Genomic DNA, 57,671 nt, shown 5'->3' with positions numbered 1-57,671 from the left:
GTTTACTAGGAAGTAAAAAGTACTTCAAAGATGTTTACACCACCCCTATAGACGCCTTCCACGACCGCAAGAGAAAAGAAATGCTGAAAGAAAAAGTAAAGCCTTTTATTCTGCGCCGAACAAAGCAGGATGTATTACGTGATCTTCCAGCGAAGAATGAACTGGTTCTTTACTGTGAAATGAAAAGTGCTCAACGGCGAATTTATGATCTTTATGAAAAGGAGTTCCGCGAATTTATCTCGGCCAAAGATGGAGATGAAATCAGAAAAAGCCCTATGCATGTATTGAAAGGTTTAACCAGATTGCGCCAGATATGTAACTCGAGCAAACTGCTCCAAAATGAAGAGCTGACATCCACGGAGGACTCTGCCAAAATTGAAATGCTTATGGAGCAGATTGTGCATAAAAAAGAGCAGCATAAAATGATCGTATTTTCACAATTCGTAACGATGCTCAACCTGATTAAAGAGGCTTTGGATAAACGGGGTATCCGTTCATTGATGCTCACAGGGAAATCCAAAAATCGAGGTCAGCTGGTTAGCGATTTCCAGTACAATAAGGATATACCTGTTTTTCTGGTGAGCCTGAAAGCAGGGGGCACTGGACTCAATCTTGTCGCTGCCGATGTGGTGTATCTGGTGGATCCTTGGTGGAATCCTGCAGTCGAACAACAGGCCATTGACAGGATTTATCGCATGGGGCAGCAAAAAACGGTAACTGCAGTTCGGTTAATCAGCCCGAATACCGTTGAAGATAAAATTCAGACCTTACAGCAGCATAAAAAGGAAATAAGCAAAAGTATTCTGGATGAAGGCGGCAGCTTGGATACCTTTTATCTGGATAAAAGCTATTTAATGGAGTTGCTGCGATAACTTTGGCTTTCATGTGTTATCTTAAACGCTTTTGTTAATTTATCCGCTTTCTTTATCGTATATCACACAGCAACGAACTAGCTATTAACGCGCCGTAGCCATCATTCTACGATCTGTTTTCTGTACTTCGAATCGATTATATATTTTACTCCTCTGGCATCTACAAATACAGGTTTGCCGAGGTATTGCTCGTCTGTACGTCGATCGATAGCGACGCGATACCTAGTGGTTGAGCTGGAGGAACTATAGGTGATATTTTCAACTGATTTTGCGGGGCTACTGATTACTTCCGAACCTTCATATACTTGGTCACTCACCCTACCTTTAAAACGCTTTTTGTCGGTTGCACTTATTGTTTTATCGTGATTTTCAGTATCATCCTCGTGAATTACATTAAGATTCCCCCTGTCGACTTGTGGGTTTAAAGGAAAGAATGGATCTAACCAGCGATATACTCCATGAAATTCAGGTACTGAGTTATAAAAAGCATGCATCTGTTGCGCTATTACACTATGGATTCCGCCTACTACAATCAGCACCAACAGTAAGCAACGTCTAAAGATTATTAATTCAACTCCTAACATATCTCTTTTTTCTTTCGTTGAATTACGTCCAAATAAAATGCCATCCCCCCCTTAGCGCCTCATGTTTAACACATTTTTAACTAAAGGAAATTTCACTTTCTAGTTCCCATGTAATTAAAAAGGCCTTACAGATTCTGTTGTCGGAGTTAACTGATATATATTTCAGTTATATACTTGAATACGATACGATCGGAGATTGCGTACTTATCAAAGAGAATACGGAGATCATCATATAACGTTTTATTTTTGTCTTGTTCTTTTGGGAAATAGGAGGATGAACGCACTCTTCCCAAAAAAGATCGGAGGTCTAAGATCTGTTGATTTGGCAAAGTTATCTTTTTCATTGCCCGGGTTCCAAAAAAGTGTTTAAGATCGTCATCACCAATATTTTTGTGGCTGACCGGCTGATAACTGGGGATATGACTGCGTAAAAAATGTTCATACTCTTGCTGAAAGGCATCCGTGGGATCGCGCTGGTTCCAGACGATTACCATATGTCCATTTTCAGTAAGAATACGGTCAAACTCTTTTCGACAGGCCTGCCGGTCGAACCAATGGAACGATTGTCCGGCAAAAATAAGATCAACACATCCGGACTCAATGGTCGTGTCTTCGGCGGTGGCATTCACTGCAATTAGATTCCTATAGGTTTTAAAATGATGCAACAAAGATTCACGCATTTCACGATTGGGTTCTACGGCAAAAACGTCATTTCCATTTTCGAGAAAGAGTTGGGTAGAGAGCCCGGTGCCGCTGCCAATATCGGCAACCAACCATTTCTTATGTAACCCGATCTGTTCTTTTAGCACCTGAATAATCTCCTTGGGGTAATTAGGTCTAAATTTTTCATAATCGACAACCCTGTCTGTGAATCTATCAATACTGTTTTTGTCCATACTAAGCATACTATAACTAGTCGATGATACCCTCATCTTTAAAACTGTAATATCCGTTATCGGTAAAGATTAAATGATCGGCAACTCTAATATCCATAATTTTAGAGGCTTCGACAATTTTTTGCGTCAGGATTTTGTCAGCATTGCTCGGATACAAAGTACCTGAAGGATGGTTGTGAATAAGTATAATGGCGTGTGCTTTGAGGCTGATTGCCGTTCGTAAGATTATTCGGACATCAACTGGCGTAAAATCATTACCGCCACGGCCAATGAGCTGCTTGTCCAATATTTTATATGCGGTATTCAAATACATTGTCCAAAATTCCTCATGCGGGAGGTCTTGTAATATTGGTTTCATAAGGGTATATACATAGCGACTACTGGTCACCTGTTTACGCTCTTCGGCGGGCAGTTCGTTTTTGCGACGAGCGAGCTCCAAGGCGGCAAGAATGGAAATGGCTTTTGCTTCTCCTATGCCTCTATACCTGCTCAGTTCTGCGACATCCATTGTGGAAAGTGTCTGCAGGCTGTTATTGGCATCAGCTAATATACGCCGACACAATTCTACGGCACTTTCATTTTTGGATCCAGAGCCAATCAAGATCGCTAATAATTCGGCATCTGTAAGTGCCCTACGACCTTGCTTCAAAAGTTTCTCCCTCGGGCGATCGGCCTCAGCCCAATCCCGAATGACTAGTTTGTACGAGTTTGGCATTTGCAGTTAAGTTATAAAAGGCTAGCGTACATAAATATACAAAAAAAGCTACTTAATATCCTGAGAAATAAACAATCTATCAATTAAAAAAAATTGGCAATAGGGATTTACTTCACATTTCACTCTGAAACGTTATCTTTGTACTTCATAAAAATTTTTTGAATATGAGTAAAGCGATCATTAAAACAGAAAAAGGCGACATGACTGTGGAGTTCTACACAGCTGATGCTCCAAATACAGTAGCCAATTTTATTAAACTTGCTAAATCAGGATATTATGATGGATTAGCATTTCACCGCGTGATTCCTGATTTCGTGATCCAGGGTGGTTGTCCAAATTCACGAGAAGGTGCCGCAGGCACACCGGGAACAGGTGGTCCTGGTTATAAAATTGACTGTGAACTGACTGGCGAAAACCAATATCACGATAGAGGTGTATTATCTATGGCTCACGCTGGCCGTAATACAGGAGGTTCTCAATTTTTCATCTGCCATAGCCGCAATAACACTGCTCACCTGGATCGTAACCATACCTGTTTTGGAAAGGTAACTGAGAATGTGGATATTGTTGACGATATCAGACAGGGTGACCGTATCTTATCAATTGAAGTTATCGAAGATTAATTCTTGGAGATTTAAATATAGTTAAAATGAATTTAAGAGCATTAGTATCCGTAACTGGTAAACCAGGATTGTTCAAATTGGTTGGACAAAATAAAGGAGGTTTTATTTTAGAAACCCTTGATCAGGCAAAAATTAAAACTGTAGTCAGTTTATCTTCGACAAAAATGGCTACTTTGGAAGACATCACAATTTATGGTGAAGAAGAAGAAATTCGGTTATTGAATATTTTTGAAACGATCAAAGAGAAAGGAATTGCTTTACCGGATACAAAATCAGATGGCGAAACGTTGAGAAATTTCTTCCGTGAAGTAGCTCCCGGCCATGATGAATCACGTGTCTATTCATCGGATATTAAAAAGGTGATTACTTGGTATAATATTATCAAAGAATTTCCTTTATTTGAAGAAGAAGCTCCTGCTCCTTTAATGTAGATTTTACCTAAATCAAATAAAAAAACGGAGTTGATTATTGATCAACTCCGTTTTTTTATTTGACGTACTAATGAAACACGACATCTAGCACCCTTTGTTCGACGCTATTTTGATCACTGGGGCCATCAGCCCTGGTACGCATTTTTGTCACTTCAAATTCTTTGGGTCCAAATTGCTTTTCAACGACAGCTGTTGTTGTAAAACGCAGTAGTGAATTCTCGTCATCCTTAAGATAGGCATCAATTTCGAGAATCCCTTCGTTTTCATCAAACACATAAGGATGCAGCCTATTAATTCCTTTTGGAATCCGTGGACTTTTCCAAATGACAAATTTAGGAAGTGCTTTATCCTTCGGATCAATTTTATTGTAAATGGCCTGTTGGCAGGTAATGCCGGCAATTACTTTTGTTTTCCCCGTTTTGTCGATCATATAGTCTTTGGGATTTATTCGTATCTGCACTTTGGCAAACCCATGGGAAATTCCCTCTGGAAAGTTAAGGGAAATATTAATATCCTCATTTTCTCGATTTGCTAAAAAGCCTTCTCCTGTACCTTTACTGTAATTCACATAATTTTGCAACTGATAGGTTAAACCTTCAGCAATGGATTTTGCTTGTTGTTGATCAAATCTAATTTCCATCTTGCGTAAGGGAACAAGCATAAGTTCCATGCGTTGGAGGGGATTTCCTATATCAAAGCTATCTGCCTCCTTTTTTTGGGATTCGGGCAGTGCGGATATCGTTTTCCACAGAACGGCAGGTGAGCTCTCTTTATTCAGATTCATCAACCTGAGGAGTTCAGCAAAAGGCATATTCGGAAAGGTAACTTTTTGTTCGATTACCGCAGCATTGATACGTTTTGAAGAACGGATGTCAGTTGTTGTATTGGATTCTTCGTGTAATTTAACTTCTTTGGGGGTAGAAGATTGACAATTACAAAAAAGTAGTGATAGGCCAAATAAAGGGAGAGATAGGGCGTACTTTATTAGATATTTTATCATATCTATTTTTGTTTAAATGTATTTTGTACAAATTTACCTTATTTGCTGCATATATCACAAAAAAGCTCCAGATATTATTTCTGGAGCTTTTTTTCTTCGATTTGCCACTCGGGCTCATCAGGTTATTTAATGTCCTTTTGGTTCGGCGTCGATACGTTTAATATCTGCACCTAATTTCCGTAAGCGCTCTTCGATATCTTGATAGCCGCGTTCAATTTGTTCGATGTTGTGGATCACAGACTTTCCTTTTGCCGATAAGGCTGCAATGAGTAGGGATACTCCGGCACGGATATCAGGGGAAGTCATTTCAATACCTCTCAGGTAATGTGATTTGTTCAATCCAATAACCGTGGCGCGATGTGGGTCACACAAAATAATCTGAGCCCCCATATCAATCAATTTGTCCACGAAGAACAAACGGCTCTCGAACATTTTTTGGTGGATCAATACATTTCCTTTTGCCTGCGTTGCTACCACGAGCACTATACTCAATAAATCTGGCGTAAAACCTGGCCAGGGTGCATCCGAAATCGTCAGAATAGATCCATCTATAAATGTATCAATCTCATAGGAGTCTTGTGCAGGAATAAAAATATCGTCACCACGTAATTCAAACTTGATACCCAAGCGCGAAAATACAGATGGGATAACACCAAGTTCTTCAAAACAGACGTCCTTAATTGTAATTTCCGAACCTGTCATTGCTGCCAATCCGATGAAGGAACCTATTTCAATCATATCGGGCAACATACGGTGTGAAGTACCGCCAAGACGTTCTACACCTTCTATGGTCAACAAATTAGATCCAATACCGGATATTTTTGCTCCCATGCGGTTTAGCATCTTACATAATTGCTGTAAATAAGGCTCACAAGCTGCATTGTATATCGTTGTTGTGCCTTTGGCCAATACAGCAGCCATTACAATGTTGGCAGTACCGGTCACTGAAGCCTCGTCCAATAGGATATAGCTGCCTTTTAGCGCTGTTGCATCAACATTAAAAAAATGATTGGTAGGATCGTAAATGAATTTAGCCCCCAATTTTTCAAAGCCCAAAAAATGTGTATCCAATCGTCTACGGCCAATTTTATCACCACCCGGTTTTGGGATAGCTGCCTTGCCGAATCGAGCCAACAAAGGGCCAACAATCATGATAGAGCCCCGCAACCCCCCTCCTTTTTCTTTAAATTCGGGCGATTGAAAATAGTCTATATTTATATCTTTCGCTTCAAAAACATAGGTATCCTTATCAATGCGATTGATTTTAACACCTAACGCTCCTAACAGATCAATCAACTTATTGACATCTTTAATATCTGGAATATTACTGATGGTCATGGGTTCTTCTGTCAGTAAAACTGCAGAAAGAATCTGTAAGGCCTCATTTTTTGCTCCTTGAGGAATAATCTCTCCCTTTAACGGTTTTCCACCGATTATTTCAAATGCGTTCATTTATTCTATAAGTGATATCTTCTTAATACATACTCTCCGCTTGTATTTCCCTTGGGTATTTGGTTTATTGTTCCAAAACAGCGCGTTTTTTAAAAAAAGCAGGCAATTGTAAAGAAATCTATTAATCACTTCGCAATTGCCTGCTTCTTTGAACAATCTTTAAGAACTAGCCTCGTTTGTTATTATAGTTACCCTGTGGCTTTCTGTTTCTGTTATTATTATTACTTCCGTAACTATTGTTATTGTTACTTCCGTAGCTATTACTGTTGCTTCCGTAGTTGTTGCGCTTGGTATTATTGTTATTGTTGTTTGCCATACGAGGCTTACCACCACCTTTCGACTGATGGCCGGAATTATTGTTATTGTTGTTGTTGTTATTTCCGCCCGAGTTACTATTGGCCGGACCTTTAACACGATTTCCCGGAGGCGGCGTTTTAAAGTCAAGTTTCGTCAAAACAGTACCTTCTGGTAAGGTCAATTGGTAACCCGACAGCTCTTTGAGATCCTGAATGATCAATTCATCCGAAACAGAATCTTTATTCCAGGTCAGGTAAGCCATTTTCATAAAATTGGCAATACCGATAACCATCTGCTCCCTTTTGGCTTCGTCATTGGCCAACAGTGCCTTTTCAATCATTTTCTCTACCGTAAAACCGTAATGTTTGAATCGGATGGAATGCTGTGGATAGCCGAGGTGCTCCACTTCGTGTTTCACGCTTTTGGCAGTAGCAATTGGATAAGGCGAGTCGATATCCAATTTAAAATCAGAAATAATCTGTAGGTGGTCCCACAGCTTATGTTTAAAATCAGACACATCTCTCAGATGTGGATTTAATACCCCCATCATATCGATTACAATTTGTGCGTGTTTATTTCTTTCTTCCTTTGTGGGTAAAGTACAGATGTAATCTACCATATTTTGCACATTGCGACCATATTCTGCAAGGATCAATTTTGGTCTAGTGCTGTTGTAGTCAAAGTTCATATAGCTAATATAAGTACCTAAGTAAACGATCAAGATGTCGTTTTGGTATTTTATTATTGAATTATTCTAAGTTTTGCAAATTTAAGCAACAATTGTTTCTGTCCCAACTCTTTAAAGAAAATAGTTGCTTTTATATCTCCTTTGTTTCCTTCGAGATTAACAACTTTCCCAAATCCGAAGCGTTCATGTTCAACTTCCATGCCGACTTGAAGGTTTGATGTATCTGAAGGAGCAAAACCCGCAGTAGGTTTGTGGGCTTTTGGCAGTATTGACGTCGTCTTCACCATCGGCTTAGGCTTAGGTTTAGAAAATGTGTCATCACTGTCCTTTTGTTGCCATGCAATTCGTTCGCCTTGAAAACTTCCGGCTGAGGCAGAAGTTTGTCGTGGTTTAAAATCCAATGCAAGACATGCCGGATTCAATTCATCCAAGAAGCGACTGGGTTCGCAATTATTGAGCGTTCCCCAACGATATCGCGAAGTAGCATACGAAAGTAGTAATTTTTTTTCAGCTCTCGTAACAGCGACATAAAAAAGTCTTCGTTCTTCCTCCAATTCCGACCTGGAATTCAAAGATAACTGCGACGGAAATAAGTTTTCCTCCAAACCAACAATAAAGACAATCGGAAACTCCAGCCCTTTAGAAGAGTGGATGGTCATTAAAGACACGGTATCAGCGTTTGGATCTTTATCGTTATCGTCGTTGGTCAACAAAGCGATATCCTGCATATAAACGTCCAGTCCGCGCTCTTCAATATCCTCTCGCTCCGAAAATTCCTTAATACCATTGAGGAGTTCCTGGATATTTTCGTAGCGCGCCAATCCTTCTACGGACTTATCTTCATACAATTCCTTTAGAATACCACAGTGCTGAGCAATGTGCATGGCCGTATCAAAAGCGCTATTGTTCTTAGCCAAAGCCTGAAAACTCTGTATCATCTGTGCAAAACCACCAACAGAGGTTGCACTACGTCCATCAAGAAACTGAGCCGCATTGGCAACAACATCCCAGATTCGGTATTGATTCTGATCTGCTGCGATCATAATCTTCTCGATTGTCGTATCTCCGATCCCGCGACGCGGATAATTGATAACGCGCTTTAATGCTTCCTCGTCGTTTGGATTAAAGGTGAGCCTGAAATAGGCGATCAGATCTTTAATTTCTTTCCGTTGATAGAACGAGGTACCGCCATATATTTTATAGGGAATATTAATTTTGCGTAAGGCCTCCTCCATTGCCCTGGATTGGGCATTGGTACGGTAAAGAATAGCAAAATCTTTATAATTAAGACCCTTTATCGATTTCTCTTCAATGATCAGATCGGCTACGATTTTACCTTCCTCATTGTCAGAGAACGCACGTGAAACCTTGATTTTCTCGCCTTCTTCGTTATCAGAAAAGACATTTTTCTCCAATTGATTCTGATTGTTGGCGATCACCGAGTTAGCCGCATTTACGATCATTTTAGTGGATCGATAATTCTGTTCCAGTTTAAAGATCTTTACATCTGGATAATCCTTTTGGAAATTCAGGATGTTCTGAATATTTGCGCCACGGAATGCGTAGATGGACTGCGCATCATCCCCTACGACACAGATATTTTCATTTACTGCTGCCAGACGCTTGACAATGAGGTATTGTGAAAAGTTCGTATCCTGATACTCGTCGACCATCAGATAACGAAACTGGTGCTGATATTTATGCAGTACCTCTGGATGCTTATTGAGCAAGACATTTGTCTTGAACAGCAAATCGTCAAAATCCATGGCACCTGCACGGTAGCAGCGTTGGGCATAGGTCATATAAATTTGTCCCAATTGCCCACGACCATTTGAAATATCTTCGGCCAAGATGGCTTCATTCTTATTATATTCCTGCGGTGATATCAGGTTGTTTTTTGCCTGCGAGATACGACCGTATACATGATTGACATTATACAGCTTATCATCGAGATTCATTTCTTTTAGGATGGCACGCAACAAGCTTTTGGTATCGTCGGTATCGTAGATTGTAAAGTTTCTGGGATACCCGATCAATTCAGCTTCTACCCGGAGTATTTTTGCAAATACGGAGTGGAATGTTCCCATCCAAATATTTTTCGCTTCGCTCCCAACGACAGAAACGATACGCGCGCGCATCTCTTTGGCTGCCTTGTTGGTAAATGTCAACACCAAGATATTGAATGGATCAACACCTTTTCGAATCAAGTGTGCTACACGATAGGTAATCACCCGTGTTTTTCCTGAACCAGCTCCTGCAACAATCATCACAGGACCTTCTGTTTGCTCTACGGCTCCTCGTTGTGAAGGGTTTAAACCCGCTAAATAATCCAAATTAACTCCTTAAATTTTAAAACCTGAGAATAGGGTATAAAAGTACAAATTTCCTGTCGATCCCTCGGGCTATCCTGCTAATATTTTTACACAAAAAAAACCGATAATAAAGATTATCGGCTTTTATATCAAATAAGCAGTATTTAGCCTCTGCTATTATAATTTGGTGCTTCCTTCGTAATGGAAATATTATGTGGGTGAGACTCTCTCAAGCCTGCTCCTGTAATACGGACAAACTGAGCTTCCTGCAACTTCTCAATTGTGGCAGCACCACAGTAACCCATGGAAGCGCGCAGTCCACCGACATATTGATAAACGACTTCAGCCAGTGTACCTTTATAAGGAACACGACCAACAATACCTTCAGGAACCAGTTTTTTAATATCATCTTCCACGTCTTGGAAATAACGGTCTTTAGACCCTTTTTCCATCGCTTCAATTGAACCCATACCGCGGTAAGACTTAAACTTACGTCCTTCGTAGATAATGGTTTCACCTGGGGCTTCTTCCACTCCTGCGAATAATGAGCCGGCCATAATCGTGCTTGCCCCAGCGGCAATTGCTTTTGCAATATCGCCTGTCTGTTTGATACCACCATCTGCAATCAATGGTACGCCAGTTCCTTTCAGTGCTTTCGCTACTTCATATATCGCATAAAGCTGAGGAACACCGACACCTGCAATAATACGTGTTGTACAGATTGATCCGGGTCCGATACCAACTTTTACCGCGTCTGCACCTGCTTCAGCCAAAGCGGTTGCAGCCGCACCTGTAGCAATATTTCCAACGATGACCTGAAGTTCAGGAAATTGGGCTTTTACTAATTTCAGTTTATCGATCACCCCTTTTGAATGCCCATGTGCCGTGTCAATGGTGACTACATCTACTCCCGCCTTCACCAACGCTTCAACGCGGTCCATTGTATCTGGCGTAACGCCTACTGCAGCGCCCACCAATAAACGTCCATGGCTATCTTTAGCGGCATTTGGATAATGCTTATATTTTTGAATATCTTTAAATGTGATCAAACCTTTCAAAATTCCTTCCCTATTGACTACTGGAAGTTTTTCGATCTTTTCGTTTTGAAGAATCTCCTCAGCTTTCACCAAATCTGTTCCTTCGGGTGCCACGACAAGATTTTCTTTCGTCATCAATTCATTGATTGGTCGAAGCATATCTTTTTGAAAACGAAGGTCACGATTGGTTACAATACCGACTAACTGCCCATTTTCATTCACAACGGGAATGCCACCGATCTTGTGCTCCTTCATGATATTAAAGGCGTCTCCCACTGTTGCTGTTGCCAATAAAGTAACAGGATCCTGAATCATCCCGCTCTCGGAGCGCTTAACTTTGCGTACTTCAGCAGCCTGTTCTGCAATAGTCATGTTTTTGTGCAACATACCAATACCGCCAGCTTGTGCAATCGCTATGGCTAAATCAGCACCAGTTACCGTATCCATTGCTGCAGAAACCAATGGGATATTTAATTTGATTTTTTTTGTTAGCGAAGTACTCGTATCAACGTCACGGGGTAAAATTTCAGAATAAGCTGGAATTAATAAGACGTCATCGTAAGTGAGACCTTCTGCTACGAATTTTTGTGGATCTAATTGCATGGCAAATATGTATTGGGTTTTCTATTTGCCAGGCAAATTTAAGAAAAATAAGTAATATTAAAAAATAAAATATAGAAATTACAATCGAAAGACAAATTAGAACCATTATGAATTAAACATTCCATTTCCTTTATTTCAGACGCGATTATTTTTTGGCAAGCTATTTGCTTTCGGTAACACGAAAAGTTATTTTAATTAATGAAAATATAAAGATAAGATAATTATGAAAAAGACACTACTTTCATTAGCTGCTGTCGCAGCATTAGCATTTGGCACACAAGAAGTAAAAGCTCAATCTCCTCAACGCGCTGCAATCGGTGTGGTTTTCGACGGATCGATCGGTGACCTTTGGGGGGTTCAATACAAACAGTCAATGGGTGGCGCAAACAATGGTCAAGCGCAGGTAATGTTTGATGACCATGTGGTAGCAGTTGGTGCTGATTGGCAACATGCAAGACCTTTCCGTGGCGCTCCAGGTTTAGGTTGGTACGCAGGTGTTGGTGCACAATTAACGTTTGTAGACGTTGGCGACAACATTACTTATGTGGGATTGAGACCGCAATTGGGTCTTGAATTTAAAATTCCATCGGCTCCTATCGGTCTTCACGCTGACTGGAAACCAAATTGGACTTTAAACCATGGTTCTGATTTTGACGCTTCAACATTTTCATTTGGTATCAAATATACGTTGAGATAATAGAAGCAGCTCAAATAGCTTAAAAAAAAGGTTCTTCTCATCATGAGGAGGACCTTTTTTTATGAAATAAAATGCATAAGTATTTCTTTTTTTATTCAATTCTCCTATTTTTATGCCGTTGACCTAATTGGCATAAATAAAACTTTTCATTCTACAAAAATTTTATACCTTTGCCATTCTTGGTAAAATGTGATTAAACAAGAACTAATTATCAATTACATAAACAGTATTTAACATTATAATTAATACAATTAATAACAGACGATGCAAGGTAAAGGGCTGATTAAACTTTTAGTGATAGTGGTGTCATTAGCGTGTCTATACTCCCTATCATTTACTTGGGTGACCCGCAATGTGGAGCGCGATGCTGAGAATTTTGCCAAGGGAGACTTGGCGAAAGAGAAGAGCTATCTAGACTCAATGGCAGGTGAAGTAGTGTACAATTTAGGGTTTGCAAAATACACCTATCGGGAAGCCAAAGCAAATGAACTCGCTTTGGGATTGGATTTGAAAGGTGGTATGAACGTAACCATGGAAATCTCGTTGGACGAATTGATCCGCAATTTGGCAAACAATCCAAAAGATGAGAAATTCAACAAAGCGTTGGAACAGGCTGTAGCAAGAAGCAAAACGAGTGCTAAAACAGTCGTTGCGCTATTTATGGAAGAATACAAATCCATCGGTGCTACAACTCCACTTTCAACCTTCTTTTCAACAAAAGATAATGCTGCACTAATTAAACCTGGGGATTCAGACTCAAAAGTTGAATCATTCCTTCAAAAAGAAGCGGACAACGCCATCCAAAATTCCTACAAAGTACTTCGTACACGTATTGATAAGTTTGGTGTTGCATCTCCAAACATTCAAATTCAACAAGGTACAAACCGTATTTTAATCGAATTACCTGGTGTCAAAGACGAAAGCCGTGTGCGTAACCTGCTTCAAGGCTCCGCTAAACTGGAGTTTTACGAGACCTATACCAATCAAGAAGTTTATCCATTACTGGAAAATATCGACAAAACTTTAGCTTCTACGTTAAAAGCAGCCCCTGCTACAACAGGTACTTCCGTAGCAGACACAAGCAAAAAATCAGATGATTTGTTGTCCAACCTAACCGGTGGTAAAAAAGATGCGATAAAAGACAGTGCTGCTGTAAATCTTGGTCAGAAAAATCCACTGTTTGAAGTGTTGCGCCCAGCAGTTTATATGGGTGAAAACCAACAGATGGCACTAATGCCAGGTTCAATGGTGGGTATTGCTTCATTAAAAGATACAGCAAAAGTAAATGCATACTTGCAACGTCCGGAGGTAAAATCAATTCTCCCGGGAAACTTAAAACTTTTATGGGCTGTTAAACCTGAACAAAAGACACCTGAGCAACTATCATTATATGCAATTAAAGGGGCTGGACAAGATAATGGTGCTGTATTGACAGGAGATGTCATTACGGATGCAACAGCAAACTTTGATGAGAAAAATCAACCTGTGGTTGGTATGCAAATGAACAGCGAAGGTGCACGTGAATGGAAGAAAATTACTGCAAAAGCGGCTCAAAACAGAGATGCAATTGCGATCGTTCTTGATAATGTGGTTTATTCTGCTCCTTCTGTAAACGGTGAAATCCCAAATGGTAGTTCATCAATCTCTGGATCCTTTACGGTAGAAGACACCAAAGATTTAGCAAACGTATTGAAGGCAGGTCGTCTTCCAACGACTGCTAAAATTGTTGAAGAAGCTATTGTGGGACCTACTTTGGGTCAGGCTGCCATTGATGCGGGTGTTAACTCTGCTGTTATCGGTATTATCGTAGTAATGATCTTTATGATCGCTTACTACAATACTGCAGGTATCGTGGCAAACATTGCGGTATTGTTAAACGTATTTATCATTATGGGGGTATTGGCATCCTTAAATGCTGTACTCACCTTACCGGGTATCGCGGGTATCGTATTAACAATGGGTACTGCGGTCGATGCGAACGTCTTGATTTATGAACGTATCCGTGAAGAACTGGGCTTAGGAAAATCGATCCGTCAGGCTGTTGCAGATGGTTACAAACACGCTTTACCTTCCATCTTGGATTCGCAGATCACAACGTTTTTGATCGGTATTATCTTATTCTTATTTGGTAGTGGCCCGATCTTAGGTTTCGCGACAACATTAATGGTGGGTATCATTACTTCATTGTTTACTGCGATCCTTGTTACTCGTGTTATCTTTGAATGGATGTTGGCGAAAGATTTCAAAATCAAAGTCTCTTTCCCTTGGTCTGCAAATACCTTGCATAATGCAAACTTTAAATTCGTTCAGAAACGTAAAATCTTTTATGCGATTTCAATCGTTGCCGTGTTAATTTCTGCTGCATCCATTTTCACAAAAGGATTTAGTTTAGGAGTAGATTTCCAAGGTGGACGTACCTATACTGTTCGTTTTGATAAGCCTGTAGACTTGGAAGCTGTACGTACGAACTTGGATGATATCTTCAAGAAAACAACAGAAGTAAAAGTTTTTGGTGCAGCGAACCAGTTACGTATCACAACAACTTACCATATCGAGGAAACGTCGGACACTGCTGATAAAGAAGTATTGGATAAATTAAACCAAGGTCTATCAAAAGTAGACGCTTCCAATAAACATGAGATCCTTTCGTCTCAAAAAGTTGGGCCAAGTATTGCTACTGATATCAAGTCGAGAGCGACGAGTTCGGCAATTTTCTCTATCATCATTGTTGCAGCTTACATTTTGATTCGTTTCCACAAATGGGAATATTCAGTTGGAGCAGCTATTGCAACAATCCACGATGCGATTATTTTATTGGGCTTATTCTCTCTCTTGGATGGTATCGTACCATTCTCGCTTGATATTGACCAACACTTTGTGGCAGCGATATTAACCGTCATTGCGTACTCGGTGAATGATACAGTGGTTGTATTTGACCGTTTACGTGAATTCGTATCAAAACCAAATGCACATAATGAAGATCTCGGCGATGTCGTCAACCATGCGATCAACTCGACATTAAGTAGAACGATCATTACCTCATTAACGATTGTATTTGTTCTTGCAGTCCTGTTTATTTTCGGTGGTGAAGTTATCCGTGGATTCTCATTCGCAATCTTAATCGGTGTAATCGTAGGTACATACTCATCGATTATTTTAGCGGCACCTTCGGTATATGACTTGCGTAAAGGAAAACATTTGGCTGAAGGTAATACGGCTAAAAAAGCTGAGGTCGTAAGACCATAATAAAGCTCTTTGCAGCAAAAAAACGCATTGAGTATTGGAGTGCCCCCAAAAAGTTAGCTACTTTCTGGGGGCATTTTTTATTGCATTCAAATTACTTGTCACACTAAATATTTTAAATATATTTGTTGTGCTAAATATTTGTATGCTAAACGAAAAATTCGACCGCTATTCTTTTATTCTCGACCAAACGGCCAAGAAAGTAAAGCAATTTGCCCAATCCTCTTTTGCGGAGAAAGGATTTGATATCACTGTGGATCAGTGGACCATTTTAAAGGCTTTGTATGAAACAGATCAGCTTTCGCAAAAAGAATTGGCGAAACGCTGCGGAAAAGACCAACCCACATTGACACGGATCGTTGATATCCTTCTTAAAAAAAATCTGGCTGAACGGGTCATTGACGAAACAGACCGTCGGAGCCTTTATTTGCACTTGACGGAAGAAGGAAAATTAAAAGTAGCATCGCTTTCACCAATTGTTGCGGAGATTCGTATGAAGGCCTGGAAAAATTTGACAGCGGAAGATTTTGACGCTTTTACAAGGATTTTGAACACAATATATAACAACTTAAATATAGAATAGCTATGATAAATACGGATATCTGTATCATTGGAGCAGGACCTGTTGGCCTATTCGCTGTTTTCGAAGCTGGGCTTTTAAAAATGCGCTGCCATTTGATTGATGTGTTACCTCAGGTAGGCGGACAGCTTTCGGAGATTTACCCGCACAAACCTATCTATGATATACCTGGTTATCCAAGTATAACCGCACAGGAGCTGATCGATAAGCAGCTTGAACAAATTAAACCTTTCGACCCTACTTTCACCTTAGGTGAGCGTGTAGAACAAATATCCAGACAGGACGATGGCTCTTTTATCGTGACAACTAATGAACATACAACTGTTCACACACAGGTTATTGTTATCGCCGGAGGCTTGGGCTGTTTTGAGCCGCGCAAACCGGAGATTCCGAATCTTCATCTCTTTGAAGGAAAAGGGGTAGACTATATGGTAAAAGATCCCGCCAAGTACCGGGATAAAAACATTGTTATTGCGGGTGGAGGCGACTCAGCTCTAGACTGGACCTTTCACCTCGCGGATATTGCGCAGCAGGTAACTTTAATACATCGGAGCGATTCCTTCCGAGGTGCCCCCGATTCGGCAGAGAAAGTATTCAAATTGGCCCAACAGGGGAAAATCAATTTATTGCTTTCCCACAGTCTGACCAATATTCACGGCAATGGCAGTTTATCACATGTTGAAACAGCAAGTAAAAACAAAGAAGTTATCGCTATAGAGGCAGACTATTTTATCCCTTTATTTGGCCTGACACCTAAACTTGGTCCAATTGCTGATTGGGGATTGCAAATTGATAAAAATGCCATTGAGGTCAATACTTTTGATTACTCCACCAACGTAGAGCGTGTTTACGCAATCGGAGACATCAATACGTATCCCGGCAAGCTGAAACTCATTCTTTGTGGATACCATGAGGCAGCCCTGATGTGTCAAAGCGCTTTTAAATTTGTCTATCCAGACCAGAAACTTACATTCAAATACACAACAGTAAACGGAATAAATACATTTTAGTTATGGAAGATAATTTAATTAAAATTGGTGTTGTTGACCGCGACGGGAGCGAAAATATACTGGAGATACCCACAGACATCAACCTTTCACTGATGGAAATTTTAAGAGCATCAGAATATGAAATATTGGCAACCTGCGGTGGGATGGCTTTATGTGCTACCTGCCATGTTGAGGTTATTGAAGGTCTAGAATCGCTTGCTCCAGCGAGCGATCAGGAGCTCGATATGTTAGACACGCTCCCCGATGCTGATGATCAAAGTCGGCTCGCCTGTCAGCTTTATCTACAGAATTGCAACAACGGTATGAAAATCAAGATAAAAGGTGCATTGCAGTCGTGATCTCATGGTGTATTTTATACACCATGAGATCACGACCAACATCTTTTTTTTTAGACAGTAACAGGTCGACATAAAAGACTAAAAATCAAACACCTACAAAACATATGATTGAAAGATTTAGCCTTTTCACAATAAATTTCACAACATATCGGCGCAATAAATAAATATTTTTTAGTTTTTTGAAGCAAAATTTAAGATATTTGCAGCTTAATTCGATTGTACCGAATTTTTACAACAAACTATTAAAAATATGCCAAGCAATAGTTCAAATAGAAAATTCCCAAGAGTAATCATTATTGGTGCTGGATTTGGAGGAATTGAAGTTGCTAAAAAGCTTAAAAATAAGGAAGTTGAAGTTCTGTTGCTGGACAGAAATAACTTTCATACTTTTCAACCTTTGATGTATCAGGTAGCCACGGGTACTCTTTCGGCGGATTCTATTTCTTTCCCTGTCCGCAAAATGTTCAAAGGCCAAGACAACTTCCGCTTTAGACTTGCTGACGTAAAGAGTGTAGATAATGAGGCCAAAATTGTAAGAACAGACGTTGGTGATTTTGACTATGATTATTTGATTGTTGCTACAGGTGCCACAACGAACTTCTTCGGCAATCAACAAATCACGAAATATGCTTTGCCAATGAAAAACATACAAGAAGCATTAAACATTCGTAGCTATGTTTTACAGAACCTGGAAGAGGCGGTACGGATAGAAAACCCGGCTGATCGTAAAGCCAATCTGAACTTTGTTATTGTTGGAGGTGGTCCGACAGGTGTAGAACTTTCGGGTGCAATCGCAGAAATCAAAAACAACGTTCTTGAAAAAGACTATCCAGAATTAAAAAAATCTGAGATGTCGGTTTACTTAGTCGAAGGACTTCCAAAAGTATTGGCCAATCTGTCTGAAAAATCTTCCAAAGATTCGGAAAGATACCTGAAAGATCTAGGTGTAGAAGTGTTATTGAATGTTCAGGTAACAGGATATGATGGTAATTCGATTACTTTCGCCGACGGCAGAAGCATTGAAACAAAAACTGTGATCTGGGGTGCCGGCGTAGCTGGCCAATATCCTGATGGCTTCAAGAAAGAAATTATCCAGCGTGGTAACCGTATACAGACTGACGATCAATGTCGCGTTATCGATATGCCAGGTGTTTATGCCATTGGTGATGTTTCGGCGTTTATTACAGATGATCTTCCTCGTGGCTTACCTGGTGTTGCACCGGTAGCTCAACAACAGGGAGCATATGTCGCTAAACACCTCCTCCAAACGATTTCCAATCAACCAACTGAGAAATTCAATTATTTTGACAAAGGCTCAATGGCTACTATAGGCCGTAATAAAGCGGTAGTTGATATGGGAAAAATTCATTTTAATGGATTCTTTGGCTGGATGACGTGGATGTTTGTCCACTTGATGTCCATTTATGGATTCAGAAATAAACTAATCACTTTTGTAAACTGGTCAATTAAATTTTTCACAAAAAACAGTGGTGTACGTTTAATATTCCACAAGTATGATGAACCAGTTCCGGAAAAAAATCAGGCAGAAACAGTGCACTAGTCTTTTGATAGTATTTTCAACCTGAAATTAATCATTACCCCGACAGCGCCATGATAGCAAGATCATGGCGCTGTCTTTTTTATCCCCCTCTTATCTGCTTATCACTGGAGATAAGGTTGTACTCGCTGAATATCTAATCCACATCACAACATTAGCGTTCCACTGACTTGTCAACTCCAACCTCTATTTATTGGATTCTTTGTTTCGACTGTCATTGATTTCAAAAACAAATGTTTCATCCTTGTCTACAGGGTCATCCAATTTAAAATAACTTCGCCTAGCACGTAACATTTACAGATTATATTCGTTAAATTTAAAGACAGTTTTTTCCAGATAGAATTTACTTTCATAATATCTTTTTTTGATGTATAACCTCAAAAAGATTAATTTTTTTTGGTAGGTTTGCATATTATTCTAAAATAGCTTAAGGATTAGCAGATGGGCTTATTTAATTGGTTTACGCAAGAAGTTGCGATTGACTTGGGTACTGCAAATACCCTAATAATTCATAATGACAAAGTAGTAGTTGATGAACCTTCTATTGTTGCATTTGACCGCACCACAAATAAAGTGATCGCCATTGGCCGCCAAGCCATGCAAATGGAGGGTAAGACACACGACAATATAAAGACAGTACGTCCTTTACGTGATGGAGTAATTGCTGATTTTACGGCTGCTGAGCATTTGATCAGAGGAATGGTAAAATTAGTAAACAATGGCAAGAGCTGGTTTTTCCCTTCGCTTCGTATGGTTGTTTGTATTCCTTCTGGTATTACAGAGGTGGAAAAAAGAGCGGTACGCGACTCCGCTGAAATTGCTGGTGCTAAGGAAGTCTATTTGATTCACGAGCCCATGGCCGCTGCTGTAGGTATAGGGATTGATGTGGAAGAACCGATGGGTAATATGATTATTGATATCGGTGGTGGTACTACCGAAATAGCAGTCATTGCTTTGTCGGGTATCGTATGTGACCAGTCTATTCGCGTTGCGGGTGATAACTTTGACTCCGATATCGTTCAATACATCAGACGACAACACAACATCATGATTGGTGAACGTACGGCTGAAAAAATAAAAATTGAAGTGGGTGCTGCTCTTCCGGAATTGCAGGAACCACCCGCAGATTTTGCTGTTCAAGGGCGTGATTTGATGACTGGTGTTCCTAAACAAATCACTGTTTCTTATACCGAAATAGCCCATTGTCTGGATAAATCCATCTCAAAAATTGAAGAGGCGATCTTAAAAGCTTTAGAAATTACTCCCCCAGAATTATCAGCAGATATTTATCAAACAGGTATTTACCTGACTGGCGGTGGTGCGTTATTACGCGGTCTGGACCGTCGTATACAAGCTAAGACTAAACTTCCAGTGCACATTGCTGAAGACCCATTACGCGCTGTCGTAAGAGGAACTGGTATTGCACTTAAAAATATCGGACGATTTAAATTTTTGATGCAATCCTAACCGTTCGATAATTAATAACAATATTTTATTAAAGAGCGATATAATATGCAAAACTATTATATCGCTTGCTTATTAAATACCCACATTAAAAAATGAGAAACCTTTGGTTATTCCTAAGACGATATAATGCATTCTTTTGGTTTATCCTCTTTTTTGGATTCTCTTTATTTTTGGTCATCACCAATAATTCTTTCCAACGTAATTCGGTCTTAAATTCTTCGAATAGTATCATCGGAGGCCTTTATGCAAAAGTCAATTCCTGGAAAAGCTATCTTCACCTCGATGAAACTAACGATGCGCTCGCAAGAGAAAATGCGCAATTGAGAAAGGACTTACAGGCCTATCGGTCAACTGACAGCATCAACATTGGTCCTGTACCAGCTATTGATAGCAGCGAATTTGGGCGTTATGAATTTATTATTGCGAATGTCATCAACAACAGCATTCACCAAAAAGCAAATACAATTACACTTGATAAAGGGAGTAAGGATGGTATCGAGCGCGGAATGGGTGTGATCGCCCCCAATGGTGTAGTAGGTATTGTCTTAAATGTCTCACCCCATTTCTCGACGGTTCAATCATTGTTGCATCCTGACACGAGAATATCGGTTACGCTCGGTCATACTGAAGTATTTGGTTCGTTGGTGTGGGGCAATAGCATGGACTATCGCGCGGCAATGGTCAAGGAAATCCCAAATCACATTAAAGTCAACAAGGGGGACAAAGTATATACCTCAGGATATTCGGGCCATTTTCCAAAAGGGATTTTTGTTGGAACTGTCATTCAGACGGGTATCTCCTCCGGAGATGCTTTTTTAGATCTTAGAATACTGTTAAGTACCAACTTCTCCAACTTACAGCATGTGTATGTTGTAAAAGACCTGTTAAATAACGAATTAAAAACACTAGAAGAATCGACAAAGGACAATGGCTAGGATTTTAATATTTAATATTATTCGATTTATCGTGTTGATAGGCATGCAAGTTTTCCTATTTCAAAACATCGGTTACTACAATCTGGTCGCGGCATTTCCTTACATTTTGTTTGTTTTTTTGCTTCCAACGGGAACGCCTAATTTTCTGGTTTATTTGATCGCATTTCTAACTGGACTCACCGTAGATTCTTTTTATGATACTTTAGGTGTCAATACTGCGGCCTGTGTTGCATTAGCTGCTTTCCGCATTTTCTTCATGAAAATTACACTCGAAGTGGAAGAACGCGAATCTTTTTTCACCCCAATGTTGGGATTCATGAATATCCGTTGGTTCTTTTCTTATATCTTCTTCGGAACATTGATTCATCATACATTTTTGTATTTATTGGAATCTTTTTCCTTCCAACACATCCAATACACCTTATTGAGTATCGTTTTAAGTTGTATATTTACAGTAATTATCATGCTATTATTTAGCATATTATTCTACAAAAAGAAAGATCGGTTATAGTAGATCGATGGATAGAAATTCATTTCTATGAACAGTTTTTTTGCGCGCAAGTACGTCGTTTCCGGAATCTTTATCGCCATCACACTGACTCTGATGGCCCGCTTATTTTATTTGCAGATCATAGACGATTCCTACATACATTCTGCCAACAGTAATGTGATGCGCAAGGTCATTGTTTACCCTGCCAGGGGGGTTATACTGGATCGAAAAGGAAAGGTGCTGGTTCAGAACGAACCGGTATATGACCTTATGGTCACCCCACGTGAAGTAAAAGAAATTGATACGGCACTGTTTTGCAAATTGATAGATATCGATAAAGAAGGCTTTATCAAACGGATGGAAAAGGCTAGAATACACTCGCCTTATCGTGCATCTATCTTTGAAAAACAGCTTTCTGTACGGACATGGGCCCAATATCAGGAGTATCAATATCAATTTCGTGGTTTCTATGTGCAGAAGAGAACAATCAGAAGTTATCCCGATAGCATAGCGGCTCAATTTTTGGGTTATGTCAGTGAGGTAAATGACAAGGACATTGAACGCTCCAATGGATTTTATCGAAGTGGTGACTATATTGGCCGCAGCGGTGTAGAGCGTTCCTATGAAGACCTCATTCGTGGGAAACGCGGTGTTAATAACCTGATGGTCGACGCGCTGAATCGCCCCAAAGGTGTATTTATGGAGGGGAAATACGACACACTCGCCGTTGCAGGGGAAGGACTGGTTTCCTCTTTAGATAAAGACCTTCAAATCCTAGGGGAAAACCTGATGAAAAATAAATTGGGGTCCATTGTTGCTATCGAACCTTCAACGGGTGAAATCTTGGCCTATGTCAGTAGTCCGAGCTATAATCCAAACATGATGGTGGGACGACAATCTGGCAATAATTATATGAAATTATTGAAGGATGAAACGAAACCGCTGTTTAACCGTCCTATTCAAGCTTCTTACCCGCCAGGATCTGTATTTAAGGTGGTATCTGCATTGACAGCGCAACAGGCGGGTGTGATTGATCGCAACACGGTATTCTTCTGCCCGCATGGGTACAGTTATGGCGGTGGACGTGGATGGATGGGCTGTACGCACTATCATGGATCGACTACTTTACAGCGATCGGTAGCCGTATCATGCAATACTTATTATGGTTTTACGTATGCCAAAATGATTGATGGACGTGGCCTTTCGGGACCTAAAGCTTATGATTTATGGCGCAATGCAGTAACCCAGTTTGGGATTGGCCATAAACTGGGCATTGATCTACCCGGGGAGAAACCAGGTTTATTGCCGACATCAGATTTTTATACCAAACGATACGGTAACGATAAATGGCGTTCAAGTTTCAACATTTCCTTATCCATCGGGCAAGGGGAAATGGGAATAACGCCATTGCAAATGGCCAATATCATGGCTATCGTTGCTAATAAAGGGTTTTACTACAGACCGCATTTGATTAAAGGAATTGGAGAAAAGAAAATTGCCAAGAAGGAATTCACGGAAAAAATAAGTGCCGGTGTCGATGAAAAATACTATCCTGTAGTTATTCAGGGCATGAGCGATGCTGTTAATACACCTGAGGGAACAGCTTGGTCCAATCGTATTCCGGGGATCGAAATGTGTGGTAAAACAGGTACAGCTCAGAACCCGCATGGGGAAAACCATGCTGTTTTCTTTGCTTTTGCACCGCGGGAAAATCCTAAAATCGCCATTGCTGTCTTTGTTGAAAATGCAGGTTACGGTGGAACATGGGCGGGACCTATTGCAAGTATGATGGTCGAGAAATACCTCAAAGACACCATCACTGCTCCTAAGTATATCCAGGATCGCATCTATAATGCAAATTTTCTTCCTGCGCCTAAAAAAGTGGTGGATCCAAAGGCTACTAAGGATGTAAAAAAAACAGACTCAGTCAAATCCAAAACGGACACGTTAAAATCTAAACGGCAACTGGCCGCTGTGACGAAACCAAAAGAAACAATTGTTCACCATAGCGAGATAAAGAGAAGATATGAATAATCAAAAAACTAGTTTCTTTGGGAAGATAGACTGGCTGACCATAACCCTTTGGCTCGCGCTATGCTTAATTGGCTTATTCAATATCCGTGCTGCTGTGTTTAACCCCGAACTGCCCAATTTCTTTACATTGGGTACGAATTATGGAAAACAGTCTTTATATCTTGTTTCCGCTATTATCTTGGGGGTATCCATTTTGATCATAGACGCTAAATTTTTCAGCTCGGCTTCACCAATATTTTACGGTATAACTGCTGTACTGCTTGTGATCGTATTGGTCGTAGGACGAAATGTTGGTGGAAATCAGGCCTGGATCGACCTCGGTTTTTTCCGCTTACAACCTTCGGAGTTTGCGAAACTTTCGACCTGCCTGTTGCTGGCCAACTTTTTAAGTTCTCAAAGCAATAAGGCTCCAACCATGCAGACTTTGGCTATGGGGGCCGGTATTGTATTATTCCCTGTATTTCTGGTGATGTTACAACCCGATACTGGATCTGCGCTCGCATTCTTTTCGTTGATTTTTGTATTCTACCGAGAGGGCTATGTGAATAATGAGCTTCTGATATTTGGAGGTCTCTGCATTTTGCTTTTCGTCCTTGCTTTATTGGTCAATCCATGGATACTTATTTTGGTTTTGGCATTACTCATTGGCCTTGTGATGTGGAACTACCGCAAGAGAAGGAAATACATTATTAATCTCAGTATACTTTTTGCGGCGTGTGCAGTATTTATTCTCTGTGTGGACCTCGTGTATGACCATGTCTTACAATCGCATCAACGTGATCGTATTGACATCATTTTAGGCAAAATGGAAGATCCTAAGGGAAAGGGCTATAATTTGAACCAGTCTAAAATTGCAATTGGATCGGGACAGCTTTTGGGAAAAGGTTATTTACAGGGAACCCAGACAAAATATAACTTCGTACCTGAGCAAAGTACAGATTTTATTTTCTGCACGGTTGGAGAGGAATGGGGCTTTGTCGGATCGGTTACCTTATTACTGATCTATCTCACGCTACTGTTACGCATTATTCACATTGCCGAACGACAGCGTTCGGCCTTCGCCAGAATCTATGCATATGGTGTAGCCTCCATTCTATTTTTTCACTTGTTTATTAATATCGGCATGACAATAGGTATTGTACCCGTTATCGGGATACCACTACCTTTTATCAGCTACGGGGGCTCGTCTTTGTGGAGTTTTACGATTTTGCTGTTTATCATGCTTAAATTTGATTCAAATAGAAAAGGAATTNNAATTCCTTTTCTATTTGAATCTTGTCCACAGCATCAACTCCTTTATCGCATCCGCCGCGAAGCGGCTATTACACAAGTTGTTCTCCAAAAAAATTAAATGCGCGCTAAAACGAGCTGTATAGCCTTGTCGACAACTTGTTCGGGCGTGGAAGAAAAATGACCATCTACCCTGTTTGCCAAAATAGCATTGATGGATAAAGCTTGATGTCCAAACATTTTGGCCAATGCGTAAATACCAGCAGTTTCCATCTCCAGGTTAGTTAAGCGTAGCGCTTTATATTGAAAAGAATTTACTAAACTCACAAAATTAGGAATGCTATTATTTGCCCTCAAATGGCGCCCCTGGGGTGCATAAAAACCCGGTGCAGTTAATGTGATCCCCTTGGGTAGGTCAAAAGCGATCTGCTCCTGAAGACTCCTACTGCCTTTGGCAACGTAAGGCTGTAAGTTCAATGCTGAAAAATACTTATCTAATTCCGCCTGAAGCCCTTTCTCTTCATCGTCATAAGCAGCCTTATAATAGTTCATCAAGGCATCAAGACCTATACCGTAAGAAGAGGCCAAAATAGTTCCCATTTCAACATCTTGTTGTACAGCCCCTGAAGTTCCAATGCGTATTATATCCAGCGAGGTCAACGCGGACTTCACGGTTCTACTGGCAAAATCAATATTTGCAAGCGCATCCAGTTCATTCAATACGATGTCTATATTATCCGTACCTATACCAGTGGATATTACGGTTAGCCGTTTATTCCCCAAATACCCGGTATGTGTAATAAATTCACGCTTTCCTTTTTTGAGTTCAATGCGATCAAAGTGTGCCGAAACTTTCGCCACGCGGTCTGGATCACCTACGGTAATTACGGTATTGGCCAGGTCTTCTGGCAACAAATTCAGATGGTAAATACTGCCATCTGCGTTTAAAACTAATTCCGATTCGTTAATCATAGCGTATATAAATAAGTTAACTGACAACCCTCGATTTTAGCGAACCGATCAACAATTCGATTGACCTGCATTTTTCGGACTTCAAACTCCAGATAACACTGATTGTCAAATTCCTGCTTATCAACGTCGATCCCCTCTTCTTTAATTATCCGCATGACATCATTCATATGGAGGTAATCGAAGGTGACACCATAATGGTCATTGACTGTGCGTTCGCTAATTTCTGCTCGAATTAAAGCGTCCTGGGTGGCCGACTTGTAGGCATTAATCAAACCTGGTACCCCCAACAATGTACCGCCAAAATACCGTACAACAATCACGATAATGTTGGTGACATCCATAGACAATAGCACATTTAAAATAGGGCGTCCTGCCGTTCCCGACGGTTCGCCATCATCATTCACTCGAAAGACAGCTCGGTCTGGTGTTAAACGATAAGCCCAACAATGATGTCTCGCTTTGGGATGGATTGCTTTCACTTCCAAGAGCAACTCTTTGAGTTGATCTTCCGATTTAAAAGGAAAGGCGTAGGCAATAAACTTACTACCTTTATCCCTAAAAATCCCCTCATATTTTGCACCAATAGTCCGATAAGTATCTTCAAATAAACTCATAGATATGCTATGATTAAAACTGAAACAATAGAAAGCGCTATACCAAGATAATTTAATAGCGATAACCTTTCTTTAAAAAATAAGACGCCAATTAAAGCGCCCAAGGAAATCACGCCGATGTTCATACCGGTAAATACAACAGAAGGGTTTTCTGGCAAAGCCCGATGTGCTTTCATATAAAATAGAATATTACAAAAATTGAATACTCCCAAAACCAGTCCATATCCCACAGCTTTTTTCGAAAAACCTTGCCTTTCCACGAAAAGAAAATAGAGCAACAGTAACATTGCAATAAACATCGCCATTACAAAGATAATAAACATGGAGCTGATATAGGGTATACTGACATGTAGCGCGACTTGCTTAAAAAGAATATCAATGATACCCATACCAATGAATACCAACATGGGATAACGTGCTTTATAACGGCTATCTGTTGCCAATCTACTAGGCTTATTTCTCTGCCAACCAATCGAACATAAAATTGCCAATAAACCAGTCGCTATTCCAAGCATTTTATGGCCTTCCATTTTTTCATGAAACAAAAAAAAAGAAGCCAAAAGTGGTATAAATAACGACAAACGCTGTGCGACTTCTGTCTTGACCAAACCGCTGTACCGAATGGATAAAGCTATAAAAACAAACATTCCCGGGAGTAGTACCGCAAGGAATGTATACAAAGTAACCGGCATATCGTCCCATGCTAGCGATTTTAAGTCAGGTTTCAGCACGAAATAGGTCAGTGCAACGGCCATAGGGTAATTCCAAACAATAACTTGTTTGGTTTCGACTCCATTTTGTCTTCCCAATTTCAATAAAACCGCTACGGTCACACTACAAATAACACTTAATAAGACAAAAATCATTATTCAAAATCTATTTATTTCCAGCGTCCACGATTTCCCCCGAACGAGCTGATATTCCAATTTCAAAAATAAATATGCACACAGCATATGCTGTGTTGATGTGTAAGATATTAGATAGCCCTGTCCGACCAAATCCCGATTGATAAATTTTTCCCCAAGATACACATAAGCAATAAATCTTCCATACCGATCGTGCTTTCTTAGATTAAATATCAATTTCGCATGATATCTGCCTTTGATCGAATTGAAATATTGGCGTACCCCTACCCTTAATAACCTATTTATTCCATAAAAATGAATTCGCTTGACATACAACTCAGAAATTGATCCAAGGAAATGAGTTTCTTCTTCGCAAAAAACAAGGATAAAAAACTGTAAATATTAGCATAAAAAACACATTTTTTAAACAAAAAAACATAATAAAAAAAACATAATTTATATGAAATATTAAACGATAAAATCAATCAAAAAAAAGCTTAAAATAAATTAAAAAAACACATAAAATATTAAAAATCAATAATATAAAAAAAATTTGAATCAACAAATAATGTTATAAAAATGATTAAAAATGAGACTTTAAAAAGCTTAAAAAAAACACAATAATATAGAGGTAAAAATAGAATAAAATTTATTTTTTCTTTGATATATAAAAAACATTCGTACATTTGAAATATCAAACAATAGCAGGATGAACAAAACATATACATATTTCTATTTTAGCTTCTTTTATTTTAACCATAAGAGCCGGGATTAGATTGTGTATAAGTCATAAGAACACAAACAAAAGAGTCCCGGTTCGAATGATCGGGACTCTTTTTGTTTGGAGACAAAACAGCAAACAAAAAAACAATGAGTTTAAAAATTGCAATACAAGGCGCAAAGGCATCATTTCATGAAGAAGCTGCATTTAAATTTTTCGGAAGAGAAGTTGAAATTGTCGAATGTGATTCGTTTAAGAAAACTTGTGAATTGCTGAAGCAGAGAAAAGTCGACTATATCGTTATGGCGATCGAAAATTCAATTGCCGGAAGCCTATTACCAAACTATAATTTGCTAAGAGATTACAAGTTTCATATTACTGGCGAAGTCTACCTAAACATTCAGCAGAATCTCATGGTATTGCCTGGAGTGAAATTAAAAGATATCAAACATATCGAATCGCATCCGATTGCTATTCGCCAATGTGAAGAATTTCTTTCAGAGCTGGAAGGAGTACGTATAACGGAGGGTTCTGACACTGCGGCGACTGCAAAAATGATTGCTGAGCGCAAATTAACTGACACAGCTGCAATCGCAGGCACACTGGCCGCTGAGGTTTACGGGCTTGAAATCCTGGAGAAGAGAATCGAAACCAATAAAAAGAATGCTACCCGCTTTTTGGTATTATCGAATGAGGTAGTAGAACATAAAAATGCAAATAAAGCATCATTATCTTTCCAAACAGGCAATACGGTCGGATCTCTAGCAACCATTTTACAATGTTTTGCAGACCAAAATATCAATCTGAGCAAAATTCAGTCGATGCCCGTCATTGGGAAGCGCAATGAGTATGACTTTTTCGTCGACGTGGAATGGAAAAAGCAGACGGACTACGAAGCAGCTATCCGGAAAGTTCTCAAACATAGTATCAATTTCAATATTATGGGCGAATATGTCAAAAACGAAAAATTATAATTAACAATAGCATATATAACATAGATAATCAAACTTAACATGAAAAATACATTAGACATCACTCCTTTAAAATCTTGGTTGGACACAGGAGACAAACCTTTAATCATTGCAGGCCCTTGTAGTGCTGAAACAGAAGAGCAGTTGGTATCAACAGCACATTTGTTGGCAAATACAGGAAAAGTAAATATTTTACGTGCCGGCATCTGGAAACCACGCACTCGTCCTGGAGAATTTGAGGGTATTGGTTCAATTGGCCTAGAATGGCTAAAAAGAGCAAAAGAGGAGACTGGTCTATTAACAGCGACTGAAGTTGCTACAGCGAAACATGTGGAAGAAGCTTTAGCTGCTGGTGTGGATGTGCTATGGGTAGGTGCACGTTCAACAGCGAATCCATTTACTGTCCAAGAAATCGCTGATGCTTTACAAGGTATAGATATTCCGGTATTCGTTAAAAATCCTGTAAACCCAGATTTATCTTTATGGATCGGTGCATTGGAACGTATCAATCGTGCTGGTATTAAAAAATTGGGTGCTATCCATAGAGGCTTCTCTTCGTACGAAAAAACCGCATTTCGTAATGAACCGATGTGGGATTTAGCAATCCAATTAAAAACCGCTTGTCCTAACTTACCAATCATTAACGATCCAAGTCACATCTGTGGAAACCGCGAATTGCTACCGTATATCGCACAAAAAGCAATGGATATGGATATGCAAGGATTGATTATCGAATCGCATATCGACCCATCTGTTGCATGGACTGATGCTAAACAACAAGTTACTCCTGCTGCATTAGCCGATTTGATCGATCACTTAACTTTACGTAAGGCGGCGTCCGACAATCCTTCATTCGAAGACAAATTAGCTGAATTGCGTAGCAACATCGATAAATTAGATGACTTAATCATCCAAAAAATTGGGGAACGCATGAAAATTGCAGAGAAAATCGGAGAATACAAAAGGGATAACAATGTTACTATCTTACAAGTAAACCGTTGGGATGAGATTGTTCAAAAACGCACCAAATTAGCAGAGGCGCTTTCGTTGGGAAGTGAATTTGCGACAAAATTCCTCGAATTAATTCACAACGAATCTATTCGCAAACAAAATGTGGTCATGAACACTCAGGAACAACCAACAGCAGAAGCATAATGAATCAACAAGTCATCACGCTGACGCATCCTTCAAAAAAAATACAGGGTACGGTTCAACTCACAGGTTCAAAATCTGAGAGCAACCGTGCTCTTATTATCCAATCATTGAGCAAAGGACAAGTTGAAATAGCCAACCTTTCTGAAGCTGCAGATACGGTAACGTTAAACCATGTGCTGCAGATTGCTTCCGATCCGAAACCAGGATTCAACACGATTGACATCGGTCCCGCAGGAACGGCCATGCGATTCTTAACGGCTTACCTCAACCTTGTCAAAGGAAATTTTATCCTTACAGGTACGGAACGCATGCAACAGCGTCCTATAGGTATATTGGTTGATGCCATGAAAGAGATTGGCGCTGACATCCACTATGAAAAGAAAGTCGGATACCCTCCTTTGAAGATTGAGGGCGGGCTGTTTCAAGGAAAAGACCGTGTCAAGATTAAGGGAGATATCAGCAGCCAATATATATCAGCCCTCTTATTAATTGCACCAGCATTAAAAAAAGGGCTTACTTTAGAGATTGAGGGTGAATTAACCTCCAAACCTTACGTATCCATGACGTTGGATATGTTAAAAAGTGTAGGAATTCAACATGAGTGGACGAACAACGCGATTAAAATTGCGCCGCAGACATTTGATAAACAAACAATATATGTCGAGCCAGATTGGAGCGCTGCTTCCTATTGGTACGCTATCGTCGCACTGGCAGATGCGAATGCATCGATCGTATTGCCTGGATTAAGAAAAAATAGCTTACAGGGTGATATTGCGATTATAAGCATTATGGAGCATTTCGGTGTACAGTCAAGCTTTGAATCAGACGGATTACATTTAAATAAAAAGTTAATCGATTCGGACATAAGCTTATTCAACTTTAAAGAATGTCCCGATCTCGCACAAACTGTGGTTGTTGTCGCGGCTGCGTTAAAACGCGATGTATCCTTTACGGGCTTGGAAACTTTAAAAATCAAGGAGACTGACCGTATTGCAGCACTGCAGAAGGAAATTGCGAAATTTGGAGCCGAGCTGATTGAAGATGGCGATACCTACCACCTGAAAACAGCACGGGTATATCAGCCTGAAGAGGTCACCTTCGATACTTACGAAGATCACCGCATGGCGATGGCGTTCGCACCACTGGCATTAGTTTTTGACCAGATTAAGATCGCTGAACCTCAAGTTGTAGAAAAATCATATCCTGATTTTTGGAATCATTTACAAGCGCAAGCTTTTGTCATTGACTAGTAGATTAAAACAGGGATTAAATCAACATTAATCCCTGTTTCCACCTATTGTACCCCAACAGGCTTTTCGCCTGGGACAAAATCATGCAATACAATCCTTAAGGTTTAGGACAGGTGGCAAATCCATAAATTTGTATTCCTTCTCAAGCTTTACAATTGCATATAAAGGCAAATTTATTTAAGTTTATTGAAATTTAATTTTTATGGCAGGAAATTCATTTGGCGACTTATTCAGAATAAGTACTTTTGGCGAATCACATGGCAAAGCTATCGGTGTAATTATTGATGGTTGCCCTTCAAATATAATAATAGACGAGGATTTTATCCAATCCGAGCTCGACAAACGAAAACCAGGTCAATCCAAAATCACGACGCAAAGGAAAGAGAGTGATACAGCGCAAATATTATCCGGTGTATTCGAAGGAAAATCAACAGGTACACCTATTGCGATTGTCATTCCAAATGAAGATCAGCGTTCGAAAGATTACACACATATCAAAGATATTTTCAGACCTTCTCATGCTGATTTCACCTATCAGATGAAATATGGCATCCGTGACTATCGCGGTGGAGGGCGTTCTTCTGCAAGGGAGACTGCTGCTCGTGTTGCTGCTGGTGCTGTTGCGAAGAGCTTTCTAAAACAATTTGGTATAGAAATCTTTGCCCACGTTTCTGGAGTTGGTACTATTGAAGCACAAAATGTGGATACAAAAGATCTAAAGAGCCTTCTTGATTTACGGGAATCCAACATCGCACGTTGCGCGGATCCAGCAACAGCAAATGAAATGGTTGAATTTATCGATTCTATCAGAAAAGCTGGTGATACTGTTGGTGGACGTATATCGGCTGTCATCAGACATGTCCCCGTAGGCTTAGGCGAACCCGTCTTTGATAAACTACATGCGGATCTGGCCAAGGCAATGATGAGCATCAATGCTGTACATGGTTTTGAATATGGTTCAGGTTTTGCTGGATCAGAGTTGCGAGGTTCCGAACATAATGATATATTTGTAGCAGATGACCATGATTTAACTCGAGTGCACACGCATACCAACTTCTCTGGAGGTATTCAGGGCGGGATTTCAAATGGTATGGATATTACGTTCAAAGTAGCATTTAAGCCTGTTGCCACTATCATGAGAGATCAAGAGACGGTAGATGTCCATGGCAACCCTGCTATTGCTAGTGGCAAGGGAAGACATGACCCTTGCGTTGTTTCGAGAGCAGTAATTATTGTGGAAGCCATGGCAGCACTTGTAATCGCGGATCATCTACTTAAAAATCAAAGTTACAAACATGCTGCAAGATAATTATGTCGTAGGTGTTGATATTGGAGGCACACATATTTCTGCCTGTATCATTGACACAAAACAATGGAATATATACCTAGAAAACGTGGCCAGAAACCACGTTTTTTCTCAAGGAGATGCTAAAACGATTTTACAAACCTGGGCGTCAGCTATTAGTGATATCATAGCCACCTCTCCTGCTCCTATTCAGTTCATCGGAATTGCCATGCCAGGACCATTTGACTACGAAAATGGAATATCCAAGATACAAGGACAAAGCAAATATGACCATCTTTACAACCAAGATATCAAAACTCTGTTAGCTAAGGAACTGGGACTTTCTCCTATGTCTATTCACTTTATCAATGATGCAGCTGCTTTCTTACAAGGCGAAATATTCGTACAACAACTGCAAACGAATAAGCGGATACTAGGAATTACATTGGGCACTGGGCTTGGGTCTGCGGTTTGGAATAAAGGCGAGAAGGCTTTTGATGCGGCCTTATGGAATAGCCCTTATGAAGATTGTATCTTTGAGGAGTTTCTGGTTACGCGATGGTTCGTAAAACGTTTCAAAGAAATAGCAGGTAAGGATGTGACAGGACTGAAAGAAATTTTAGATCATTATAGGGAAACTGCGGAGTTTCAAATCATCAAAGATGAATATGCTAAACATCTATTTGATTTTATGCAGTTTTTCTCGGACAAACATTCATCTGAACTATTTATTGTAGGTGGCAATATTGCAAAAGCACTGCCTATTTTCATCGCGGATCGAAAAGAATTTGAAAGATTCCAAATTTACACGGCCATACTCGGCGAAAAAGCGGCAATGATCGGTGCTGCAAGTATATTCAGCTAAGAAATCAATCCAACGCTTAGCATATTGGCATTGGTCATTCAGAAAAATACCCATCTATTAAAACATAGATGGGTATTTTTCTGGATTAGCTTCATGCATAATCGCATAAACTGTCTCAACAACATCGTCGGAGGATGGCTTGGAGAAATAGTCTCCATCTGAACCATATGGCGGGCGATGTGCCTTTGCAGTTAGTGTTCGTGGTTGACTATCCAACAAATAGTAGCCATTTTGCTTCTCTAATATCTCTTGTAAGATAAAAGCAGAAGCGCCACCAGGGACATCCTCATCCACAATTAACAGTTTATTTGTTTTTTTCAAAGATTCCGCACAAAGTTTTCCTTTGTCAAAAGGTTGTAATGTTTGTGCATCAATTATTTCAATAAATATTCCCAAGCGTTCCAATTCAACGGCCGCTTCCTCAACGACACGTAAAGTTGAGCCATAGGATACCACAGTAATATCCTCCCCCTCTTTCACGCATTCCGCATAACCGATTGGCACTGTAAATTCACCGACGTTTTCTGGTAAGCGTTCCTTCAGACGATAACCATTCAGACATTCAATGACAATAGCTGGCTCATCTGAGCGAAACAAGGTATTATACATACCTGCTGCCTGGGTCATATTACGCGGCACGCATACATGTAAACCTCTCAGGGCGCCTAAAATTACCGACATCGGCGATCCGGAGTGCCATATACCTTCTAATCGATGGCCGCGCGTACGAATAATTACGGGTGCTTTCTGTCCAGCAAAGGTACGGTAACTTAAAGTTGCCAAATCGTCACTTGCTACTGTAATGCCGTAAATTAGGTAGTCTAAATATTGGATTTCGGCTATCGGACGGAAGCCGCGGATCGCCAAACCAAGCCCTTTACCTATAATTGAATTCTCCCGAATACCGGTATCAAATACACGATGTACACCAAGTTTCTCCTGTAATCCCGCAAAACCCTGATTCACATCTCCAATTTTACCCACATCTTCTCCGAAAGCCAACAGCCTTTCGTCACGTCTAAAGTTCTCCTCAAAGCATAAATTCAGGACTTCACGGCCGTCGACAACTTTAGCCTCTTCACTGTACAAAGCAGGAACAATCTTTACATGGGCAGGAGAATCGACACCAGCTGTAAACAACTTCGAGTTATAACGTTTCTCATTAACCGCATGCTTTTCTTTGTACCAACTTAATAATTGCTGACGTTCTTCACTATGCTGTCCTTTCAGCTCATGCAGCACCTTGCGAACCTGACCGTACACCTCTTTTAAAGAAGGTTCAACCATCGATTGCAATTTTTTGGAAGCAAAATCGGCGCGTTCGTTCGGAATACCCTGAAGTAAATCTATGGCTTCCTTTGCCTCTATGCTCAACGTTTTGATATAATCGGTCCAAGCTCGCTTTTGTTCTTGACGAACATGATCTTTAGCCTGTTGATCCAGTTGCTCCAGCTCTTCTAAGGTGGCGATTCCCGAACTTATTATCCACTCTTTCATTTTTGCGATGCAATCGAAGTCAGTCTCCCATTGTAATCTTTCCTGAGATTTATAACGCTCATGTGAACCTGAAGAAGAATGCCCTTGGGGCTGTGTCAGTTCGGTCACGTGGATCAAACAAGGAATATGTTTCTCACGGGCAATATGGGCAGCCTGTTCATAAGTTTCACATAATCCTGCATAATCCCATCCTCTCACTTTGAATATTTCAATCCCGTTGGTCAATTCTTCCTTCTGAAATCCTTGAAGCACTTCTGAAATATCTCCTTTCGTTGTTTGAATTTCGTTCGGTACAGATATGCCATATCCGTCATCCCAAATGGAAATCACGGTCGGAATCTGGTGAACCCCTACTGCGTTAATGACTTCAAAAAATACACCTTCAGAAGTAGCAGCATTGCCGATAGAACAAAAGGCAACTTCGCTTCCTTTATTTGAAAAATAAGATAGGTAATCTAAATTTCTATTCTGCTTATACAGTTTGGAAGCCAAGCCCAAGCCTAGCAGCCTTGCCATCTGCCCTCCTGTTGTCGAAATATCTGAAAACGAATTTTTTTGAGCCATTTGATTCAACCAGTTTCCCTGATCATCCACAACGCGTGTCGAAAAATGGCAATTCATTTGTCTTCCTGCAGAAGAAGGATCTGCCTCTACATCGGGATGGGCATACAGTTGAGAGAAAAAATGGTAGACATTACTGATGCCTGAAGCAAATATAAATGTTTGGTCACGGTAATATCCCGATCGCCAATCTCCGTTTCTGAAAACTTTGGCCATCGCGATTTGTGCCAATTCTTTTCCATCGCCAAAAATACCAAACTTAGCCTTACCTGTAAGTACTTCTTTACGTCCCAATAAACTCACGTAACGACTTTCCAAGGCAGTTCGATAATCATTCACAATAATCTTCTTGAACTCATCAAAGCTCAAAGTGGAAATAGATTCATTGTTTTGGTCAAATGCAGTATCAAACATATTCTTTTTTGTTTCAACAAATTTAACAAAAATATTATTCTATATAATTGGTGTTTGTCAAATAAATTGACAATCGACAGTCCTCATTTGAAATAGAATATTCTAATTTATCAAATTAGTACTTTTTGATAAAAAATCCTAATTTACATAGACTTTTTTATACCTATAACGACGTAAAACCAGCTTTGTCCTTTTTAATTTCTATTTTTGGATTTTATATTCATTATTTTGAATTTTTCAATACTAAAACTCGATAAATCCCTTAGCGCTAATCTTGAAAAACGAAAGCTTTCTTCGCTTACACCTGTTCAAGAAAGAGCTATCCCTGCCATTTTAGAGGGCAGGGATTGTTTAGCGATTGCACCGACCGGAACGGGGAAAACTGAGGCTTACGCGATTCCAATTATTCAGCGTTTACGAACTAAAATTACCGCTGACCGTCTATCGGTACTTGTACTGCTCCCGACCCGGGAACTTTGTATTCAAACCCAACAGCGCATAACGAATCTTATCGAAGGTATGGATTTGATCATCGCCAGCTTCTATGGCGGTGGAACTTATGAAAGTCAATTGGAGGTTTATCCGAACGCGCATATGATCCTTGCCACTCCGGGTCGTTTGCTGGATTTTCTGGATCGGGGGAGTATTGATTTGAAGACGATAGATACCTTGGTGGTCGATGAATTCGATCAATTGCTTGATCTCGGCTTTGCGGCGGATATCAACAAAATCATCAATAAATTACCCGCTGAGAGACAATCTATTTTTAGTTCGGCCACAAAAACCGCCGAAATCGAAAAAATTGTTCGAAAAAAGTTAAACAACCCTGTCGAGATCATTATTGATAGAGCCTTAAAAAAGGGCCGGATAGTGGAATCTGTAATGTATGTCGACAAGAATGATAAAAAGAGCCTATTGGGCCATCTGCTTGAAAACAGGATTTCACGGCAGGCCATCGTTTTCACGCGAACAGTGCAAGGAGTCGAACGGATTGAAAAAGCATTAAACCGAAGTGGTGTTTCTTGTTTGGCTTTGTATGGCGATAAGTCGCAGCAAAAACGAGAAGAGATCATTGCTCAGTTTAGACGAAAAGAAGAACGTATTTTAATTGCAACAGACCTGTTGGCACGTGGAGTAGATTTTCCGGATCTGGAGGCAATCATCAACTACGAAGTTCCAGATTCGCCAGAGCTATATACCCATCGGATCGGCCGGACTGGTCGTTCTGAGGCTGATGGAAAAGCCTTTACATTTTGCGACGCGGAAGACAACGAAAAATGGATCAAATTGCAACTCGCCTTAAAACGGCAAATTAGAATTGACGATCAGCACCCTTACTTGCTAAGCTGGGAGAAAATGCTTTCCAGTAGTCAAACCAATCCTCGGAAAGGCTCTTCAAAATCGAGAAAACGTCGTTAATTAATAAATATTCTTTTACTTTTACCTGCAAATCATAAAATCACAATTCGAGATGAATACAATACATTTATTTGATGATAGTAATAACGGCGATGATAACCGTCTAGGAGACCTGGAAAAAACAATCATCGTGAATAGTCTGATGGAGATTCCTTTTGAAGATCGGGATGAGGAATGGCGGGATGCATTTTTAACAAATATTGCTGAATGTACCTTAAAATTAGCCGAGACAGAAGTAGTTGTTGGTCCGGACGGATTTCCTTATTTCCAACTTGAAAGCGCTCCAAAAGATCAGAACTTTCAAGCATTCGTCATCAAAAATCGACTGAAAGATTTTGTGTTACCAAGGGGATTTGGTATTGCAATTAATACACAGCATGAAAATCCAGATTGGGTGTTCACCTATGGCGATTTGGTCAACTTCTTTCTGAATGAGGAATTTTACACGGATGAGAGTATTTTTTCGAAGAAAAATACACCAACAATTATTGGCGAAGATGAAGAAATATTAGTTGGGCAGCCAGCTGAAACTATTCTTCCGCAAACAGTACGTACACAACTGCGTGAATTTTTGGATTACTATGGGGTAAAGAATGCTAAAATTATGCTGCTTGCACGCAATTATAAAGATGAAGAAAATGCTACACAAGATTTAGCATTCAATATCGTTGCCAACCAATTCAGCACAGAAAAAGAGTTTACGAACATTATGGAAGCGATAGGCTGGTTCCTTCCTAGACATTATTCTTATATTGGATTGGACGAACTTGCTATTGACAACGGCTTTATGCCACTATAAATAAAAAAGACTTAAATATATACAAACATAATTAACTCATGTTTCCATTTAACGTAAGAGTGTACGGAATATTGATCAATGAAAAACAGGAGGTGTTGATCAGTGACGAAAGGACGGAAAATGTTTCATTTACCAAATTCCCCGGCGGGGGCTTAGAATATGGAGAAGGTTTATTGAATGCCTTGATCCGGGAGTATCAGGAAGAGTGTAATTTTGAAGTTGCTGTCGTTAAGCACATTTATACCACTGACTTTTATGAGAAATCAAGCTTTAATGATAGTCAAATAATATCCATTTACTATCAGGTCAAGAACACTTCACCAATTCAAATCAGAACTACGAACAGAGCTTTCGATTTTGATCCAGATCAAAAACCGGAAGACAATAAACTTCAATCGTTTCGATGGTTGCCAATCGAATCGGTACTCATTGATGATCTAACTTTCAAAACAGATCAAATCGCTTGGAAGGAATTCTTGAAAACGATTAGATAATAATAATTTTTCAATTTTCATGATTTTTATTTGTATTTAAAAAATAAAGATATATCTTTACGTAAACCAATGGAAATGCTTGTTTTTTTTAAAGTATTGACCTCAATAATTACATTTTATTATTTATTTAACATCTCACATGTGACTGGGAATAATGTTGGAAGAGCGTGGGATAAGACGGAAATTGGTTTATTGAATATGTAAAATCCTAGTCCTATAGGTTTTTTAATAGTTAGTGTGATTTTATGGCGATACTCCCCGTATCGCCTTATTTATTTAACTCTATTGCTCCAGCCCGTTATTTAAAGGCTACATACGAGGCGAAACATAAATTCTTGTGCAAAACATCCACATTGTTAAAACCAACATCGGTCAATAAATTGAGCTGGTAAACTAGAGATCTAGGCGTATCCTCATGTTCAATATAGCCAAAAACATGATCGCGATATTCCTCATCCTTCAATTTAGTTAAGTATGCGCCATATTTCTCCTTATAAATTAGCTTTTGAAGATGAACATTATTCTGTTCTATCAAATCAAAAATCCATACACTTCCACCTGATTTTAGCAGACGGAATAACTTTTTAAAAGTGCTTAACCAATCCTCGTCATCCCGTAAGTGATGTAAAACCGAAGTAGCAATAATGACATCGAATTTTTCCTCTTCCAAGGAAACTTCCCTAAAGTCTCCCTTTATCAACTGAATTTCTCCTTTTGTCAGAGCACTTACACGCTCTTGTGCTCTATTTAACATGGGTTGACTTAAGTCTACAAGACTAAAATTTGGATTAGATTTCAGTTTTTGCAATAACTTAACATCGTAATTTCCAGCGCCACATCCAATATCCAATATATTTTTTGCATTTGAATAAACACTTGCAATGGCATCTGTAATTAGCTCCATGTTCCAAACCGCATCAAGTGTGGTGGCCTGGCCTGTTTCTAAATTTGAAAAACGTTCTACATCATTGTCAAACCGTGCTTCAATTTCCTGTAAAGTTGCTTTATTCATCTGTAAATTATTTTTTTTTTAATTCGGACGAGTCTCATACGGCATGACCATATGCAGACTGATTGTATTGTGGCCCACCCGTTATTTTTTAATAATTTAAATGTAAGACTAACTGGAATTCATTAAAAATATTTATTTTGTCAAGAATTCATACCAAAAAAGTATCGATGGAAATACGACATCTTATTTATTTTAAAACAGTAGCCGAGGAGCTTCATTTTGGCCGAGCAGCAGAACGTCTATTTATGTCCCAGCCGCCGTTAAGTCGGCAGATTAAAGACCTTGAAGACGAGTTGGGTGTCATCCTTTTTTTCAGAACCAACAAACGCGTCGAACTAACAGAAGCGGGTAAATACTTTTTGGAGGAGGTTGTGGAAATCCTTCAGAATTTAGAACACAGCAAAACAATCACGAAGCAGATCCACAACAATATTTCTGGAGAATTCAAATTGGGTTACGTTAGTTCAACGCCGAAGAAAATGCTCGCCACAGTATTGAAACACATTCAACAGAAATTTCCATACTTAAGAGTGAGTCTTTTTGAAACGTCAACACACAAACAAAAATTGGCACTAGAAAACGGTAAACTGGATCTAGGTATAATGCGTTCTCCAATTTATTCGAGCGAATTATTGACCACTCCTCTTTTCGAAGACCCCATGGTCATTGTAGGCCCGACACATATAGCGTTTAGTGATATTAATTTCTTTAATGAAAGTTTTATTTCTTTTAATCAAAAATATGCGTCCGAATACCATCGCCATGTTATTAACACGTGTAATCGCATGGGGTTCGAACCTAAGATTGTACATCAGAGCAACTCGATGTCTTCTATTCTCGAATTGGTTTCACAAGGGCTGGGATTAGCAATAGTCCCCGCTTCCACTATCAAACAGTATCCACATTTAAAACTAAAAACCATGGAAATTGAAGACATAGATAGCAAAACAGAAATTATACTTGTCTCCAATAAAAAAAGTAAAAACAGCGCTTTAGGCGAATTTATGGATTGTATCCAAAAAGAATACCGCAAATTCAACGCCTCCTAAAGAATTGTTGGGCTGATTATTTACATCAGTATCTCTGCTGAATAATCAGTTGCATCAATCGCCATGTTGTTTATCCGCTACCTATGGATAAGATTTTCACAGCATTGAATCAATGATTATTGCAGTTAATTAGATAGGATTTCCTTACATTTATACGATTACTAAAATCTCAACAAATCAATTCATGAGAAAGCATCTTCTCTTACTCCTTTTCTTGATTACTCAATTGCTTCCAACATTTTTATCTGCACAGTCCGCATCGGTGGATCTGGATCTTACAGAAGTGATGCGTCGGTATAAAGCGATTGGCCTCAGCGTCGTCGTTGTCAAAAACAATCAGATTGAGTACCACAAAAATTATGGATACAAAAATTTGGAAACAGAAACTCCGCTCTTAGAAAATGACATCTTTAGAATCGCTTCTATTTCAAAGTCTTTCACCGCAACATCCTTTATGCAATTATTGGCAGATGGTCGTTGTAGGCTAGACGACGACATAGGTGATCTCATAGGTTTCCCTGTCAGAAATCCAAACTATCCAGACAGAGCAATCACACTCCGGATGATTCTTTCCCATACCTCCAGTATCAACGATAAGAACGGTTATTTTAATCTCGATGTTATTAACCCTGTCAAGAACCCAAATTGGCAAAAATCATATAATCTGTATGCCCCTGGTTCACAGTACCAGTATTGTAATCTCAATTTTAATATGGCCGGGGCCGTTCTTGAGAAACTGACCAATAATCGTTTCGACAACTATGTTGTTCGTCATATCCTTAGACCGCTCAACCTCTATGGTGGATATTGTGTCGACTCTTTGGATAAAACAAGATTTGTCCCGTTGTATTCATATGACCAGACAGGAAAACCACATGAGGAGCTTAGCGCCTATCACCCTCGCCACGAAGAACTTATCCAGTATAAGATGGGATATAGTACGCCCATACTCTCCCCAACAGGTGGAATGAAAATATCAGCATTAGATTTAGCAAATTATATGATGATGCATATGAACTATGGGCGTAGCCAGGGAAAAACCATCATCAGAAAAAAGTATGCAAGGATTATGCAGACACCTGTAAATAAAGAATCCGGCTATGGATTGGCTATTATGAATGACACCAAAATTGTACCGGGAGTTACTTTAACCGGACATACTGGGTCGGCTTACGGGCTCTATAGTGCCATGTTCTTTCACCCAAAGCAGAAATATGGTTTTATAGTCATCACAAATGGCTGCAATATTCCCGATAGTGAAGAATTCAATCCCTTACTGAAAGATTGTATAAATGTGCTTTACAACGTCTATATAAAGGCAAAATAAACATATCAATTACAATGAGCTAATAAAAAAAGCNNGCTTTTTTTATTAGCTCATTGCATTACTTTTAGTTTTTAACCCAGTTTACAATTGCTGGATCGAGTGGATTGGTCGCTGAACGGAAACGGTGTACAAGCTTACCATGCTCATCGATTAGGAATTTCTCAAAATTCCACTTAATCTCTCCTTTAAAATCGGGATTTTCCTGTGCGGTTAGATACTTAAATAATGGATCAATTTGATCACCCTTCACATCTACTTTCTCTGCCATTAGAAAATCAACACCATAATTTTGTTCACAAAACTCTTGAATTTGCGCATTTGAACCTGGCTCTTGTTGTCCGAAATTATTTGCCGGAAATCCTATAATGACCAGCTTATCACCAAAAGTTTTGTGCAATTCTTGGAGGTCTTTATATTGTTTTGTAAAACCACACTTAGATGCAGTATTAACAATCAATACTTTTTTACCTTTGAAATCAGACATTTTGACTTCCTTACCGTCAAGCGATGTAAACTTAAAATCATAAAAATTGGGATTGCCAAATAACATTGACATATACACCATAATAGTAGCGATAATCATATTTAATTAGTTTAAAGACTTAGTAATGAATTACTCTCTCTTTCCAATACTGCGTCGAACAGCTCGTTAATAGGAGATTTTAAAATGGTGCCTACCTTGATCTGATGTGTATCACAGACTTCCCGTAAAATTAGATCAAAACTATATGCAATAGACCCCACAAAGTGACATTCATATTTATTATAATCCGGATAGGTCAAAATTGATGCCTGAACAAATTCCTCAAATCCGCTCTTTACCAGATCAATGATAAATGGATGGGTAATATTATCTGACATGAAGGGTGCAAAAGATGCTAGGAATGCATTTGGGCGCTCCTTTTGATACACATTTTTGATAACAATCTCTTTATTGATTCTATACTTATTCGCAAATTTTTCATTCAGATCCTTGGGCATACGTCCATACAGAAAAAGTCTGACTAAATTTTTCCCGAAGTAAGCTCCCGAACCTTCATCACCCAATACATAGCCATTTCCATTGTGTGAAGGCATCAACTCCTCTCCATCAAAGAAACTGAGATCCGACCCAGTTCCTAAGGTTGCTACATAACCTTTTTTATTACCGCATGTCGCTAACGCACTTCCAAAAAGATCATTTTCAACCGAAATATAGGCATTTTCAAATAAGGGGGTCAATGCATTCGATACCATTTCCCTACGATCAGGGGTGATACACCCCGCACCAAAGAAATACAATTCTGTAACCTCATCAGCGTATGGAATAATTTCGGGTATTTCCTTAATAACACGTGTAATTTCCTTTTCATTGACAAAAAAAGGATTAAGTCCATTTGTACTGAATGAGATAGGCGCACTATCTGGCAATTCCAACTTCCAATCCGACTTTGAAGAGCCGCTATCAACAACTAAGATCATACAAATTCTTGATTATTTTCCCCAATAAACTATTGTATCAAACTTAGCAAAAATTCTGATAAAAAACAGATTTTTTGCGTCTTTCAACAAACCTCATAAATAGGGTTTCAGTCGAAAGCAACAATAATAATTGTTCAATTTATATTATATTTCTTACTGAAAAATAGTATATTGGAGAGAACTTCAATATCTCCCTATAGCGTACTATTTTATACCTATTGCAGTTATTAAAGAACCAATAATATATTTTTTTGTTTGATTAATCATACGATACTTTCTAGCTTTGTGAGCTCATACTAAATTTATTTTTCATGGATAGTGACCATTTAAACATACCCAAAATACATTTTGAAGTATCATTTCCCGAAGTGCAAGCTCATTACATTGAGGTGAAAATGAGCGTAACAAATCTCAACCAGCCTTATGTCGACCTAAAAATGCCGGTATGGTCTCCTGGATCCTATTTGATTCGCGAATACGCAAAAAATGTAGAACGATTCCGATCACTTGATAAAACGGGAAATACAATCACCTATCAAAAAATTTCTAAAAACACCTGGCGAATACCTACAGAATCGTTGGATCAAATTGAAGTAGTTTATGCCGTCTATGGGTTTGAAACTTCAGTACGCACTAATTTTTTTGATAGCGACCATGCTTTTATTGTACCCACAGCGACGTTCTTCTATATTGATAACCGGATCGACCATCCGACTACAGTCAGCATAGATTTAAAAGATACTTGGACGAGCATATCAACCGGGCTTGAGCAAATTGAGGAGCATAAATTTTATGCGCCAAATTTTGATATCTTGTACGATAGTCCCATCGAAGCCGGTAATCAGGATATCTGGAAATTCCAGGCTGCAGGTGTAGAACATGAGTGTGCCATGGTCGGAGGGGGAAGTTATGATAAAGCACGATTGACAAAAGATATCACCCGTATTGTTGAAGAAGAAACCCGCATTTGGGGTTCTAACCCAAATAAGCGTTATGTTATTATTACACATAATTATCAGTCTGGAGGTGGTGGGTTAGAACATCTCAATTCCACAGTTTTGGGGGCGTCAAGAAATGCCTATCTTAACGAGACCAGTTACAAAAATTACCTGAGCCTTGTGGCGCATGAGTATTTTCATCTTTGGAATGTGAAACGCTTACGTCCAAAAGCTTTAGGACCGTTTAATTACGATGCCGAAAACTATACCACGGGACTATGGATTATGGAAGGATTCACTTCGTATTATGATAACCTCATTATTAAACGATGTGGATTCTATAGCGAAAAAGAATACCTCTCTTTGTTAGCTAACGATTTTAATATTGTATTGAATCGTCCCGGGCATGCAATACAGTCTGCAGCTGCCTCAAGTTTCGATACCTGGATTAAATATTATAGACCGGATGAAAATTCAATAAATTCAGGTATATCTTACTATAATAAAGGTGCGATGCTGACGGCATTGCTGGATATTAAAATTATCGCAGCTACAGAAGGTAAACTAAAACTGGATGATGTTATTCGGGAGGCTTATGAAGAGTTTTTCCTAAAACTCGATCGCGGATTTGAAGAAAATGAATTTAAAAGTCTCGGCGAACGCATCGCTGGCACTTCGTTGGATGATATTTTCGACGCGGCGCATCAGGATGGCGAATTGGACTATAACGATTATTTCAATCTAGTTGGTTATGAAATTATTGACACAAATGTTAATAACAACACCTTAACATTAGGGATTACCACAAATAAAGTAGACGGGTTAATTTCAGTAGCGACCGTGGAAAAAGATTCTGGTGCATACGAGGCCGGATTGAATGTCAGAGATGAACTCATTGCAATTAACAACAACAGACTCGATGTTAAAGATAAAGAAATTGATTTCATTGTTCAGCATGCCAAAGAGGGAGAACTATTAAACTTTTTGGTGGCCCGGGATGGTTTGGTGCGCGAGATACCGGTTCAAATCAGAAAAAATACTAAAAAGATTTATGAGATCCGTCCGCTCAAAGATCAAACCTTTCTACAGGAATTATTGGGTAAAATCTGGATGGCTTAAAACTGAAATATTGCTGTAAAAAAATAATAGCGGAGTTTTCCGCTATTATTTTTTCATTAAAATTTATACCTTACTGAAAAACCGACCGGGTCAAATAATTTGATACTCGATTCATTTAGAAAATCAAAGTAAGGTTTTACATCCAATGAGATCTGAAATGGTGATTGTGGAACGTTAAATTCAATTCCAACAATACCATCAATACTCAGGTTGAGCTGTGAATCAAATGACTGACGTTTACCATCGAAAATTTTATCTTTCTCTTTAAAAGAACCGACGCTACCGCCAAAACCATAATACCAATTGAATCCGGCAGCCAGCGGTTTATATATTTCATATAAGCCTACGACACGGAAACGGCGGAAGTCAGAATTGCTCTGAATACTCATGATACCTTCCAATGCATGATCCGAATTAAGCGTATGACGATAAGTAATTCCCTGAGCGGACCCAAATCGTCCACCAATAGCGCCTCTATTGTCCAATTGAGCTAACGCTCTATTGGATAATGCACCAAACATCAGCATTCCACTAACGGCTAAAAATATTTTCTTCATAAAAATCGTACGCTTTTTTGCTTTACCTTTTTTCCAAACATAGATAAAATGCTTTTTATATGCAATACAATTGCATATCCTGAAGACTATTTATCAAACCTTCTATTAGAAAGACATTTTAAGTAAAATAAACTTTACATCACAGCTATAACGACATAATGTTTGAATTGTTATGACATTAATCCCAAATTCTCCAACTTTATTTCTGATATTTTTTTTATATTTAAGACAATACAGCATGTAGTAATAACCAATAAACTCAAGTGATATGGGCAGAATTTTTGACTTTATAACCTTATATAAAGAAAATTACGCAAAGGACATTATGGTAGCGGGTCGCGATGGAAATGGCCAATGGAAAACGTATTCTACCAAAGAATACACAGATGCTATTGACTCCTTAAGCAGGGCACTACTGAAGCTCGGGCTCAAGAAAGGTGACCGGGTAGGAATTATGTCCGGTAACAGACCTGAATGGAATTTAGTTGATTTTGCCTGCAACCAAATAGGCCTTGCAACCGTGCCCCTGTATCCTACCCTATCTGCGCAGGACCTTTCATTCATTGTAAATGATTCAGATGTAAACATCCTATTTGTTAGCAACAGGGAGTTAACAGACCGTATTGAACAAGCGATCAACGAGCATGGAATTCACCCACAATTGTATACATTTGATGCTATCGAAAATTATACGCACCTAAGAGCATTCATCGAAACTACCAAAGATGACATCACCGATTTAACTCCATTTCGCGATGCTGTAACGGAAGATGATCTGTTAACTTTGATCTATACTTCAGGAACCACTGGGCGTCCCAAGGGAGTCTATCTCTCACACAAAAATGTGTACAGTAATGTCTTGGCTTGCAACCACCTGATCCGGGCTGACTTCAAAACGGCATTAAGCTTCCTACCTTTATGCCATATTTTTGAACGGATGGTAGTCTACATGTACTATTCCAAAGGGATTCAGATTTATTTTTCGGAAAATCTAGACAATGTTGTTGCGGACATCAACGATGTTAAACCAGATGTATTCACCACCGTACCTCGAGTACTGGAAAAAGTATATGACAAGATCATTGAAAAGGGGAAAGCGCTAACAGGTGTAAAAAAGAAAATCTTCTTCTGGGCTGTTAATTTAGGTTTGAAATTCCAAGAACCTGAACATAATGGAGCGCTTTATAATCTTAAACTTGCGATTGCAAGAAAATTGATATTCTCAAAATGGCAAGAAGCGCTTGGAGGAAATATTAAGATTATCGTGTCCGGCGGCGCTGCCCTTCAAGAACGGTTAGCGCGTGTATTTTGGGCGGCTGGACTTAAAGTACTTGAAGGATATGGGCTGACTGAAACTTCTCCCGTAATCGCTGTCAATTCTTACTTACCAAATGGATTAAAATTTGGAACTGTGGGTAAACCCCTTAAAAATTTAGAGGTAAAGATCGCTGAAGACGGAGAAATCCTAGTGAAAGGCCCGAGTATTACCATAGGCTATTACAAAAATGAAGATGCTACCAAAGAAGCTTTTGACGATCAAGGATTTTTCAAAACAGGTGATATTGGAGAAATCACAGCCGATGGTTTTCTTAAAATCACCGATCGCAAGAAGGAAATGTTCAAAACTGCCGGCGGCAAATATATCGCTCCACAATCCATTGAAAATAAGCTCATGGAATCCACTTTAATAGGACAAGTGATGGTTTTTGGCGAAAACAGAAAATTTCCTGGAGCTTTAATCGTTCCGGCATTTGATGTGCTGTCTAAATGGGCAAGCCAAAAAGGGATTAACCCATCATCAAATGAAGAACTCATTAAAAACTCAGAAGTAATCCAAAAATATCAGGATGAAATTAACCGGCTATCCACTAATTTTGGACATTGGGAAATTGTTAAGAAATTCATTATACTTCCAAAGGAATGGACAATTAATGACGGTCAATTAACCCCAAAATTGAGTTTAAAGCGAAAGATTATTTTAAAAGAGAACGAAACTGCAATCGACAAATTGTATCAGGAACAGAACCAAGAATAACAATTTGCACGATTATTGGGATTAATCATCGTATTATGAAGCACGTTACACTGAGAGATTTATTTACACTCGTTTATTGGAAAGACATTTGGCATGTTTTAGTGGATGCATTTAATGGATTTAATGATGACAAATGCATGAAAAAGAGTGCTTCACTTGCTTATTATACGGTTTTCTCGATCGGACCACTTCTTATGATCGTGATCTGGTGTATAGGGTTCTTTTACGGTGAACATCTTCAAAGCGGATCTTCGGCTCAAGATCAGGTGTTGGAAGAGGTCATGGTACTTTTTGGCCAGGATGTTACCACCCAGATCCAGTCTTATCTCCAGAAGATCACATTCGAAAATAAATCCAATATGGGAATCACGATAGGTATAGTTACATTGATCCTATCTTCCACGACCTTATTCGTAGATATACAGGATTCGATCAATAATATCTGGAAAGTAAAACCCAAGCCGAAAAAGGGATGGCTGAAACTGATCATCAACAGATTGATATCTTTTTCTATTGTTATTGCCTTGGGATTTTTACTCATTGCCTCACTGATGATCAATGGGCTTATTGTCGCAGTGACCAATTTAGTGATGACGTATTTCCCCTTCATTCCAATTTCCCTTATTTCTTGGGTAAATACAGGCATCACCTTTTCAGTCATAGTCATCTTATTTGGATATATCTTTTCTTTCCTCCCCGATGCTAAAGTAAAATTCAGAGATATGCTCGGCGGCGCCATCTTTACAGGATTACTTTTTATGTTGGGTAGATATGGTATTTCAATCTATCTCAACGTTTCATCCACGGCTAGTTTTTATGGAGCTGCAGGATCCATTATCGTCATGCTATTATGGATCTACTATTCCGCTGCTATATTGTACTTTGGCGCAGAATTCACTAAATTTTATGCCATTAAATTTGGCTCAGGCATTGTACCTTCCGCATTTGCAGTAGCGGTCGAACAAACAGAAAAAGTTAAAAAAATAGGAAGCGATGCTGAAGCACACGTCGGAGATACCATTCAGATCTTAAAACAATAATTTACTTTTTGTCTTTTTTTCCGCTGATGGAACCATCTATACCGATGACATCAATGACTTTGTCTCCAATCTGTGTAATATCGGATTTTAATCCTACCATGACGGTGAAGATATTGACAGGTATATTCTGTATTTTTCTAAAATTATGAAGATAGCCGAGCTCCAAACCTAAAAAGAATCCATTAAACTTGTAGTCTGCGCCAGCGCCTATTTTACTGGAGAAATTCAGGTGATTTTTACTCTCCATCTTAACAAGCTTCTGATCCGCAAGCACACGTGCTCTCGGCTCACTTGTCAGACCAATACCAGGCCCTGCAAAACCATACATGTTTAGTCGGCGCATCTGTTTCCTGATACCTCCAGAAAATGATAAAGTATAGAAATTAGTATTGGCATCTTCTATGCGATATTCGAAATCGGGATCAATCAAGGGTTGTTTGTACTTAAATGAAAGGGTATAAAGTGTGGGAGATACAAAAAACTTTGGATCTTTCAGGGAAATATCCAAGCCAATACTTCCAGAAAATTTTGGCGAAAGTATCTCTTTGGTTTTTCCGATCGGAAACCCCATGCCCGTCGTTCCCCAATAGTATACTTTTCTATAATGTATCGTGTCAACGCCCCCTTGAGCGAAAACACTGGCACAAATAGCACTTAGCAAAATAAAACTTAATAGGATTCGTTTCATTCAAATACGTTTTATACTGAATAACAACAATATAAAACGTATTTTGTTCAAAAAATATGGCTGATTATAGATAACTTTTTGATTGCGGCCCTTGATTGAAGAGCAAATCGATTATACTCAGATCCGGGTAAAATCCATTCTTATCTGAAAAAACTTGATAATACTCTTTTGGATTAGCCATTACACTTTCCTTTTTGGGATGTATAGCATTACGATAATCGATCGTATCCGCTGGAGCTGCCACATACTCTTGGGTAAAATTCACAGCGCGCTTAAGCTTGATAGATTTAAGAAGAAGTTCCAACTGCGCCACATTAAAATCCACGAGATAGTCGAATTTTGCTTCGTAAAACTGTATAAAATCATCTTCATAGTACTCAAAATAAGCAGAACTACGATAAGCAGTCTGAATACTTAGCCAATGTAGACGCTGCCAGTCAAACTCATAACTTATACGAATATCTTTCATCGGAACACGATCTTTATTGCCATGTTGAATCGGTACAATCAAATCCTGCACACCATTCGCAGAAGCAATACGTGCCCTTGTACGATAACTTTGCTTTTGAAAATGCTCATATTTCTCGATGATTAAAGGAAGATTATGCTCTTGTATCGTATGAAAGTAAGATATCGGTGGAAGATAACATGAAGGAAGTAATAACTGCGATTCCATAAAAACTGATGATTTTTGTTATAAGTGACGCAAAAATAACTTAAATTAAGGATATTTGTAAAGAACAACTGGGAATTTTAGCTATAGCATGAAACAAAGAGCGTTAAACGCATTAATCTATATTATATCTCTTCTCCCCTATTGGTTTCTATATTTGATCTCCGATGGGCTTTATTACATACTTTATTATATCATAGAATATAGAAAGAATATTGTATTTCAGAATTTAAAAAATGCTTTTCCTGAAAAAACGGATAAAGAGAGACTTGTTATTGCTAAAAAGTTTTACCGTTTTTTTCCGGACCTCATTGTCGAGTCGATCAAATTGAAAACAATTACCGCTGAGGAAGTGAAGAAAAGAATGATGTTGGAAAATGAGGAGGAATTGACAAGACACCTTGAGGCCGGCAAGAATGTCATTGGGGTAACATCGCATTATGCCAACTGGGAGCTCGGTATACATCGTTTGAGTTTAATCACAAACTTTCCAACGTTGATTGTATACAAACCACTCAATAACAAAGATATTGACACGGTTTACAATGGCATGCGGGGCCGGTTTGGAGCCGAAATGGTACCTATGAAACAGATACTCCGTCATATCGTAAAATTAAAGGGCCAACCCAATGTTAGCATACTGGTCGCCGATCAAACCCCTTTATATTCGGATTCCGATTACTTTATTAATTGGCTAAATCAAGAGACATTGGTCTATACCGGAGCCGAAAGGCTTTCTCGAATTAGTAAAGCGCCGGTCGTTTATTGTTCAATCAACAGAAAACCTAAAAGAGGTCATTATTCCTGTAAATTTTTCACTTTACTCGAAGAGCCAAGCGGCTTTGGAGAACATGAGATAACCAATTTACATAATCAGATCGCTGAGCAGCTTATCCGTGAAACCCCAGAATATTGGTTATGGTCACATAACCGCTGGAAAAGAAAACGTAGAAAATGAGTAAATTACCAAAAGTAGCTGTTGTTATCCTCAATTGGAATGGTCGATTTTTTTTAGAAAAATTTTTACCATCTGTTTATAATAGCTCATACCCAAATGTCGAATTTGTAATTGGTGACAATGCCTCCGATGATGATTCAATTTCATTTGTGAGACAGTATTATCCTACCATTACAATTCTCGAAAATGATCAAAACTATGGCTTTGCAGGCGGCTATAACAAGATATTGCAGCGTGTAAAAGCAGATTATTATGTGTTGCTCAATTCGGATGTTGAAGTGAGTCAAAATTGGATCGAACCTGTCATAGAATACTTGGAAAGGAACCCTTCTTTGGCAGCTGCACAGCCTAAAATACGTTCATTCCATGATAAGCAGAAGTTTGAACATGCTGGAGCAGCTGGGGGATATTTGGATTACTTTGGATTTCCTTTCTGCAGAGGAAGGATTCTACATGAAGTAGAAGACGACGAAGGACAGTACGAGGAGGAATCAGAGATCTTTTGGGCCTCTGGAGCTGCACTTTTTATCCGTTCGGAAGCCTGGAAGGAGGCGGAGGGTCTTGATGAAGATTTCTTTGCGCATATGGAAGAAATTGACTTGTGCTGGCGATTGAAAAAGATGGGCTATGGAATTGGCTATTGCCCCAAATCTATCGTTTACCACGTTGGAGGCGGAACGCTCAACGCTAGCAATCCCAAAAAAACCTATCTTAATTTTAGGAATAATATGGTTATGCTGCAAAAGAACCTGCCCATAGGCAAAGCGATATTTATTATTTTCATTCGACTATGGTTTGATTTTGCTGCGCTTGCCAAATTCCTTATCGATCGAAAACCCAAAGATGCCTGGGCAATCAGCCGTGCGCATCAGTATTTCTTCTTAAACATTTTTAAAAATGCTAAAAAACGTAAAAAATACAACCACAGGGGAAATACAAAAGGACAGTACAAGAAGTCAATCATTGTGGATTTCTACACGAATAGCAAACATAAATTTTCTCAGCTAAATCCAAGTGATTTCAAATAGCATCTTATTTTCCCAAAATACAAAATGCAGAAAAACGCATTTTAAAAATAAAGCAGTCATTACAACAAGATTCTTTATTTATTTTATTTAAACGTACTTTTTATTTGTAATTTTGCAAAATGTTGGCGATGGATATTGAAAAAAAGATAAAAGACTTAACCGCAGAACTTAATCAGTATAACTACCAATACTATGTATTGGCGAACAGTGTTATTTCTGACTACGACTTCGACCTTAAACTAAAGGAGCTCGAAGCCCTGGAAGCTCAATATCCAGCGTTTGCCGATCCCAATTCTCCTACACAGCGTGTTGGCGGGGATATAACTGCCCGATTTCAAACGGAACGACATCGCTGGCCCATGCTCTCTTTAGGTAATACATACAGTCAGGAGGAATTGCTTGATTTCGACCAGCGTATCCGCAAAATCATCGGCGATCAGTTTGAGTACGTCTGTGAATTAAAATTCGATGGTTTATCCATCAGCTTGACGTATGAAAATGGCAAGCTAAGTAAGGCTGTTACACGTGGCGATGGCACGCAGGGCGATGTGGTTACCAACAATGTCAAGACAATCCGATCAATTCCGATCAAACTCAAAGAAGGAGCTTATCCAGCGCAATTCGAAATACGCGGCGAAATATTTATGCATAAATCAGCTTTTCTGCGTTTGAACAAAGAGCGCGAAGATAATGCGGAGCCAACGTATGCCAATCCGAGAAATTTCGCTTCCGGAACGATTAAACTGCAAGACTCTGCTGAGGTTGCAAAGCGACCGTTAGACTGTTTCCTTTACTTTTTGTACTGCGACAACAGAACAAATCTTTTTCACGACCATTGGAATAGCTTGAACCATGTAAAAGAATGGGGATTCCATGTCAGCGAACATAGTAGAAAATGTAGCAATATAAGCGATGTATTTGCATTTATCGATTATTGGGAGGTCGAACGCCATAATCTTGGCTATGAAATCGATGGAATTGTTATTAAAGTAAATGATTATGCACAACAGGAAGAACTTGGCTTTACGGCCAAAAATCCAAGGTGGGCAATATCCTATAAATTCAAAGCTGAACGTGTAGAAACCGGATTGAACTCCATCAGTTATCAAGTTGGCCGTACAGGTGCTGTTACTCCAGTTGCCAATCTCCAACCTGTACTATTGGCAGGGACTACCGTCAAACGTGCATCCCTACACAATGCAAATGAAATTGCTCGCCTGGATCTGCATGAACATGATACAGTATTCGTGGAAAAGGGGGGCGAAATCATACCCAAAATTATTGGCGTTAATTACACCAAGAGATTGCCTGGATCAACAAGCTTTGTCTACCCAACATCATGTCCCGAATGTGGCTCCGAACTCATACGCCAAGCTGGCGAAGCGGTACACTACTGCCCTAATGAAACGGGGTGTCCCCCCCAAATTATTGGTAAAATGCAGCATTTTATCGGACGCAAAATGATGGACATCGAAGGTATGGGCGACGAAACGGTTGACAACTTCTTCAAAAAAGGTTTATTACATAATATCGTTGATATTTATGGACTAAAAGACCATCAGGAAGGCTTACAGCAGCTGGAACGTTTCGGTCAGAAATCCATAGAAAATATGCTGAAAGGCATTGAGAAGTCTAAAGAAAAACCGTTTGAAAAAGTACTATTCTCTTTGGGCATACGTCACGTTGGTGAAACGATCGCAAAGAAATTAGCGCTGCACTTTAAAAATATTGATGCCTTGGCACAAGCATCAGCAGAAGAAATCGAAAGCGTACAGGATATTGGACGTCGCATTGCCGAAAGCGTTAGAGAATACTTGGACAATCCGATTCATCAAGAACAGATTAAGGCTTTAAGAAATTACGGCTTAAATTTTGAAATTAAGGAAAAAGAAATCGTTTTGACCAGCAACTCACTGGAAGGGAAGACTTTTTTAATATCCGGTGTCTTCGTAAACCATTCGCGGGAAGAATTAGCGGCAATGATTGAGAGTCATGGCGGAAAGATGGTTTCAGCGATTTCTGCTAAATTAAGTTATCTCGTGGCAGGAGATAAAATGGGACCTTCTAAACTTGCGAAAGCAGAAAAATTAGGTATCCCGATGATTAATGACACAGAACTATTCCAACTCATTAATCCCAAATAAGTTTTTTAATTAAATTAATATAAACACAAAGACAAGATGAACGAGCTTCACGGCGCAGGAGTAGCATTAGTCACTCCTTTTAACTCAGATGAATCTGTTGATTTCGAAGCATTGGGTCAGCTTATTGACTTGCAGATCAACGAAGGTATGGACTATTTGGTTTCTTTAGGTACAACTGGAGAAGTTGCCACATTGACCAATGATGAACGAAAGCGCATCTGGGATTTTACTGTCAAGCGCGTGAACGGTAGATTACCTTTGGTTGCTGGTATCGGTGGAAACAATACTGCTGAGATTGTGGAGCAAATTAAAAATTTTGATTCAACTGGATTTTGTGCAATCCTATCCGTTTCTCCATATTACAACAAACCGACTCAAGAGGGAATTTATCAACATTATAAAGCTGTTGCAGCGGCATCTCCCCTGCCTATTATTTTATACAATGTACCTGGACGTACGGGGAGCAATATCTCTGCACAGACAACATTACGATTAGCGAATGATTTTTCAAATATCGTTGCTATCAAAGAAGCTTCGGGTAACTTTGCTCAGTTCAGTGAAATCTTACGGGATAAACCAAAAGATTTTCTACTGATTTCTGGTGATGATCCTGTTACGTTGCCGATGATGGCTCTTGGTGCTGCCGGCATCATTTCAGTAATCGGAAATGCTTTACCGAAAAAAGTAGCAACCTTAACAAAACTGTGTGCCGAGGGGAATTATATCGACGCTAGATCGATACATCAAGAACTATTGGAGATTACCGAACTATGTTTTATTGAAGGAAATCCCGCTGGCGTAAAATATATACTTCAGGAATTGGGTATTGGAAAAGATATATTACGGCTTCCCTTAGTGAGTATAAGCACAAATACACGGGCTGCGATAAAAGAAGAATTAAAAAAAATAAAGTAAATACCGTAGCATACACTTAAGAAAAGTTTAGATCCTCAAAAGATCTAAACTTTTTTGTTTTAATGCTTTGCAACATAACAATATAATACCTACATTTGCACTTCCACAAAAGTGGGTTTTTAAACAACAAAATTAATTAACACAATGCAACAGTACGAATCTGTAATCGTTCTTACCCCGTTGCTTTCTGATGATGCTGCGAAAGAAGTAATCGCAAAATTCAAAAACATCTTAACAGAAGGCGGAGCCGAGATTGTCGCTGAAGACAATTGGGGTTTGAAAAAATTAGCGTATCCAATCCAGAAAAAAACTACTGGATTTTATCACTTAACTGAATTCAAGGCTCCAGGTGAATTAATCAATAAATTAGAGGTTGAATACAAACGTGATGAGCGCATTATGCGTTTCTTGACTGTAAGTTTAGACAAACATGCTAAAGCTTACAACGAGAAAAAACGTAGCGGTGCATTCAACAAAAAAGCTGAAACTAAAACTGAGGAGGGCGCAAACTAATGGCTAACGAAAATATCCAATACGTAACTGCTCCTAAAGTAGAGGACAACCGTAAAAAATACTGTCGTTTCAAAAAGAATGGTATCAAATATATCGATTATAAAGATGCTAACTTCTTGATGAAATTTGTAAATGATCAAGGTAAAATCTTACCTCGTCGTTTAACTGGTACATCTTTGAAATTTCAACGTAAAGTAGCTCAAGCTGTTAAACGTGCTCGTCACATCGGCTTGTTACCTTACTTAGCTGATGCAATTAAATAAGGAGGACGATAGAAAATGGAAGTAATTTTAAAACAAGATATCAAAGGCTTAGGTGAGCAAAATGATATCGTTAACGTAAAACCAGGTTTCGGTCGTAACTACTTAATCCCTCAAGGATTTGCAATCCAAGCGACTGAATCTGCAAAAAAAGTTTTAGCTGAGAACATTAAACAAGCTCAGTTCAAACAAGACAAAATCAAAAAAGACGCAACTGAATTAGCTGGTAAATTAGAAGCTATCAAACTTTCAATTGGTGCGAAAGCAGGTGAATCTGGTAAAATCTTTGGTAAAGTAAATAGTATTCAGATTGCTGATGCATTGAAAGCAAAAGGTTTTGACGTTGATCGTCGTCGTATCACTTTCGAAGTAGAACCTAAAGAAGTAGGTGAATACATCGCTAACTTAAACTTACACAAGGAAGTAAAAGTTCAAGTTCCTTTCGAAGTTATTGCTGAGTAATCCTATTTATTTAGTAAACAATATAAAAACGGCTATCCCCTGGGATAGCCGTTTTTTGTTTCTAACCTTATGCATACCTCAAAAAAAAAAACTCGCGTTACGGAGAGCAACGCGAGGCATAATCTAGGGTATTTGAAAGGGAAAATCTTTATCTAATTCATTTTTATCTAAAAAACCACCCAAAAAGGAGTAAAAAATCTAAAAAAGCAAGTAATAACTAAAAAATCAATATTTACTCATTTTTCATATTCAAAGAAAGTGAAAAATATCCATTTTTACAAATGAAATTGATTTTTTTGATAAAAAAACAAAAAAAAATCAAACAAAAAGATCAAAAACATAGATATAATAACAAAAAATAGATATAAATCAACATAAAAAGAATGATTAAATCAATAAAACAAAAAAAAACATATAAAACTACTGCTTATCAAAAATAAAAAGGATTAATTTAAAAAAAATAGTATAAAAAGCATACATTTTCACAAAAAGAACTAAAAAAAATACAAGACCCCAAAAAAAAGAAGCTGTCTCAAAT

At 39.1% G+C, this 57,671-nt stretch carries 52 protein-coding genes and 1 pseudogene (1 of these 53 running past the window's edge); 34 read left to right on the top strand and 19 right to left on the bottom strand.

Going from position 1 to position 57,671, the window contains the following annotated elements:
* Nucleotides 1-872: the 3' portion of a DEAD/DEAH box helicase gene (locus tag B3E00_RS12105; protein WP_209578777.1), read on the top strand. Its footprint begins 2,443 nt before the window's first position; the window shows 872 of its 3,315 coding nt (coding positions 2,444-3,315); the start codon falls outside the window, past its left edge; its stop codon occupies nt 870-872.
* A gap of 101 nt (nt 873-973) precedes the next feature.
* Here B3E00_RS12105 and B3E00_RS12100 read toward each other — a convergent pair whose 3' ends face one another.
* The 3 genes from B3E00_RS12100 to radC form a co-directional block, all read right to left on the bottom strand.
* Nucleotides 974-1,456, bottom strand: coding sequence for a hypothetical protein (locus tag B3E00_RS12100; RefSeq protein ID WP_209578778.1), 483 nt, complete (start codon nt 1,454-1,456; stop codon nt 974-976).
* A 146-nt stretch (nt 1,457-1,602) separates the two neighbouring features.
* The gene (locus B3E00_RS12095) at nt 1,603-2,352 is read right to left on the bottom strand and encodes a class I SAM-dependent methyltransferase (protein WP_209578779.1); all 750 of its coding nucleotides are present in this window, start codon (nt 2,350-2,352) and stop codon (nt 1,603-1,605) included.
* Nucleotides 2,353-2,368: 16 nt separating this feature from the next.
* Nucleotides 2,369-3,067 (bottom strand): RadC family protein, encoded by a 699-nt coding sequence (gene radC, locus B3E00_RS12090; RefSeq protein ID WP_209578780.1) that lies wholly within the window; start codon nt 3,065-3,067, stop codon nt 2,369-2,371.
* Nucleotides 3,068-3,231: 164 nt separating this feature from the next.
* Between radC and B3E00_RS12085 the strand changes: the two genes are divergently transcribed.
* Both B3E00_RS12085 and B3E00_RS12080 read left to right on the top strand, forming a co-directional pair.
* Nucleotides 3,232-3,690, top strand: coding sequence for a peptidylprolyl isomerase (locus B3E00_RS12085; RefSeq protein WP_209578781.1), 459 nt, complete (start codon nt 3,232-3,234; stop codon nt 3,688-3,690).
* Nucleotides 3,691-3,716: 26 nt separating this feature from the next.
* Nucleotides 3,717-4,121, top strand: coding sequence for a DUF5606 domain-containing protein (locus B3E00_RS12080; RefSeq protein WP_209578782.1), 405 nt, complete (start codon nt 3,717-3,719; stop codon nt 4,119-4,121).
* Nucleotides 4,122-4,188: 67 nt separating this feature from the next.
* Here the strand turns inward: B3E00_RS12080 and B3E00_RS12075 are convergent, their stop codons facing one another.
* From B3E00_RS12075 to guaB, 5 genes are all read right to left on the bottom strand, one after another.
* The gene (locus B3E00_RS12075) at nt 4,189-5,121 is read right to left on the bottom strand and encodes a hypothetical protein (protein WP_209578783.1); all 933 of its coding nucleotides are present in this window, start codon (nt 5,119-5,121) and stop codon (nt 4,189-4,191) included.
* A gap of 126 nt (nt 5,122-5,247) precedes the next feature.
* Nucleotides 5,248-6,573 carry a UDP-N-acetylglucosamine 1-carboxyvinyltransferase gene (gene murA, locus B3E00_RS12070; RefSeq protein ID WP_209578784.1) on the bottom strand — a complete coding sequence of 442 codons (1,326 nt, stop codon included), beginning with the start codon at nt 6,571-6,573 and terminating at the stop codon, nt 5,248-5,250.
* Nucleotides 6,574-6,739: 166 nt separating this feature from the next.
* Nucleotides 6,740-7,558 (bottom strand): DUF4290 domain-containing protein, encoded by an 819-nt coding sequence (locus tag B3E00_RS12065; protein ID WP_209578785.1) that lies wholly within the window; start codon nt 7,556-7,558, stop codon nt 6,740-6,742.
* Nucleotides 7,559-7,611: 53 nt separating this feature from the next.
* Nucleotides 7,612-9,891, bottom strand: coding sequence for an ATP-dependent helicase (locus tag B3E00_RS12060; protein WP_209578786.1), 2,280 nt, complete (start codon nt 9,889-9,891; stop codon nt 7,612-7,614).
* 143 nt (nt 9,892-10,034) lie between these two features.
* Nucleotides 10,035-11,510, bottom strand: coding sequence for an IMP dehydrogenase (guaB, locus tag B3E00_RS12055; RefSeq protein ID WP_209578787.1), 1,476 nt, complete (start codon nt 11,508-11,510; stop codon nt 10,035-10,037).
* 223 nt (nt 11,511-11,733) lie between these two features.
* Between guaB and B3E00_RS12050 the strand changes: the two genes are divergently transcribed.
* From B3E00_RS12050 to rodA, 11 genes and pseudogenes are all read left to right on the top strand, one after another.
* Nucleotides 11,734-12,207, top strand: coding sequence for a hypothetical protein (locus B3E00_RS12050; RefSeq protein ID WP_209578788.1), 474 nt, complete (start codon nt 11,734-11,736; stop codon nt 12,205-12,207).
* 264 nt (nt 12,208-12,471) lie between these two features.
* Complete coding sequence (secDF, locus tag B3E00_RS12045; protein ID WP_293938547.1) at nt 12,472-15,453, top strand: protein translocase subunit SecDF; 2,982 nt, start codon at nt 12,472-12,474, stop codon at nt 15,451-15,453.
* A gap of 142 nt (nt 15,454-15,595) precedes the next feature.
* A complete protein-coding gene (locus B3E00_RS12040) occupies nt 15,596-16,033 on the top strand; it encodes a MarR family winged helix-turn-helix transcriptional regulator (RefSeq protein WP_209578790.1) in 438 nt (145 codons plus the stop codon).
* 2 nt (nt 16,034-16,035) lie between these two features.
* A complete protein-coding gene (locus B3E00_RS12035) occupies nt 16,036-17,040 on the top strand; it encodes an NAD(P)/FAD-dependent oxidoreductase (RefSeq protein ID WP_209578791.1) in 1,005 nt (334 codons plus the stop codon).
* A 2-nt stretch (nt 17,041-17,042) separates the two neighbouring features.
* The gene (locus B3E00_RS12030) at nt 17,043-17,378 is read left to right on the top strand and encodes a 2Fe-2S iron-sulfur cluster-binding protein (protein WP_209578792.1); all 336 of its coding nucleotides are present in this window, start codon (nt 17,043-17,045) and stop codon (nt 17,376-17,378) included.
* A gap of 250 nt (nt 17,379-17,628) precedes the next feature.
* Nucleotides 17,629-18,939 (top strand): NAD(P)/FAD-dependent oxidoreductase, encoded by a 1,311-nt coding sequence (locus tag B3E00_RS12025; protein WP_293885665.1) that lies wholly within the window; start codon nt 17,629-17,631, stop codon nt 18,937-18,939.
* A gap of 438 nt (nt 18,940-19,377) precedes the next feature.
* Complete coding sequence (locus B3E00_RS12020) at nt 19,378-20,403, top strand: rod shape-determining protein (protein WP_046671815.1); 1,026 nt, start codon at nt 19,378-19,380, stop codon at nt 20,401-20,403.
* A gap of 92 nt (nt 20,404-20,495) precedes the next feature.
* Nucleotides 20,496-21,338 carry a rod shape-determining protein MreC gene (gene mreC, locus B3E00_RS12015; protein ID WP_209578794.1) on the top strand — a complete coding sequence of 281 codons (843 nt, stop codon included), beginning with the start codon at nt 20,496-20,498 and terminating at the stop codon, nt 21,336-21,338.
* The gene (locus B3E00_RS12010; RefSeq protein WP_209578795.1) at nt 21,331-21,849 is read left to right on the top strand and encodes a rod shape-determining protein MreD; all 519 of its coding nucleotides are present in this window, start codon (nt 21,331-21,333) and stop codon (nt 21,847-21,849) included. The genes mreC and B3E00_RS12010 overlap by 8 nt, the downstream gene beginning before the upstream one ends.
* Nucleotides 21,850-21,876: 27 nt before the next feature.
* Nucleotides 21,877-23,862 (top strand): penicillin-binding protein 2, encoded by a 1,986-nt coding sequence (mrdA, locus tag B3E00_RS12005; protein ID WP_209578796.1) that lies wholly within the window; start codon nt 21,877-21,879, stop codon nt 23,860-23,862.
* Nucleotides 23,855-25,114 (top strand): annotated as a pseudogene (rodA, locus tag B3E00_RS12000) (rod shape-determining protein RodA); the annotation flags it as partial. The gene mrdA and the pseudogene rodA, both read left to right, overlap by 8 nt.
* Nucleotides 25,115-25,209: 95 nt before the next feature.
* Here rodA and B3E00_RS11995 read toward each other — a convergent pair.
* The 4 genes from B3E00_RS11995 to B3E00_RS22235 are packed head-to-tail and all read right to left on the bottom strand — an operon-like array spanning nt 25,210 to nt 27,760.
* Entirely contained in the window at nt 25,210-26,064 is an 855-nt protein-coding gene (locus tag B3E00_RS11995) for a nucleoside phosphorylase (RefSeq protein WP_209578798.1), read from the bottom strand.
* Nucleotides 26,061-26,678, bottom strand: a complete 618-nt coding sequence (locus B3E00_RS11990) for an IMPACT family protein (RefSeq protein WP_209578799.1) — start codon at nt 26,676-26,678, stop codon at nt 26,061-26,063. Before B3E00_RS11990 ends, B3E00_RS11995 begins: the two co-directional genes overlap by 4 nt.
* A complete protein-coding gene (locus tag B3E00_RS11985) occupies nt 26,675-27,544 on the bottom strand; it encodes an EamA family transporter (RefSeq protein ID WP_293885661.1) in 870 nt (289 codons plus the stop codon). The genes B3E00_RS11990 and B3E00_RS11985 overlap by 4 nt, the downstream gene beginning before the upstream one ends.
* A 3-nt stretch (nt 27,545-27,547) precedes the next feature.
* Nucleotides 27,548-27,760 carry a thermonuclease family protein gene (locus tag B3E00_RS22235; protein WP_409530114.1) on the bottom strand — a complete coding sequence of 71 codons (213 nt, stop codon included), beginning with the start codon at nt 27,758-27,760 and terminating at the stop codon, nt 27,548-27,550.
* A 633-nt stretch (nt 27,761-28,393) separates the two neighbouring features.
* On the opposite strand from B3E00_RS22235, the gene B3E00_RS11980 reads away from it, so the two are divergent.
* The 5 genes from B3E00_RS11980 to B3E00_RS11960 all read left to right on the top strand — a co-directional run bounded on the left by B3E00_RS11980 (nt 28,394) and on the right by B3E00_RS11960 (nt 33,770).
* Nucleotides 28,394-29,218 carry a prephenate dehydratase gene (locus tag B3E00_RS11980; protein WP_209578802.1) on the top strand — a complete coding sequence of 275 codons (825 nt, stop codon included), beginning with the start codon at nt 28,394-28,396 and terminating at the stop codon, nt 29,216-29,218.
* A 39-nt stretch (nt 29,219-29,257) separates the two neighbouring features.
* The gene (locus B3E00_RS11975) at nt 29,258-30,370 is read left to right on the top strand and encodes a chorismate mutase (RefSeq protein ID WP_209578803.1); all 1,113 of its coding nucleotides are present in this window, start codon (nt 29,258-29,260) and stop codon (nt 30,368-30,370) included.
* Entirely contained in the window at nt 30,370-31,620 is a 1,251-nt protein-coding gene (aroA, locus tag B3E00_RS11970; protein WP_209578804.1) for a 3-phosphoshikimate 1-carboxyvinyltransferase, read from the top strand. The genes B3E00_RS11975 and aroA overlap by 1 nt, the downstream gene beginning before the upstream one ends.
* 202 nt (nt 31,621-31,822) lie before the next feature.
* Nucleotides 31,823-32,929, top strand: coding sequence for a chorismate synthase (gene aroC, locus B3E00_RS11965; RefSeq protein ID WP_209578805.1), 1,107 nt, complete (start codon nt 31,823-31,825; stop codon nt 32,927-32,929).
* Complete coding sequence (locus tag B3E00_RS11960; protein ID WP_209578806.1) at nt 32,916-33,770, top strand: ROK family protein; 855 nt, start codon at nt 32,916-32,918, stop codon at nt 33,768-33,770. Before aroC ends, B3E00_RS11960 begins: the two co-directional genes overlap by 14 nt.
* Nucleotides 33,771-33,827: 57 nt before the next feature.
* On the opposite strand, the gene B3E00_RS11955 is transcribed toward B3E00_RS11960, so the two are convergent.
* Nucleotides 33,828-36,242 carry an alpha-ketoacid dehydrogenase subunit alpha/beta gene (locus tag B3E00_RS11955; RefSeq protein WP_209578807.1) on the bottom strand — a complete coding sequence of 805 codons (2,415 nt, stop codon included), beginning with the start codon at nt 36,240-36,242 and terminating at the stop codon, nt 33,828-33,830.
* Between the two features lie 228 nt (nt 36,243-36,470).
* Between B3E00_RS11955 and B3E00_RS11950 the strand changes: the two genes are divergently transcribed.
* Genes B3E00_RS11950 through B3E00_RS11940 form a run of 3 tightly spaced genes read left to right on the top strand, consistent with a single transcriptional unit; the run spans nt 36,471 to nt 38,954 of the window.
* Nucleotides 36,471-37,661, top strand: a complete 1,191-nt coding sequence (locus tag B3E00_RS11950) for a DEAD/DEAH box helicase (protein WP_209578808.1) — start codon at nt 36,471-36,473, stop codon at nt 37,659-37,661.
* 52 nt (nt 37,662-37,713) lie between these two features.
* Nucleotides 37,714-38,460, top strand: coding sequence for a hypothetical protein (locus B3E00_RS11945; RefSeq protein WP_209578809.1), 747 nt, complete (start codon nt 37,714-37,716; stop codon nt 38,458-38,460).
* Between the two features lie 38 nt (nt 38,461-38,498).
* The gene (locus B3E00_RS11940; RefSeq protein WP_209578810.1) at nt 38,499-38,954 is read left to right on the top strand and encodes an NUDIX domain-containing protein; all 456 of its coding nucleotides are present in this window, start codon (nt 38,499-38,501) and stop codon (nt 38,952-38,954) included.
* A 298-nt stretch (nt 38,955-39,252) separates the two neighbouring features.
* Here the strand turns inward: B3E00_RS11940 and B3E00_RS11935 are convergent, their stop codons facing one another.
* Nucleotides 39,253-39,966, bottom strand: a complete 714-nt coding sequence (locus tag B3E00_RS11935) for a class I SAM-dependent methyltransferase (protein ID WP_209578811.1) — start codon at nt 39,964-39,966, stop codon at nt 39,253-39,255.
* A 137-nt stretch (nt 39,967-40,103) separates the two neighbouring features.
* On the opposite strand from B3E00_RS11935, the gene B3E00_RS11930 reads away from it, so the two are divergent.
* The gene (locus tag B3E00_RS11930) at nt 40,104-41,015 is read left to right on the top strand and encodes a LysR family transcriptional regulator (RefSeq protein ID WP_293938543.1); all 912 of its coding nucleotides are present in this window, start codon (nt 40,104-40,106) and stop codon (nt 41,013-41,015) included.
* A gap of 184 nt (nt 41,016-41,199) precedes the next feature.
* On the top strand, nt 41,200-42,342 hold the full coding sequence (locus B3E00_RS11925) for a serine hydrolase domain-containing protein (RefSeq protein ID WP_293885653.1): 1,143 nt from the start codon (nt 41,200-41,202) through the stop codon (nt 42,340-42,342).
* Between the two features lie 64 nt (nt 42,343-42,406).
* Here B3E00_RS11925 and B3E00_RS11920 read toward each other — a convergent pair whose 3' ends face one another.
* A complete protein-coding gene (locus B3E00_RS11920; RefSeq protein ID WP_209578813.1) occupies nt 42,407-42,925 on the bottom strand; it encodes a glutathione peroxidase in 519 nt (172 codons plus the stop codon).
* 11 nt (nt 42,926-42,936) lie between these two features.
* Nucleotides 42,937-43,803, bottom strand: a complete 867-nt coding sequence (locus B3E00_RS11915) for an N-acetylglucosamine kinase (protein WP_209578814.1) — start codon at nt 43,801-43,803, stop codon at nt 42,937-42,939.
* Between the two features lie 311 nt (nt 43,804-44,114).
* On the opposite strand from B3E00_RS11915, the gene B3E00_RS11910 reads away from it, so the two are divergent.
* Complete coding sequence (locus B3E00_RS11910; RefSeq protein WP_293938541.1) at nt 44,115-45,860, top strand: M61 family metallopeptidase; 1,746 nt, start codon at nt 44,115-44,117, stop codon at nt 45,858-45,860.
* Between the two features lie 56 nt (nt 45,861-45,916).
* On the opposite strand, the gene B3E00_RS11905 is transcribed toward B3E00_RS11910, so the two are convergent.
* Nucleotides 45,917-46,417, bottom strand: a complete 501-nt coding sequence (locus B3E00_RS11905) for a hypothetical protein (protein WP_293885648.1) — start codon at nt 46,415-46,417, stop codon at nt 45,917-45,919.
* A 268-nt stretch (nt 46,418-46,685) separates the two neighbouring features.
* Between B3E00_RS11905 and B3E00_RS11900 the strand changes: the two genes are divergently transcribed.
* A complete protein-coding gene (locus tag B3E00_RS11900) occupies nt 46,686-48,452 on the top strand; it encodes an AMP-dependent synthetase/ligase (protein WP_293938539.1) in 1,767 nt (588 codons plus the stop codon).
* Nucleotides 48,453-48,487: 35 nt separating this feature from the next.
* A complete protein-coding gene (locus B3E00_RS11895; protein WP_209578818.1) occupies nt 48,488-49,492 on the top strand; it encodes a YihY/virulence factor BrkB family protein in 1,005 nt (334 codons plus the stop codon).
* Between the two features lies 1 nt (nt 49,493).
* Here the strand turns inward: B3E00_RS11895 and B3E00_RS11890 are convergent, their stop codons facing one another.
* Both B3E00_RS11890 and B3E00_RS11885 read right to left on the bottom strand, forming a co-directional pair.
* On the bottom strand, nt 49,494-50,180 hold the full coding sequence (locus tag B3E00_RS11890) for an outer membrane beta-barrel protein (protein ID WP_293886892.1): 687 nt from the start codon (nt 50,178-50,180) through the stop codon (nt 49,494-49,496).
* Between the two features lie 64 nt (nt 50,181-50,244).
* Complete coding sequence (locus B3E00_RS11885) at nt 50,245-50,856, bottom strand: WbqC family protein (RefSeq protein WP_293938537.1); 612 nt, start codon at nt 50,854-50,856, stop codon at nt 50,245-50,247.
* 88 nt (nt 50,857-50,944) lie between these two features.
* Here B3E00_RS11885 and B3E00_RS11880 point away from each other — a divergent pair, with 88 nt between their 5' ends.
* The 7 genes from B3E00_RS11880 to rplI all read left to right on the top strand — a co-directional run bounded on the left by B3E00_RS11880 (nt 50,945) and on the right by rplI (nt 57,133).
* The gene (locus tag B3E00_RS11880; RefSeq protein WP_293938536.1) at nt 50,945-51,811 is read left to right on the top strand and encodes a lysophospholipid acyltransferase family protein; all 867 of its coding nucleotides are present in this window, start codon (nt 50,945-50,947) and stop codon (nt 51,809-51,811) included.
* On the top strand, nt 51,808-52,839 hold the full coding sequence (locus B3E00_RS11875) for a glycosyltransferase family 2 protein (protein WP_293885638.1): 1,032 nt from the start codon (nt 51,808-51,810) through the stop codon (nt 52,837-52,839). The genes B3E00_RS11880 and B3E00_RS11875 overlap by 4 nt, the downstream gene beginning before the upstream one ends.
* A gap of 119 nt (nt 52,840-52,958) precedes the next feature.
* On the top strand, nt 52,959-54,983 hold the full coding sequence (ligA, locus tag B3E00_RS11870) for an NAD-dependent DNA ligase LigA (protein WP_293938535.1): 2,025 nt from the start codon (nt 52,959-52,961) through the stop codon (nt 54,981-54,983).
* Nucleotides 54,984-55,019: 36 nt separating this feature from the next.
* On the top strand, nt 55,020-55,898 hold the full coding sequence (gene dapA, locus B3E00_RS11865; protein ID WP_293885634.1) for a 4-hydroxy-tetrahydrodipicolinate synthase: 879 nt from the start codon (nt 55,020-55,022) through the stop codon (nt 55,896-55,898).
* Between the two features lie 144 nt (nt 55,899-56,042).
* Nucleotides 56,043-56,411 carry a 30S ribosomal protein S6 gene (rpsF, locus tag B3E00_RS11860; RefSeq protein ID WP_046671750.1) on the top strand — a complete coding sequence of 123 codons (369 nt, stop codon included), beginning with the start codon at nt 56,043-56,045 and terminating at the stop codon, nt 56,409-56,411.
* A complete protein-coding gene (rpsR, locus tag B3E00_RS11855) occupies nt 56,411-56,674 on the top strand; it encodes a 30S ribosomal protein S18 (protein WP_028071347.1) in 264 nt (87 codons plus the stop codon). Before rpsF ends, rpsR begins: the two co-directional genes overlap by 1 nt.
* A 15-nt stretch (nt 56,675-56,689) precedes the next feature.
* Nucleotides 56,690-57,133, top strand: coding sequence for a 50S ribosomal protein L9 (gene rplI / locus B3E00_RS11850; RefSeq protein WP_209578825.1), 444 nt, complete (start codon nt 56,690-56,692; stop codon nt 57,131-57,133).
* The last annotated feature ends 538 nt before the right edge of the window (nt 57,134-57,671 follow it).

This window comes from Sphingobacterium sp. UBA5996, from assembly GCF_002429765.1.
Taxonomy (GTDB): Bacteria; Bacteroidota; Bacteroidia; order Sphingobacteriales; family Sphingobacteriaceae; genus Sphingobacterium.
The sequence above is the reverse complement of the archived record's forward strand: the minus strand, read 5'-3'. Positions and strand labels throughout refer to the sequence as shown.

Bases quoted from the DNA above. Each gene is read 5' to 3' on its own strand.
- radC (WP_209578780.1), bottom strand. From the start codon at position 3,067: ATGCCAAACTCGTACAAACTAGTCATTCGGGATTGGGCTGAGGCCGAT.
- B3E00_RS12050 (WP_209578788.1), top strand. From the start codon at position 11,734: ATGAAAAAGACACTACTTTCATTAGCTGCTGTCGCAGCATTAGCATTT.
- rplI (WP_209578825.1), top strand. From the start codon at position 56,690: ATGGAAGTAATTTTAAAACAAGATATCAAAGGCTTAGGTGAGCAAAAT.
- aroA (WP_209578804.1), top strand. From the start codon at position 30,370: ATGAATCAACAAGTCATCACGCTGACGCATCCTTCAAAAAAAATACAG.
- B3E00_RS11995 (WP_209578798.1), bottom strand. From the start codon at position 26,064: ATGATTAACGAATCGGAATTAGTTTTAAACGCAGATGGCAGTATTTAC.
- B3E00_RS11940 (WP_209578810.1), top strand. From the start codon at position 38,499: ATGTTTCCATTTAACGTAAGAGTGTACGGAATATTGATCAATGAAAAA.
- B3E00_RS11895 (WP_209578818.1), top strand. From the start codon at position 48,488: ATGAAGCACGTTACACTGAGAGATTTATTTACACTCGTTTATTGGAAA.
- B3E00_RS11885 (WP_293938537.1), bottom strand. From the start codon at position 50,856: ATGGAATCGCAGTTATTACTTCCTTCATGTTATCTTCCACCGATATCT.
- B3E00_RS11925 (WP_293885653.1), top strand. From the start codon at position 41,200: ATGAGAAAGCATCTTCTCTTACTCCTTTTCTTGATTACTCAATTGCTT.
- B3E00_RS12025 (WP_293885665.1), top strand. From the start codon at position 17,629: ATGCCAAGCAATAGTTCAAATAGAAAATTCCCAAGAGTAATCATTATT.
- secDF (WP_293938547.1), top strand. From the start codon at position 12,472: ATGCAAGGTAAAGGGCTGATTAAACTTTTAGTGATAGTGGTGTCATTA.
- mreC (WP_209578794.1), top strand. From the start codon at position 20,496: ATGAGAAACCTTTGGTTATTCCTAAGACGATATAATGCATTCTTTTGG.
- B3E00_RS12085 (WP_209578781.1), top strand. From the start codon at position 3,232: ATGAGTAAAGCGATCATTAAAACAGAAAAAGGCGACATGACTGTGGAG.
- B3E00_RS11955 (WP_209578807.1), bottom strand. From the start codon at position 36,242: ATGTTTGATACTGCATTTGACCAAAACAATGAATCTATTTCCACTTTG.
- dapA (WP_293885634.1), top strand. From the start codon at position 55,020: ATGAACGAGCTTCACGGCGCAGGAGTAGCATTAGTCACTCCTTTTAAC.
- aroC (WP_209578805.1), top strand. From the start codon at position 31,823: ATGGCAGGAAATTCATTTGGCGACTTATTCAGAATAAGTACTTTTGGC.
- rpsF (WP_046671750.1), top strand. From the start codon at position 56,043: ATGCAACAGTACGAATCTGTAATCGTTCTTACCCCGTTGCTTTCTGAT.
- B3E00_RS11990 (WP_209578799.1), bottom strand. From the start codon at position 26,678: ATGAGTTTATTTGAAGATACTTATCGGACTATTGGTGCAAAATATGAG.
- B3E00_RS11880 (WP_293938536.1), top strand. From the start codon at position 50,945: ATGAAACAAAGAGCGTTAAACGCATTAATCTATATTATATCTCTTCTC.
- B3E00_RS11915 (WP_209578814.1), bottom strand. From the start codon at position 43,803: ATGATCTTAGTTGTTGATAGCGGCTCTTCAAAGTCGGATTGGAAGTTG.
- B3E00_RS11875 (WP_293885638.1), top strand. From the start codon at position 51,808: ATGAGTAAATTACCAAAAGTAGCTGTTGTTATCCTCAATTGGAATGGT.
- B3E00_RS12035 (WP_209578791.1), top strand. From the start codon at position 16,036: ATGATAAATACGGATATCTGTATCATTGGAGCAGGACCTGTTGGCCTA.
- B3E00_RS12065 (WP_209578785.1), bottom strand. From the start codon at position 7,558: ATGAACTTTGACTACAACAGCACTAGACCAAAATTGATCCTTGCAGAA.
- B3E00_RS12010 (WP_209578795.1), top strand. From the start codon at position 21,331: ATGGCTAGGATTTTAATATTTAATATTATTCGATTTATCGTGTTGATA.
- B3E00_RS12040 (WP_209578790.1), top strand. From the start codon at position 15,596: ATGCTAAACGAAAAATTCGACCGCTATTCTTTTATTCTCGACCAAACG.
- rpsR (WP_028071347.1), top strand. From the start codon at position 56,411: ATGGCTAACGAAAATATCCAATACGTAACTGCTCCTAAAGTAGAGGAC.
- B3E00_RS11945 (WP_209578809.1), top strand. From the start codon at position 37,714: ATGAATACAATACATTTATTTGATGATAGTAATAACGGCGATGATAAC.
- B3E00_RS11935 (WP_209578811.1), bottom strand. From the start codon at position 39,966: ATGAATAAAGCAACTTTACAGGAAATTGAAGCACGGTTTGACAATGAT.
- B3E00_RS11890 (WP_293886892.1), bottom strand. From the start codon at position 50,180: ATGAAACGAATCCTATTAAGTTTTATTTTGCTAAGTGCTATTTGTGCC.
- B3E00_RS11905 (WP_293885648.1), bottom strand. From the start codon at position 46,417: ATGAAGAAAATATTTTTAGCCGTTAGTGGAATGCTGATGTTTGGTGCA.
- B3E00_RS12030 (WP_209578792.1), top strand. From the start codon at position 17,043: ATGGAAGATAATTTAATTAAAATTGGTGTTGTTGACCGCGACGGGAGC.
- B3E00_RS12095 (WP_209578779.1), bottom strand. From the start codon at position 2,352: ATGGACAAAAACAGTATTGATAGATTCACAGACAGGGTTGTCGATTAT.
- B3E00_RS11980 (WP_209578802.1), top strand. From the start codon at position 28,394: ATGAGTTTAAAAATTGCAATACAAGGCGCAAAGGCATCATTTCATGAA.
- B3E00_RS11985 (WP_293885661.1), bottom strand. From the start codon at position 27,544: ATGATTTTTGTCTTATTAAGTGTTATTTGTAGTGTGACCGTAGCGGTT.
- B3E00_RS12075 (WP_209578783.1), bottom strand. From the start codon at position 5,121: ATGATAAAATATCTAATAAAGTACGCCCTATCTCTCCCTTTATTTGGC.
- B3E00_RS11975 (WP_209578803.1), top strand. From the start codon at position 29,258: ATGAAAAATACATTAGACATCACTCCTTTAAAATCTTGGTTGGACACA.
- ligA (WP_293938535.1), top strand. From the start codon at position 52,959: ATGTTGGCGATGGATATTGAAAAAAAGATAAAAGACTTAACCGCAGAA.
- B3E00_RS12020 (WP_046671815.1), top strand. From the start codon at position 19,378: ATGGGCTTATTTAATTGGTTTACGCAAGAAGTTGCGATTGACTTGGGT.
- B3E00_RS11960 (WP_209578806.1), top strand. From the start codon at position 32,916: ATGCTGCAAGATAATTATGTCGTAGGTGTTGATATTGGAGGCACACAT.
- mrdA (WP_209578796.1), top strand. From the start codon at position 21,877: ATGAACAGTTTTTTTGCGCGCAAGTACGTCGTTTCCGGAATCTTTATC.
- B3E00_RS11900 (WP_293938539.1), top strand. From the start codon at position 46,686: ATGGGCAGAATTTTTGACTTTATAACCTTATATAAAGAAAATTACGCA.
- B3E00_RS11920 (WP_209578813.1), bottom strand. From the start codon at position 42,925: ATGATTATCGCTACTATTATGGTGTATATGTCAATGTTATTTGGCAAT.
- B3E00_RS11910 (WP_293938541.1), top strand. From the start codon at position 44,115: ATGGATAGTGACCATTTAAACATACCCAAAATACATTTTGAAGTATCA.
- guaB (WP_209578787.1), bottom strand. From the start codon at position 11,510: ATGCAATTAGATCCACAAAAATTCGTAGCAGAAGGTCTCACTTACGAT.
- murA (WP_209578784.1), bottom strand. From the start codon at position 6,573: ATGAACGCATTTGAAATAATCGGTGGAAAACCGTTAAAGGGAGAGATT.
- B3E00_RS12080 (WP_209578782.1), top strand. From the start codon at position 3,717: ATGAATTTAAGAGCATTAGTATCCGTAACTGGTAAACCAGGATTGTTC.
- B3E00_RS12100 (WP_209578778.1), bottom strand. From the start codon at position 1,456: ATGTTAGGAGTTGAATTAATAATCTTTAGACGTTGCTTACTGTTGGTG.